Source organism: Streptomyces sp. ADMS (genome assembly GCF_033441795.1).
GTDB lineage: Bacteria > Actinomycetota > Actinomycetes > Streptomycetales > Streptomycetaceae > Streptomyces.
Map to the genome: position 1 here is coordinate 1 of NZ_JAVFVX010000046.1, position 56887 is coordinate 56887.

General features: G+C 70.8%; 51 protein-coding genes and 3 pseudogenes (1 of these 54 cut by a window edge). 19 read left to right on the forward strand and 35 right to left on the reverse strand.

The features are described 5' to 3' along the window. Positions 1 to 362: pseudogene (locus RB628_RS20775) on the forward strand (helix-turn-helix domain-containing protein); the annotation flags it as partial. Between the two features lie 45 nt (positions 363 to 407). Here the strand turns inward: RB628_RS20775 and pyk are convergent. Continuing rightward, a complete protein-coding gene (gene pyk / locus RB628_RS20780; RefSeq protein ID WP_318321998.1) occupies positions 408 to 1844 on the reverse strand; it encodes a pyruvate kinase in 1437 nt (478 codons plus the stop codon). Between the two features lie 134 nt (positions 1845 to 1978). Further along, the gene (locus RB628_RS20785; protein WP_318321999.1) at positions 1979 to 2695 is read right to left on the reverse strand and encodes an SIMPL domain-containing protein; all 717 of its coding nucleotides are present in this window, start codon (positions 2693 to 2695) and stop codon (positions 1979 to 1981) included. 150 nt (positions 2696 to 2845) lie between these two features. On the opposite strand from RB628_RS20785, the gene RB628_RS20790 reads away from it, so the two are divergent. Continuing rightward, on the forward strand, positions 2846 to 4651 hold the full coding sequence (locus tag RB628_RS20790; RefSeq protein ID WP_318322000.1) for a bifunctional metallophosphatase/5'-nucleotidase: 1806 nt from the start codon (positions 2846 to 2848) through the stop codon (positions 4649 to 4651). Positions 4652 to 4681: 30 nt separating this feature from the next. Here RB628_RS20790 and RB628_RS20795 read toward each other — a convergent pair whose 3' ends face one another. The 4 genes from RB628_RS20795 to RB628_RS20810 form a co-directional block, all read right to left on the reverse strand. Continuing rightward, positions 4682 to 6154: a lysine N(6)-hydroxylase/L-ornithine N(5)-oxygenase family protein gene (locus tag RB628_RS20795; protein WP_318322001.1), complete on the reverse strand. Its 1473-nt coding sequence runs from the start codon at positions 6152 to 6154 to the stop codon at positions 4682 to 4684. Then, entirely contained in the window at positions 6151 to 7515 is a 1365-nt protein-coding gene (locus RB628_RS20800) for a pyridoxal phosphate-dependent decarboxylase family protein (protein WP_318322002.1), read from the reverse strand. The genes RB628_RS20795 and RB628_RS20800 overlap by 4 nt, the downstream gene beginning before the upstream one ends. A gap of 217 nt (positions 7516 to 7732) precedes the next feature. Then, positions 7733 to 10240: an aminopeptidase N gene (pepN, locus tag RB628_RS20805; RefSeq protein ID WP_318322003.1), complete on the reverse strand. Its 2508-nt coding sequence runs from the start codon at positions 10238 to 10240 to the stop codon at positions 7733 to 7735. A gap of 207 nt (positions 10241 to 10447) precedes the next feature. Then, a complete protein-coding gene (locus tag RB628_RS20810) occupies positions 10448 to 10792 on the reverse strand; it encodes a chorismate mutase (protein WP_318322004.1) in 345 nt (114 codons plus the stop codon). Between the two features lie 173 nt (positions 10793 to 10965). Between RB628_RS20810 and RB628_RS20815 the strand changes: the two are divergent. Further along, a pseudogene (locus tag RB628_RS20815) lies at positions 10966 to 11839 on the forward strand (beta-galactosidase); the annotation flags it as partial. Positions 11840 to 11890: 51 nt separating this feature from the next. Here the strand turns inward: RB628_RS20815 and RB628_RS20820 are convergent. Next, a pseudogene (locus tag RB628_RS20820) lies at positions 11891 to 12647 on the reverse strand (S1 family peptidase); the annotation flags it as partial. Positions 12648 to 12858: 211 nt separating this feature from the next. Here RB628_RS20820 and RB628_RS20825 point away from each other — a divergent pair. Together RB628_RS20825 and RB628_RS20830 are read left to right on the forward strand one after the other, a co-directional pair. Next, positions 12859 to 13779, forward strand: coding sequence for a hypothetical protein (locus tag RB628_RS20825; protein ID WP_318322005.1), 921 nt, complete (start codon positions 12859 to 12861; stop codon positions 13777 to 13779). 75 nt (positions 13780 to 13854) lie between these two features. Continuing rightward, positions 13855 to 14592 (forward strand): ankyrin repeat domain-containing protein, encoded by a 738-nt coding sequence (locus RB628_RS20830; RefSeq protein ID WP_318322006.1) that lies wholly within the window; start codon positions 13855 to 13857, stop codon positions 14590 to 14592. A gap of 294 nt (positions 14593 to 14886) precedes the next feature. Here RB628_RS20830 and RB628_RS20835 read toward each other — a convergent pair whose 3' ends face one another. The 5 genes from RB628_RS20835 to RB628_RS20855 all read right to left on the reverse strand — a co-directional run bounded on the left by RB628_RS20835 (position 14887) and on the right by RB628_RS20855 (position 19176). Beyond that, the gene (locus RB628_RS20835; protein ID WP_318322007.1) at positions 14887 to 15699 is read right to left on the reverse strand and encodes an SDR family oxidoreductase; all 813 of its coding nucleotides are present in this window, start codon (positions 15697 to 15699) and stop codon (positions 14887 to 14889) included. Further along, entirely contained in the window at positions 15696 to 16853 is a 1158-nt protein-coding gene (locus RB628_RS20840) for an acetyl-CoA C-acetyltransferase (protein WP_318322008.1), read from the reverse strand. Before RB628_RS20840 ends, RB628_RS20835 begins: the two co-directional genes overlap by 4 nt. Positions 16854 to 16876: 23 nt before the next feature. Further along, positions 16877 to 17515 (reverse strand): TetR/AcrR family transcriptional regulator, encoded by a 639-nt coding sequence (locus RB628_RS20845; protein ID WP_412180695.1) that lies wholly within the window; start codon positions 17513 to 17515, stop codon positions 16877 to 16879. A 22-nt stretch (positions 17516 to 17537) separates the two neighbouring features. Beyond that, the gene (locus RB628_RS20850) at positions 17538 to 18341 is read right to left on the reverse strand and encodes an SDR family oxidoreductase (RefSeq protein ID WP_318322009.1); all 804 of its coding nucleotides are present in this window, start codon (positions 18339 to 18341) and stop codon (positions 17538 to 17540) included. A gap of 115 nt (positions 18342 to 18456) precedes the next feature. Further along, a complete protein-coding gene (locus RB628_RS20855; RefSeq protein ID WP_318322010.1) occupies positions 18457 to 19176 on the reverse strand; it encodes a VWA domain-containing protein in 720 nt (239 codons plus the stop codon). Between the two features lie 92 nt (positions 19177 to 19268). Between RB628_RS20855 and RB628_RS20860 the strand changes: the two genes are divergently transcribed. Further along, complete coding sequence (locus tag RB628_RS20860; protein WP_318322011.1) at positions 19269 to 20108, forward strand: chitosanase; 840 nt, start codon at positions 19269 to 19271, stop codon at positions 20106 to 20108. 124 nt (positions 20109 to 20232) lie between these two features. Here the strand turns inward: RB628_RS20860 and RB628_RS20865 are convergent, their stop codons facing one another. The 3 genes from RB628_RS20865 to RB628_RS20875 form a co-directional block, all read right to left on the reverse strand. Then, on the reverse strand, positions 20233 to 21693 hold the full coding sequence (locus RB628_RS20865) for a glutamate synthase subunit beta (protein WP_318322012.1): 1461 nt from the start codon (positions 21691 to 21693) through the stop codon (positions 20233 to 20235). Then, positions 21686 to 26293 carry a glutamate synthase large subunit gene (gene gltB, locus RB628_RS20870; protein ID WP_318322013.1) on the reverse strand — a complete coding sequence of 1536 codons (4608 nt, stop codon included), beginning with the start codon at positions 26291 to 26293 and terminating at the stop codon, positions 21686 to 21688. Before gltB ends, RB628_RS20865 begins: the two co-directional genes overlap by 8 nt. 363 nt (positions 26294 to 26656) lie before the next feature. Next, positions 26657 to 27388, reverse strand: coding sequence for a VIT1/CCC1 transporter family protein (locus RB628_RS20875; RefSeq protein WP_318322014.1), 732 nt, complete (start codon positions 27386 to 27388; stop codon positions 26657 to 26659). 310 nt (positions 27389 to 27698) lie between these two features. Here RB628_RS20875 and RB628_RS20880 point away from each other — a divergent pair, with 310 nt between their 5' ends. The 8 genes from RB628_RS20880 to RB628_RS20915 all read left to right on the forward strand — a co-directional run bounded on the left by RB628_RS20880 (position 27699) and on the right by RB628_RS20915 (position 36135). Further along, positions 27699 to 28835 carry an ADP-ribosylglycohydrolase family protein gene (locus RB628_RS20880; protein WP_318322015.1) on the forward strand — a complete coding sequence of 379 codons (1137 nt, stop codon included), beginning with the start codon at positions 27699 to 27701 and terminating at the stop codon, positions 28833 to 28835. Between the two features lie 484 nt (positions 28836 to 29319). Next, positions 29320 to 29457 carry a hypothetical protein gene (locus RB628_RS20885; protein ID WP_318322016.1) on the forward strand — a complete coding sequence of 46 codons (138 nt, stop codon included), beginning with the start codon at positions 29320 to 29322 and terminating at the stop codon, positions 29455 to 29457. Beyond that, positions 29454 to 30572 carry an ADP-ribosylglycohydrolase family protein gene (locus RB628_RS20890; RefSeq protein ID WP_318322017.1) on the forward strand — a complete coding sequence of 373 codons (1119 nt, stop codon included), beginning with the start codon at positions 29454 to 29456 and terminating at the stop codon, positions 30570 to 30572. Before RB628_RS20885 ends, RB628_RS20890 begins: the two co-directional genes overlap by 4 nt. Positions 30573 to 30580: 8 nt before the next feature. Beyond that, a complete protein-coding gene (locus tag RB628_RS20895) occupies positions 30581 to 31756 on the forward strand; it encodes an ADP-ribosylglycohydrolase family protein (protein ID WP_318322018.1) in 1176 nt (391 codons plus the stop codon). After that, positions 31744 to 33171, forward strand: coding sequence for an ADP-ribosylglycohydrolase family protein (locus RB628_RS20900; protein ID WP_318322019.1), 1428 nt, complete (start codon positions 31744 to 31746; stop codon positions 33169 to 33171). The genes RB628_RS20895 and RB628_RS20900 overlap by 13 nt, the downstream gene beginning before the upstream one ends. Continuing rightward, entirely contained in the window at positions 33168 to 34064 is an 897-nt protein-coding gene (rbsK, locus tag RB628_RS20905; RefSeq protein ID WP_318322020.1) for a ribokinase, read from the forward strand. The genes RB628_RS20900 and rbsK overlap by 4 nt, the downstream gene beginning before the upstream one ends. Positions 34065 to 34090: 26 nt before the next feature. Then, entirely contained in the window at positions 34091 to 35308 is a 1218-nt protein-coding gene (locus RB628_RS20910; protein WP_318322050.1) for a CoA transferase, read from the forward strand. Beyond that, entirely contained in the window at positions 35305 to 36135 is an 831-nt protein-coding gene (locus RB628_RS20915) for a CoA ester lyase (protein WP_318322021.1), read from the forward strand. Before RB628_RS20910 ends, RB628_RS20915 begins: the two co-directional genes overlap by 4 nt. Before the next feature lie 62 nt (positions 36136 to 36197). Here RB628_RS20915 and lgt read toward each other — a convergent pair whose 3' ends face one another. The 11 genes from lgt to hisI form a co-directional block, all read right to left on the reverse strand. Then, entirely contained in the window at positions 36198 to 37184 is a 987-nt protein-coding gene (gene lgt, locus RB628_RS20920; protein ID WP_318322022.1) for a prolipoprotein diacylglyceryl transferase, read from the reverse strand. A 135-nt stretch (positions 37185 to 37319) separates the two neighbouring features. Beyond that, positions 37320 to 38096 (reverse strand): DsbA family protein, encoded by a 777-nt coding sequence (locus tag RB628_RS20925; RefSeq protein WP_318322023.1) that lies wholly within the window; start codon positions 38094 to 38096, stop codon positions 37320 to 37322. A gap of 88 nt (positions 38097 to 38184) precedes the next feature. Next, positions 38185 to 39003, reverse strand: a complete 819-nt coding sequence (gene trpA / locus RB628_RS20930) for a tryptophan synthase subunit alpha (protein WP_318322024.1) — start codon at positions 39001 to 39003, stop codon at positions 38185 to 38187. Beyond that, a complete protein-coding gene (trpB, locus tag RB628_RS20935; RefSeq protein ID WP_318322025.1) occupies positions 39000 to 40292 on the reverse strand; it encodes a tryptophan synthase subunit beta in 1293 nt (430 codons plus the stop codon). The genes trpA and trpB overlap by 4 nt, the downstream gene beginning before the upstream one ends. Positions 40293 to 40467: 175 nt before the next feature. Next, positions 40468 to 40644, reverse strand: a complete 177-nt coding sequence (gene trpM / locus RB628_RS42665) for a tryptophan biosynthesis modulator TrpM (RefSeq protein WP_412180696.1) — start codon at positions 40642 to 40644, stop codon at positions 40468 to 40470. 58 nt (positions 40645 to 40702) lie between these two features. Further along, positions 40703 to 41512: an indole-3-glycerol phosphate synthase TrpC gene (trpC, locus tag RB628_RS20940; RefSeq protein WP_318322026.1), complete on the reverse strand. Its 810-nt coding sequence runs from the start codon at positions 41510 to 41512 to the stop codon at positions 40703 to 40705. A 165-nt stretch (positions 41513 to 41677) separates the two neighbouring features. Beyond that, positions 41678 to 42127: a DUF2752 domain-containing protein gene (locus tag RB628_RS20945; protein ID WP_318322027.1), complete on the reverse strand. Its 450-nt coding sequence runs from the start codon at positions 42125 to 42127 to the stop codon at positions 41678 to 41680. Positions 42128 to 42218: 91 nt separating this feature from the next. After that, entirely contained in the window at positions 42219 to 42473 is a 255-nt protein-coding gene (locus RB628_RS20950) for an HGxxPAAW family protein (protein WP_318322028.1), read from the reverse strand. A 259-nt stretch (positions 42474 to 42732) separates the two neighbouring features. After that, positions 42733 to 43380 carry a TIGR02234 family membrane protein gene (locus tag RB628_RS20955; protein WP_318322029.1) on the reverse strand — a complete coding sequence of 216 codons (648 nt, stop codon included), beginning with the start codon at positions 43378 to 43380 and terminating at the stop codon, positions 42733 to 42735. Positions 43381 to 43702: 322 nt separating this feature from the next. Further along, positions 43703 to 45181 (reverse strand): anthranilate synthase component I, encoded by a 1479-nt coding sequence (locus tag RB628_RS20960; RefSeq protein WP_318322030.1) that lies wholly within the window; start codon positions 45179 to 45181, stop codon positions 43703 to 43705. An 11-nt stretch (positions 45182 to 45192) separates the two neighbouring features. Continuing rightward, complete coding sequence (hisI, locus tag RB628_RS20965; RefSeq protein ID WP_318322031.1) at positions 45193 to 45618, reverse strand: phosphoribosyl-AMP cyclohydrolase; 426 nt, start codon at positions 45616 to 45618, stop codon at positions 45193 to 45195. Between the two features lie 82 nt (positions 45619 to 45700). On the opposite strand from hisI, the gene RB628_RS20970 reads away from it, so the two are divergent. Then, positions 45701 to 46336: a TIGR03085 family metal-binding protein gene (locus RB628_RS20970; protein WP_318322032.1), complete on the forward strand. Its 636-nt coding sequence runs from the start codon at positions 45701 to 45703 to the stop codon at positions 46334 to 46336. Between the two features lie 51 nt (positions 46337 to 46387). Here the strand turns inward: RB628_RS20970 and hisF are convergent, their stop codons facing one another. Genes hisF through hisD form a run of 8 tightly spaced genes read right to left on the reverse strand, consistent with a single transcriptional unit; the run spans position 46388 to position 52104 of the window. After that, positions 46388 to 47143, reverse strand: a complete 756-nt coding sequence (gene hisF, locus RB628_RS20975) for an imidazole glycerol phosphate synthase subunit HisF (protein ID WP_318322033.1) — start codon at positions 47141 to 47143, stop codon at positions 46388 to 46390. Next, positions 47140 to 47538: a RidA family protein gene (locus RB628_RS20980; RefSeq protein WP_318322034.1), complete on the reverse strand. Its 399-nt coding sequence runs from the start codon at positions 47536 to 47538 to the stop codon at positions 47140 to 47142. The genes hisF and RB628_RS20980 overlap by 4 nt, the downstream gene beginning before the upstream one ends. Next, on the reverse strand, positions 47535 to 48275 hold the full coding sequence (gene priA, locus RB628_RS20985) for a bifunctional 1-(5-phosphoribosyl)-5-((5-phosphoribosylamino)methylideneamino)imidazole-4-carboxamide isomerase/phosphoribosylanthranilate isomerase PriA (RefSeq protein WP_318322035.1): 741 nt from the start codon (positions 48273 to 48275) through the stop codon (positions 47535 to 47537). The genes RB628_RS20980 and priA overlap by 4 nt, the downstream gene beginning before the upstream one ends. Next, positions 48275 to 48922 carry an imidazole glycerol phosphate synthase subunit HisH gene (gene hisH / locus RB628_RS20990; protein ID WP_318322036.1) on the reverse strand — a complete coding sequence of 216 codons (648 nt, stop codon included), beginning with the start codon at positions 48920 to 48922 and terminating at the stop codon, positions 48275 to 48277. The genes priA and hisH overlap by 1 nt, the downstream gene beginning before the upstream one ends. Further along, on the reverse strand, positions 48913 to 49077 hold the full coding sequence (locus RB628_RS20995) for a hypothetical protein (protein ID WP_318322037.1): 165 nt from the start codon (positions 49075 to 49077) through the stop codon (positions 48913 to 48915). Before RB628_RS20995 ends, hisH begins: the two co-directional genes overlap by 10 nt. Positions 49078 to 49079: 2 nt before the next feature. Next, positions 49080 to 49673, reverse strand: coding sequence for an imidazoleglycerol-phosphate dehydratase HisB (gene hisB, locus RB628_RS21000; RefSeq protein WP_318322038.1), 594 nt, complete (start codon positions 49671 to 49673; stop codon positions 49080 to 49082). Next, entirely contained in the window at positions 49670 to 50782 is a 1113-nt protein-coding gene (locus tag RB628_RS21005) for a histidinol-phosphate transaminase (protein WP_318322051.1), read from the reverse strand. Before RB628_RS21005 ends, hisB begins: the two co-directional genes overlap by 4 nt. Next, on the reverse strand, positions 50779 to 52104 hold the full coding sequence (gene hisD / locus RB628_RS21010; protein WP_318322039.1) for a histidinol dehydrogenase: 1326 nt from the start codon (positions 52102 to 52104) through the stop codon (positions 50779 to 50781). The genes RB628_RS21005 and hisD overlap by 4 nt, the downstream gene beginning before the upstream one ends. Positions 52105 to 52311: 207 nt before the next feature. Here hisD and RB628_RS21015 point away from each other — a divergent pair, with 207 nt between their 5' ends. The 4 genes from RB628_RS21015 to ybaK all read left to right on the forward strand — a co-directional run bounded on the left by RB628_RS21015 (position 52312) and on the right by ybaK (position 56374). Then, positions 52312 to 53910 carry an oxidoreductase gene (locus tag RB628_RS21015; RefSeq protein WP_318322040.1) on the forward strand — a complete coding sequence of 533 codons (1599 nt, stop codon included), beginning with the start codon at positions 52312 to 52314 and terminating at the stop codon, positions 53908 to 53910. Positions 53911 to 54036: 126 nt separating this feature from the next. After that, positions 54037 to 55113 (forward strand): hypothetical protein, encoded by a 1077-nt coding sequence (locus RB628_RS21020; protein WP_318322041.1) that lies wholly within the window; start codon positions 54037 to 54039, stop codon positions 55111 to 55113. Between the two features lie 11 nt (positions 55114 to 55124). Then, positions 55125 to 55865: an LON peptidase substrate-binding domain-containing protein gene (locus tag RB628_RS21025; protein WP_318322042.1), complete on the forward strand. Its 741-nt coding sequence runs from the start codon at positions 55125 to 55127 to the stop codon at positions 55863 to 55865. Between the two features lie 14 nt (positions 55866 to 55879). Next, positions 55880 to 56374 carry a Cys-tRNA(Pro) deacylase gene (gene ybaK / locus RB628_RS21030; protein ID WP_318322043.1) on the forward strand — a complete coding sequence of 165 codons (495 nt, stop codon included), beginning with the start codon at positions 55880 to 55882 and terminating at the stop codon, positions 56372 to 56374. Between the two features lie 202 nt (positions 56375 to 56576). On the opposite strand, the gene RB628_RS21035 is transcribed toward ybaK, so the two are convergent. Next, on the reverse strand, positions 56577 to 56887 hold the 3' portion of the coding sequence (locus tag RB628_RS21035; protein WP_318322044.1) for a hypothetical protein. The gene runs 397 nt beyond the window's last position; only the last 311 of its 708 coding nucleotides appear in the window; its start codon lies beyond the right edge, outside the window; it ends in the stop codon at positions 56577 to 56579.

A 56887-nucleotide genomic window follows, 5' to 3' on the forward strand; every position in this document is an offset into this window, starting at 1 on the left:
CTCCCCCTTGGAGCTGGCCGCTTAGAAGATCTCCACAGTCCGAGGGGATTGACAAACCCTGGCAGCAGACAATCGTGGATGCGCATCCCTGGGATTTCGTCCGCGGTCTCGTCCACTCCGACGGTTGCCGCATCACCAACTGGACGACTCGTTTGGTCGCCGGTGAACGCAAGCGCTACGAGTATCCGCGGTACTTCTTCACCAACGTGTCCGACGACATCCGCCAGCTCTACACCGACACCCTCCACAAGCTGGGCATCGAGTGGACGCACTGCACCCGAAACGGCAACCCATACAACATCTCCGTCGCCCGCAAAGCCTCCGTAGCCCTCATGGACACCCACGTGGGCCCCAAGCACTGAACCGAAAGGGTCCCCTCCACCCGGGTGGGGCCCGCCAGTGGACGCCTACTTGGGACTGTCGTCCTCCCCGACGTGGTGCACCCGCACCAGGTTGGTGGACCCGGAGACCCCAAGCGGCGAGCCGGCCGTGATCACGACCACGTCCCCCTTCTGACACCGCCCGTACTTCAGCAGCAGCTCGTCCACCTGGTCCACCATCGCGTCCGTCGAGTCGGCATGCGGGCCCAGGAACGCCTCCACGCCCCACGTCAGAGTCAGCTGGGACCGCGTCGCCGGGTCCGGGGTGAAGGCCAGGAGCGGGATCGGGGACCTGTACCGCGACAGTCGCTTCACCGTGTCGCCGCTCTGCGTGAACGCCACCAGGAACTTCGCGCCGAGGAAGTCGCCCATCTCCGCCGCCGCACGGGCCACCGCACCGCCCTGCGTGCGGGGCTTGTTGCGCTCCGTCAGGGGAGGGAGACCCTTGGCCAGAATATCCTCCTCGGCCGCCTCCACGATCTTCGCCATCGTGCGGACCGTCTCGATCGCGTACTTGCCCACGCTCGTCTCGCCGGACAGCATCACCGCGTCCGTGCCGTCGATCACCGCGTTCGCCACATCGCTCGCCTCCGCCCTGGTCGGGCGCGAGTTCTCGATCATCGAGTCCAGCATCTGCGTGGCGACGATGACCGGTTTGGCGTTGCGCTTCGCCAGTTTGATCGCGCGCTTCTGGACGATCGGGACCTGCTCCAGGGGCATTTCGACGCCGAGGTCGCCGCGGGCGACCATGATGCCGTCGAAGGCGGCGACGATGTCGTCGATCGCGTCGACGGCCTGGGGTTTCTCGACCTTGGCGATGACCGGGAGGCGGCGGCGCTCCTCGTCCATGATGCGGTGGACGTCCTCGATGTCGCGTCCGCTGCGTACGAAGGAGAGGGCGATGACGTCGAAGCCGGTGCGCAGCGCCCAGCGCAGGTCTGCTTCGTCCTTGTCGGAGAGGGCGGGGACCGACACCGCTACGCCGGGGAGGTTGAGGCCTTTGTGGTCGGAGATCACTCCGCCTTCGACGACCTTGGTGTGGACGCGGGGTCCGTCGACGGCGGTGACTTCGAGGCAGACCTTGCCGTCGTCGACGAGGATGCGTTCGCCGGGGGTGACGTCGGTGGCGAGGCCGGCGTAGGTGGTTCCGCAGGTGTGCTGGGTGCCTTCGACGCCTTCTTCGACGGTGATGGTGAAGCTGTCGCCGCGTTCGAGGAGTACGGGGCCTTCGGTGAAGCGGCCGAGTCGGATCTTCGGGCCTTGAAGGTCGGCGAGAAGTCCGATGCTGCGGCCGGTCTCGTCGGCGGCCTTGCGGACACGCTGGTAACGCTCCTCGTGTTCGGCGTGGGTGCCGTGGCTGAGGTTGAATCGGGCTACGTCCATTCCGGCGTCGACCAGTGCTTTGATCTGGTCGTACGAGTCGGTGGCGGGGCCCAGGGTACAGACGATCTTTGCTCGACGCATGTTTCGAGCGTAGGCCTTACCGGTGGGTAGGGAATTGGCCCCGCATGACTACTCAACAACCTTTGCGTGAAGGATTATTGACAACTGTTGAATTGTGCGTAGGGCTGCTCCGATGAGCATTTCGGCAATCGGGATCAGAGCTCTGGCGGCACCATCGTGAAGCGGGCGTTCACCTGTGCGTAGACCTGTTGCCGCTGCGGTTCGAGGTCGAGTGGTGCCGCTTCGTCCGCGACCTCGGCACCGGCGAAGGCCGCGCGGCGCAGGGAGCGTGACTGGACCTCGTACCCCATGGGCTGTGCGGCCTCCGCGCCGACGTCCGCCAATTCCACCAGCGCCGCCAACGATGTCCCCAATGCCTCGGCGTATTCGCGGGCTCGTTGTACCGCTTCTCGTACCGCTTGTCGGCGGGCGTCGCGGTGGGCCGGGGAGTCGGGGCGCAGAGTCCACCAGGGGCCGTCGACGCGGGTGAGGTCCAGGTCGGCCAGGCGGCTGGTGAGTTCGCCGAGGGCGGTGAAGTCGGTGAGTTCGGCGGTGATGTGCACGTGCCCCTGGTAGGCGCGGACGCGTTCTCCGCGGCCGTGTTTGGTGAGTTCCGGGGCGATGGAGAAGGTTCCGGTTTCCAGGCGTTCCACTGCGTCGCCGTACGTTTTGACCAGGTCGAGGATGGTGGCGTTGCGGCGGGTGAGGTCGTCGAGGGCTGTGCGGCGGTCCGTGCCCCGTGCGCTGACGGTGATGCCGATGCGGGCGATTTCGGGGTCGACTTCGAGGTGGGCTTCGCCTCGGACGGCGATGCGGGGGGCGTCGGGGGTGCCGTAAGGGACCGCTGTTTGGTGCTCCGGGGTGGAGGTCATACGTCCCACTCTGTCACCCATAGGGCGGTTGCGGGCCCGGTTCCGGTCTCTGCCGGTCATCAGATCGAAACCTTTGGGGGGTGTTGCCGCCGGTCGTGCGCGGGTCAGAATCTACGCGCGTCGTTGACCATTCCCCGAGGAGCTCGCAACATGCCGTTGAACCGTCGGAAGTTCTTGGAGAAGTCTGCTGTGACCGGGGCGGGGGTTGCTCTGACCAGTGCTGTCGCGGCTCCGGCGGCGCGGGCCGCGGAGGCGAAGAAGCCCGGGAAGCCGGTGAAGCGGTACTCCCTGACCGTGATGGGCACGACCGATCTGCACGGGCACATCTTCAACTGGGACTATTTCAAGGACGCGGAGTACTCCGACGCGCAGGGCAACGCGCAGGGGCTGGCCCGTATCTCGACGCTGGTGGAGCAGGTCCGCAGGGAGAAGGGGCGTGGCAACACGCTGCTGCTCGACGCGGGCGACACGATTCAGGGCACCCCGCTGACGTACTACTACGCGAAGGTGGACCCGATCACCGCGGAGGGCGGTCCGGTTCACCCGATGGCGCAGGCGATGAATGCCATCGGGTACGACGCGGTGGCGTTGGGCAACCACGAGTTCAATTACGGCATCGAGACGCTGCGCAAGTTCGAGTCGCAGTGCCGTTTCCCGCTGCTGGGTGCGAACGCGCTGGACGCGAAGACGCTGAAGCCGGCGTTTCCTCCGTATTTCATGAAGACGTTCCGGGTGAAGGGTGCTCCGCCGGTCAAGGTGGCTGTGCTGGGGCTGACGAACCCGGGTATCGCGATCTGGGACAAGGCGTATGTGCAGGGGAAGCTGACGTTCCCGGGTCTGGAGGAGCAGGCGGCGAAGTGGGTGCCGAAGCTGCGTTCGATGGGCGCGGACGTGGTGGTCGTGTCGGCGCACTCGGGGTCTTCGGGTACTTCTTCGTACGGTGACCAGCTGCCGTACATCGAGAACTCGGCGGCGCTGGTGGCGCAGCAGGTGCCGGGTATCGACGCGATTCTCGTGGGGCACGCGCATACGGAGATCGCCGAGTTGAAGGTCACGAACACGGCGACGGGCAGGACGGTGGTGTTGTCGGAGCCGCTGGCGTACGCGGAGCGGTTGTCGTTGTTCGACATCGAGCTGGTTTTCGAGAAGGGCGAGTGGGCTGTCGAGTCGGTCGCGGCGACGGTGCGTGACTCGAAGACGGTCGCGGACGATCCGAAGATCACCAAGCTGTTGAAGGACGAGCACGACGTTGTCGTGGCGTACGTCAACCAGGTGGTCGGTACGGCGACGGACACGCTCACGACGGTGGAGGCGCGTTACAAGGACGCTCCGATCATCGACCTGATCACGACGGTCCAGGAGGACGTGGTGAAGGCGGCCCTGGTGGGGACGTCCTATGCGTCGCTGCCGGTGATCGCGCAGGCGTCGCCGTTCTCGCGGACGTCGGAGATCCCGGCCGGTGAGGTGACGATCCGGGATCTGTCGAGTCTGTATGTGTTCGACAACACGCTGGTGGCGAAGCTGATGACGGGTGCGCAGGTGCGGGCGTACCTGGAGTACTCGGCGCAGTATTTTGTGCAGACGGCGGTGGACGCGGCTGTTGACGTCGACAAGTTGACGAACGCGGGGAACCGGCCGGACTACAACTACGACTACGTGTCGGGGCTGACGTACGACATCGACATCGCGCGGGCGGCGGGTTCGCGGATCAGGAACCTGTCGTACAACGGTGTCGCGCTGGATGATGCCCAGCAGTTCGTGTTCGCGGTGAACAACTACCGTGCCAACGGTGGTGGGGCGTTCCCGCATGTGGCGTCTGCGCAGGAGTTGTGGTCGGAGTCGACGGAGATCCGTACGCGGATCTCCGAGTGGGTGACTGCGAAGGGTGTGCTGGATCCGCAGGAGTTCGCGTCGGTGGACTGGAGGTTGACGCGCGACGGTACGCCGGTGTTCTAGTCACCGGTTTCCGGTGGGCGGCGGGTTGCCTCAGATTCCGTCGACGAGGGGGGTCAGCACTTGGTGCTGGCCCTTTTCTCGTTCCTGGCTCTGCCGGGGGGTCGGGACGGCGGGCAGTGGTTGTTCGAGGCCGAAGGTGGTGAAGGCGGTTCTGGTCGGCTGCGGGTAAGGGGTTTTGCCGGTGAGTGAGTTGAGGATGGCGGCGCTGCGCCAGGCGACGAGGCCGAGGTCGGGTGTGCCTACGCCGTGGGTGTGTAGTTCGGCGTTCTGGACGTAGACGTGGCTGCCGGAGCCGCTGATGGCGGGGTCGAGGTCGAGTCTGAAGTGTTCGTCGATGCGGGGGCGTTGGGCGTTGTCGCGGCGGAGGTAGGGGTCGAGGCCGGCGAGGACGCGGTCGAGGGGGCGGTCGCGGTAGCCGGTGGCGAGGACGACGGCGTCGGTGGTGAGGCGGGAGCGGGTGCCCTGCTGGGTGTGTTCGAGGTGGAGTTCGACTTTGGTGGTGGCGACGCGGCCGGCGGTGCGGACGTGGACGCCGGGGGTGAGGACGGCTTCGGGCCAGCCGCCGTGGAGGGTGCGGTGGTAGAGCTCGTCGTGGATGGCGGCGATGGTGTCGGCGCCGATGCCTTTGTGGAGTTGCCACTGGGAGGCGACGAGGCGGTCGCGTACGGGTTCGGGGAGGGCGTGGAAGTAGCGGGTGTGGTCGGGGGTGAAGTGTTCGAGGCCGAGTTTGGAGTACTCCATGGGGGCGAAGGCCTCGGTGCGTCCCAGCCAGTGGATCTTTTCGCGTCCTGGGGGGCGGTGGCGCAGGAGGTCGAGGAAAATCTCGGCGCCGGTCTGTCCTGAGCCGATGACGGTGACGTGTTCGGCGGTGAGCAGCCGGTCGCGGTGGGCGAGGTAGTCGGCTGCGTGCAGGACGGGCACGGTGGGGGCTTCGACGAGTGGTTTGAGGGGTTCGGGGATGTGGGGCTCGCTGCCGATGCCTAGGACGACGTTCCTGGTGTAGGTCCGGCCGAGGGCTTCGGCTTCTCCGTCGGCGTCGAGTTGGGTGAAGTCGACTTCGAACACGTCTCGTTCGGGGTTCCAGCGGACCGCGTCGACCTGGTGTCCGAAGTGGAGTCGGGGGAGGTTGTGGCTGACCCAGCGGCAGTAGGCGTCGTATTCGGCGCGTTGGATGTGGAAGCGCTCGGCGAAGTAGAACGGGAAGAGCCGTTCGCGGGTTTTGAGATAGCTGAGGAAGGACCAGGGGCTGGCGGGGTCTGCGAGGGTCACCAGGTCGGCGAGGAAGGGGACTTGGACGGTGGCGCCGTCGATGAGGAGTCCGGGGTGCCAGTCGAAGCGGGGGTGTTGTTCGTAGAAGACGGTGTCGAGTTCGGGGAGGGGGTGGGCGAGTGCGGCGAGGGAGAGGTTGCAGGGGCCGATGCCGATGCCGACGAGGTCGTGGGGGGTGGCGGGGTCGGGGGTAGGGGCGTCGGCGGGGTTGTTGGCGGGTGTGGGGGGTGTCATCGGAGGGTGTTTCCTTCCACCAGCTTCAGGAGTGTGGCCAGGTCGTCCGGCCGGGTGTGGGGGTTGAGGAGGGTTGCCTTGAGCCAGAGGCGGCCGTCGAGGCGGGCGCGGCCGAGGACGGCGCGTCCGTTGTGGAGGAGTTTTCGGCGTACGGCGGCGACGGCGTCGTCGGTTGCTTCGGCGGGCCGGAAGAGCACGGTGCTGATGGTGGGCGGGTCGTAGAGCTCGAAGCCGGGATGGGTCCGGACGAGGCGGGCGAACTCGCGGGCGTTGGCGCAGACCTGGTCGACGAGGGTGCCGAGTCCGTCGCGGCCGAGGGTTTTGAGGGTGACGGCGATTTTGAGGATGTCGGGTCGCCGGGTGGTGCGCAGGGAGCGGCTGAGGAGGTCGGGGAGGCCGGCTTCGGTGTCGTCGTCGGCGTTGAGGTAGTCGGCCTGGTGGGCGAGTGCGGTGAGGTCGCCCGGGTTCTTGACGGTGAGGAGGCCTGCTGCGACGGGTTGCCAGCCGAGTTTGTGGAGGTCGAGGGTGACGGTGTCGGCGTGTTCGAGGCCGGTCAGTTTGGTGCGGTGGCGTTCGCTGAAGAGGAGTCCGCCGCCGTAGGCGGCGTCGATGTGGAGTCGGGCGCCGTGGGCGGTGCAGAGGGCGGCGATCTGGGGCAGTGGGTCGATGAGTCCGGCGTCGGTGGTGCCGGCGGTTGCGGCGACGAGGAGCGAGCCGCGGGGGCCCGGCAGCGCTGTGAGGGCTTCGTCGAGGGCGGCGGGGTCGAGGGTGCCGGCGGGGGCGGGGACTGTGACGGGTTCGGGAAGTCCGAGGAGCCAGGCGGCGCGGGGCAGGGAGTGGTGGGCGTTGGCGCCGTGCACGAGGCGGACGCCGGGGTGTGCTTCGCGGGCGAGGAGCAGGGCGAGTTGGTTGGATTCGGTGCCGCCGGTGGTGACGATGGCGTCGGCGGCGCCGGCTTCGGCGGCGAGGGTTCGTGCGACGAGGGTTTCGAGTTCGGAGGCGGCCGGGGCCTGGTCCCAGGAGTCGAGGGAGGGGTTGAGGGCACTGGCGGCGAGGTCGGCGGCGGTGGCGACGGCGAGGGGTGGGCAGTGCAGGTGGGCTGCGCAGTGGGGGTGGGCGGGGTCGGCGGAGCCTTCGGTGAGGGCTCGTACGAGGTCGTGAAGGGCGTTGTCGTCGCCCTTGTCGGGCAGTACGTCTCCGGCGGCGGCGCGTATCCGGTGGGCGACGGCCTGCGGTCCGCCGGCCGGCAACGGGCCGCCACGCGCGCGTGTGCCGTCCGTGAGGGCGTCGAGGACCGTGTCGAGCAACGGCCGCAGGGCTTCGGTGCCTTCGGCGCCTGAGGCGAGGGGCGGCATACTCATGGTGGTCCTCCCGGGGCGCGTGGCTGGGGAGTTCCAGCTTGTACGGGGTGGGGGCGACGCGCCCGGGAAGACCAACGATCGGAACCCGAAAGGGGGTACGGGGGTTGCCCTGGGGAGGGTGTGCGGGGCAGGGGCGGGCCCCACCGGCCCTACCAGTCCCTGTACGTGCCACCCGTACCTGTCCCCGTCCCCGCCCCCGTTCCGGGCCCCAGGGGCGTTACGCCTGTTCCCGCGCCCTTTCCCGTACGCGCAGGGCGCGTCCCAGGTCGTCGAGCTGGTCGGCGAGTTTGCGGCGCAGGGCGGGGATGGGGGCGTCGTCGCGCAGGCAGTCCTCGCCGAGGCGGAGGGTTTCGGGGGTGACGGCGTGGGCGGGGAAGGCCCAGCGGCCGGCGGCGTCGGCCATGGCGGGGCCTCGGCGGGTGGCGACGGCGACGGCGTCGGTCCAGTACCGCTTGACGTACTCCTCGGTGAGGTCGGTCTGTTCGGGCTGCCAGAAGCCCTGGGCGGTGGCGACGAAGAGGTAGTTGGAGAGGCTGTCGGAGGTGAACATCTGCTCCCAGGCCCGGAGTTTGGACTCGGGTTCGGGCAGGGCGGCCCGGCAGCGGGCGGCGCCTTCCTGGCCGGAGGCGCTGGGGTCGCGGGCGAGTTCCGCGTCGATCCCCGCCTCGTCGGTGGCGCCGAGTACCGCGAGCCGGGCGAGAACGCGCCAGCGCAGTTCGGGGTCGAGCTCGGGGCCGCCGGGCACGGTGCCCTCGGCGAGCCAGGCGGCGATGGTGTCGGGGTGGGCGGCGACGTCGATGAAGTGGCGTACGGCGATGAGGCGCAGGCCGGGGTGGTCGCCGTCCTCGGTGCGGCGGATGAGTGCGCGGCACAGGGAGGCGAGGGTGGCGAGGGCCGCGGGGCGTTCCTGCGGGGCGAGGTACCGGTCGGCGACGACGGTCGAGGTGAACGTGAGGACACCCTGGACGAGGGCGAGGTCCGTTTCGCGCGCGAGGTGTGCGCGGACGGTCTCCAGGTAGTCGGCGGGCGGGAGTTGGCCGTCGCGTACGGCGTCGCGGAGGGCGTTCCAGACGACCGCGCGGGTGAGCGGGTCGGGGAGGCCGGAGAGGGCGGTGCGGACGGTCCTGAAGGATTCGGGGTCGAAGCGGACCTTGGCGTAGGTCAGGTCGCCGTCGTTGACGAGGAGCAGGGCGGGGCGCTTGCCGATGGGCTGCGGGGCGTCCTGGGGGACGTCGACGTCGAGGCGTTCGCGGAGGGTGAGGGTGCCGTCGCCGGCGACGTCGTGGTCGTACAGGCCTATGGCGACGCGGTGGGGGCGGCTGCCCTCGTGGCGGACGGTGAGGGCGCAGGTGCCGCTGTCGCCGTTGGTGAGGCGCGGGGTGAGGGTGTCGACGCCGGTGGTGCGCAGCCAGGCGTCGGCCCAGGCGTGGACGTCGCGTTCGGTGGCGGCGGCCAGGGAGTCGATGAAGTCGGCGAGGGTGGCGTTGCCGAAGCGGTGACGGGCGAAGTGGGTGTTGATTCCGGTGAGGAAGTCCTTCTCGCCGAGCCAGGCGACGAGCTGGCGCAGGGCTGAGGCGCCCTTGGCGTAGGAGATGCCGTCGAAGTTGACGAGGGCGGCGGCGGTGTCGTCGACGGCTTCGGGGGCGACGGGGTGGGTGGAGGGGCGTTGGTCGGCGTCGTAGCCCCAGGCCTTGCGGGAGACGCCGAAGTCGGTCCAGGTGTCGGTGAAGCGGGTCGCTTCGGTGAGGGTCTGGTAGCCCATGTACTCGGCGAAGGACTCGTTCAGCCAGATGTCGTCCCACCATTGGAGGGTGACGAGGTCGCCGAACCACATGTGGGCCATCTCGTGGGCGATGACCATGGCGCGGGTCTGGCGTTCGGTGTCGGTGACGGCGGAGCGGTAGACGAACTCGTCGCGGAAGGTGACGAGGCCGGGGTTCTCCATGGCGCCGAAGTTGAACTCGGGGACGAAGGCCTGGTCGTAGGAGTCGAAGGGGTAGGGCTCCTCGAACTTCTCGTGGTAGCGGTCGAAGCACGCGCGCGTGATGTCGAGGAGTTCGTCGGCGTCGGTGTCGAGGTGGGGGGCGAGGGAGCGTCGGCAGTGGAGGCCGAAGGGGAGGCCGCGGTGTTCGCTGCGGACGGAGTGCCAGGGGCCGGCGGCGACGGCGACGAGGTAGGTGGAGATCCGCGGGGTGGGCGCGGCCTGCCAGAGGCCTTCGGTGGTTTCGGTGGTGATGCCGTTGGCGAGGACGGTCCAGCCCTCGGGGGCGCGGACGGTGAACTCGAAGACGGCCTTGAGGTCGGGCTGGTTGAAGTTGGCGAAGACGGCTGCCGCGTCCTCCAGGGACATCTGGGTGTAGAGGTAGGTCTCGTCGTCGACGGGGTCGGTGAAGCGGTGCATGCCCTCGCCGGTGCGGGAGTAGCGCATCGCGGCGTCCACGCGCAGTTCGTGCTCGCCTTCGGCGAGGTCCTTGAGCGGCAGCCGGCCGTCGGTCAGGGTGCCGGTGTCCAGGGGGCGGCCGTCGAGGGTGGCGGAGCGCAGCTCGGCGGGCCTGACCTCGACGAATGTGTCCGCGCCGGTGTGGCCCGCCGTCACCGCGAAGCGGATCACGGTACGGGAGTCGAAGGTGTCGTCCCCGGTGGTGAGGTCGAGTTCGACCGTGTACCGGTGGACGTCCAGGAGGGTGGCACGAGCTTGCGCTTCGTCGCGCGTCAGTACGGACATGGAGGACATGCTGCCTGATGCCGCTGGCAGGGCACAGGGGCGGATCGGTACACGGCCTTTGTCCGGACGTGCGCCCCTGCCCTCCGGGCAGCCGGCGGGCCCTTGTGCGCGGCCCTCCTCCAGTTTCGGATCGGGGGCCGGGGAGGGCTCGTCGTGGGTCGCGCGCGGGTGCGGGAGGGCGGGTTCCCGGCTGTCACGCCCCGGGGGTCAGTCGATCGCCGGTTTCCCGCCGTTCAGGGTGTCGTCGGCGATGCGCTCGTGGTGTCTGATCACTTCGGCGATGATGAAGGTGAGGAGCTTCTCGGCGAACGCGGGGTCGAGGTTGGCGCTTTCGGCCAGGCGGCGCAGGCGGGCGATCTGCTGGGCCTCGCGGCTGGGGTCGGCGGGCGGCAGTTGGTGCGCGGCTTTGAGGTGGCCGACCTGCTGCGTGCACTTGAAGCGCTCGGCGAGCATGTGGACGACGGCGGCGTCGATGTTGTCGATGCTCTCGCGCAGCCGGCCGAGTTCCGCGCGGATCTCGGGGTCCACTTCACGGTTGTTGCTGGTGGTCATGGGCGCACCCTACGTGGCGCGGTCCGGCCGGAGTCATGGGGCGTCGGGGTTGTGCGGGGCGGGTGAGGCAGGCGCGATCCGGGCGTTGTGCGGTGTGCGGGTGTTCGATCGCCGGTGGGTCGGCGGGGTCGGGGACACGGTCGCTCCAGCCGCCGGGGACCGTGCGTCGCCGTTGGGTGACGTCGTACGACTACGACGCGCCGATCGACGAACGCGGGCGCCGCACGGAGAGGTTCTGACGCTTTCGGGAGGTGCTGTCCGGGTACGCGGACAGCCCGCCGCCCGAACCGCCGCCCGCTCCCTCCCCTTGGGCGCCCCGGCCGCCGTGCGCCTGGGGGAGTGGGCACGCTGGCCGCCGTACTCGAAACCCTGGGCGGTCCCGAGACGGAGCATGCGGTGCCGTCCACGTTCGAGGAACTGGACGTGCTCCGCGGTCTGGTGCGCTGCACGGTGACCGTTCCGGGGCCGCGGCGGCCGTATCCGCTGTCGGTGCGGGGGCTGCGGGATCTGGCGGTGGTGTACGTCGACCGGGTGCGGGCGGGGGAGTTCGGCGAGGGGGACGTGCGGCTCGCGGAGCCGGTCGCGGGGCACGCGCGCGTGGAGCTGTGGGTGGAGTCTCTGGGGCGGGTCAGCTACGGGCCGCGCATCGGCGAGCCGAAGGGCATCACCGGGGGCGTGCTGCACGAGCGGCAGTTCCTGCACGGGGTGCGGGCGCGTGGGCTGCGGCTGGACGCGTTCGAGGAGGGTGCCCTGCGGGAGGTGCCCTTCACCGGGCTGCCCTCCGCGGACGCCCCTGGGCTGTACCGGGGGACCGCGACGGTGCGCGGGGCCGGGGACGCGCTGCTCGAACTGCCGGGGTGCACGCGGGGGTTCGCGTGGGTCGACGGGTTCGGCCTGGGGCGGTACCGGTCCATGGGCCCGCAGCGCTCGCGGTATGTGCCCCGGCCGGTGCTGCGGGAGGGCGTGAACGCGGTGTGGGTGCTGGAGCTGGAGGGCGCCGGGCGGGCGGGGCCGGTCCTGGGGCCGGTGGGCCCGGGCAGGGTGTGACGCACCCGTTTCCGGCGGGGCCCGGTGCCCCTCCGGACCGGGGTTGCCCTGCAGCGCGGACGCCGCCCGGGCTATGTCCTTCGCGAACGTGGACACCTGGGAGTAGACGCCGGGTACGCCGGGCCGGGCGCAGCCGTCGCCCCAGCTGACGATGCCGACCTGGATCCACGCGCCGGAGTCGTCCTCGCGGAACATGGGCCCGCCGGAGTCGCCCTGGCAGGTGTCGACGCCACCCCGCGAGGTAGCCGGCGCACAGTTCGTCGCCGGGCACGAGCCGCTTGCCGTGGTGCCGCTTGCAGCCGGCGTCGCTGACGTGGGGGACGGTGGCCTTCAGGAGCCTGGTCGTGCCGGTGCCGGCGTTCTCCGCGGTGTCGCCCCAGCCGGCGATGGTGAACGTGCCGCGGTTGTACCGGGTGGTCGTGGCGATCTTCAGCGTGGGCTTGTCGGTCGGCCGGGCGAGCTTGATGAGCGCCCAGTCCTTGCCGGTGCCGTCGTAGTCCGGGGCCTGGCGGACCTTGGCCGACCTGACCCTGATCGCCCCCGAGGCGTTCAGGTCGGCGACCCCGGCGGTGACGGTGATGCCTGTGTTGGCGCCGGAGACGTCCAGGCAGTGGGCGGCGGTCAGGACGACGTCCTTCTTGTAGAGCGCGCCACCGCAGCCCATCGAGAGGTGCACCAGCCAGGGGAACTCGTTCTGCGCGGCGGGCGTTCCTCCTACGACGGGCGCGGGCTCGGGCGCGGCCTGTGCGGCGAGCGGCTGGAGGCTCGCGAGGGCCGCGGCACCGACCGCAGCGGCCCGCTTGAGCAGGGAGAAACCTCTTCGACCGACGAGGTGTGGGTCAACGTACGTCTTCGTGGGGGGATGACAAAGAACGCAAGTATGAAGATCGAAGCGGGTGCGCAACAAGGGCGGATCTCACGTGCCCGCGGCGGAACCGGACGGTAGGAATTCCGCTCTCACCGACGGCTCCCCGGCACGTATCGTGGAGAAGAGTTCAGGGCGTCTTGGGGGTACGGACGTGGCGGACGGCGGACCGGTGGAGCACGGCTACCCACACCTGGAGACGGTGCGGGCCGCGATCAACGCGCTCTACAAGAGGCTGTCGTACGACACCGTCCAGACCTTCGCGACCAGTGTGCCCCCGGTCGACGTGGCCTTCTGCGACACCGACGACCTGTATCCGGGCGTGCAGCGCGTGGCCCGCGAGATGGTGCGCCACTACCGGCTCCCGAACGCCCGCATGATCGTCGGCTTCCGCGAGATGACCCACGCGGCGAATGTCGAACTGGCCGCGGGACCCGAGTACTTCATCGAGCTGAACGACCGTTTCCGCAGCCACCGCAGGGACATCGGGGCGGCCCTCGCGCACGAGGTGACGCACGTCTATCTGCACCGCCTCGACCTTTCCTTCCCGGGGACACGCGACAACGAGATCCTCACGGACACGGCGGCGGCGTATCTGGGCGCGGGGTGGCTGCTCCTCGACGCCTACCGCGAGGACGCGGCCTCCTCGCAGAAGCTCGGCTATCTCACGCCGGAGGAGTTCGGGTACGTCCTGGCCAAGCGTGCCCTGGTCTTCGACGAGGACCCCGCGATCTGGTTCACCAGCCCGCAGGCGTACAGGGCGTACGCGGCGGGCAGGGAGCTGGCCGCCCGCGACAGCCGACAGCCCCCGCTGACGGCGGCCGGCTGGGCGGGCCGCCGTCGCTACGCGCGCGACCGCCGCCACGCCCAGGACCACCACTCGCCGGGTGCGTGGCAGCCGGGCGGTGTCCCGTACAGGTTCACCCCCGCCACCCCGGACAGCACCGAAGGCCACGGCCGGCTGCGTGTCTCGTTCCCCTGCCCGACCTGTCACCAGCGCATCAGGGTGCCGGTACGGGGGCGGGTGCGGGCACGGTGCGGGGTGTGCCGGACGGTGCTGGAGTGCGACACATGATGTCGGGGAGGCGTGGGGCACCTCACCCCGAAACCCTTTGCTTCACCGGCCCCTGGCGCGCGAAGGTCGGAAGGTATGAACGGGCAAGGACCGCCGGACGCCGGTGAGCGCGATCTCCTCACGGCGGTGTACGAGGGCGACGAGGACGCGGTCGTAGGGCTGCTCCGGCTCGGCGTCAGCCCTGAGGCGGTGGACGAGGACGGCCAGAGCGCCCTGTACGCGGCGGCGGTGAGCGACGCGCCCGGCATCGTACGGCTGCTGCTGGCCGCCGGTGCCGCGCCCGACCGGCTGAGCGCGGGCTCGGACCTCCCTCTGTGCGGGGCGGCGTGCGGCGGCCACACGGAGGTCGTTCGCGCGCTGCTGGCTTCGGGGGCCGTTCCCGACGCGGTGGAGGAGTTCGGTTTCACGGCTCTGACGTGGGCCCTGCGATGCGGGCACCCGGCGGTGACGGAGGCCCTGCTGGCGGCGGGCGCGGACCCGAACCGCCCCGGCCCGACCGGCGAACCCCCGCTGGTCACGGCCGCCCACCGGGGCTTCCCCGCCTGCGTACGGTCCCTGCTGGCGCACGGCGCCGGGTCGAGGGGGGACGCACTGGCGGAGGCTCGCCGCTGGACGCGGTTGGACGTGGCGTCGGAGCTTCGGGCGGGGTTGGGGCGTGCGCATGGGTTCGGCGGGGAGTATGTCACCCGGCGGTGGGCGGAAGGGGTGGCTGTGGAGCTTGTGCGGGACGGGAACGTGGTGGCGGGGGTTGATCAGGGGACCGGGCACGCGGAGATCGTGGCGGTGTTGGAGGGGGCGCTGGGGGTGGGGTGAGGGGTGGGGGTGGGGCGAGTGCAGCGCGGGTTGTGTTTCCCCCAGCCACCCAGCCAGCCACCCGTTCGCCGTATCCGCCGACGCGGGGCCGGGTGTCGCAAGCTGTCCGGTCGTCCCAGGCAGGGTTTGTCCAGCCCCGGCTTCTTTCCCGTCCACCGCACCCGCCGCCACTGCAGCCCGTCCGGCGTTTGAGGACAAGGCCCGTTCAGGGCCGGGGCAGGGGTCTGGGGGCGGCAGCCCCCAGGGATGGGACACGGGTAGGGGCGGCGGGGGCGAAACCGTCCCACCGCATCCTCATGGACCGCCCTTGTTGGCCGTCGCCGCGTCCAAGAACGCCGGCCGTTCTCCCCCGCCGTGCACCAACAGGCTCGCCCCGCTGATGTACGCCGCCGCCTCGGAGGCGAGGAAGACGGTGGCGGCGCCGATGTCGGACGGGTCGGCGAGGCGTCCCAGCGGGACCGTGCCGGCGACGGCGTCGAGGCCGTCGGCGCCGCCGTAGTGCAGATGGGACAGTTCGGTGCGGACCATGCCGACGACGAGGGTGTTGACGCGTACGTCGGGGGCCCATTCCACGGCCATCGAACGGGCGAGGTGCTCCAGCCCGGCCTTGGCGGCACCGTACGCGGCGGTCCCGGGCGAGGGACGGCTCCCGCTGACGCTGCCGACCATCACGACGGACCCCCGGGCCCGTTTCAGGTGTTCGTACGCGGCGAGGGACACGGTGAGCGGCGTGATCAGGTTCAACTCGACGACACGCACATGCCGCTCCACATCGGAACCCCCACCGCCACCCCCACCGCCGCTTCCACTCTCGCCCCCAACACCGCCCCCCAGCGGCCGATAAGGACTGCCCCCCACGTTGTTGACGAGCACGTCGAGGCGCGGCAGTCCCTCCACGAACTCGTGCACGGCGACCCGGTCCCGCAGGTCGACAGCCCTGAACTCCACCCCGGGCAACGGCACTTCCGGAGGCCGGCGAGCGCAGACCACGACCTCCGCCCCCGCCTCGACCAGCGCTCGGGCGATACCCGCGCCGACTCCGCGAGTACCGCCGGTGACCAGGGCGACACGGCCTTTCAGACCGTCCGAGCCGTTCAAGTCGCTCAAAGCCGTTCGATGATCGTCACGTTCGCCTGTCCCCCGCCCTCACACATGGTCTGGAGGCCGTACCGGCCGCCCGTGCGCTCCAGTTCGTGCAGCAGGGTTGTCATCAGCTTGACGCCGGTCGCGCCGAGGGGGTGGCCGAGGGCGATCGCACCGCCGTTGACGTTGACCCTGGCCGGATCGGCGCCGGTCTCCTTCAGCCAGGCCAGGACGACCGGGGCGAAGGCCTCGTTGATCTCGACCAGGTCGATGTCGTCGATGGACAGGCCGGTCTTCTTGAGGGCGTGCGCGGTGGCCGGGATCGGCGCCGTCAGCATCCGGATCGGGTCCTCGCCCCGTACGGACAGATGGTGGACGCGGGCACGCGGGCGCAGCCCGTGCTCGCGTACCGCCCGCTCGGAGGCGAGCAGCATCGTGGCGGCGCCGTCGGAGACCTGGGACGAGCAGGCGGCGGTGACGGTGCCGCCGTCGATGACGGGCTTCAGGCCGGCCATCTTGTCCAGGGAGGTGTCCCGGCGCGGGCCCTCGTCGACGGTCACCGTCTCGTAGGCCACCGTCTCGCGTGCGAAGCGGCCCTCGTCGATGGCCCGCACCGCCCGTTCGTGCGACCGCAGCGCGTACTCCTCCTGGTCCCGCCTGCTGATGCCCCACTTGGCGGCGATCATCTCGGCGCCGGCGAACTGGTTCACCGGCCGTTCCCCGTACCGGGCCCGCCAGCCGGCGCTGCCCGCGAACGGGCCGTCCGTGAGCCCCAGGGGCAGGGCTGCCTGGCGGGAGGCGAAGGCGATCGGGATCATCGACATGTTCTGGACGCCGCCCGCGACGACCAGGTCCTGGGTGCCGGACAGCACGGCCTGCGCGGCGAAGTGGACGGCCTGCTGCGAGGACCCGCACTGCCGGTCGACGGTCACACCCGGTACCTCTTCGGGCAGCCCGGCGGCCAGCCAGCAGGTTCGGGCGATGTCACCGGCCTGCGGCCCCACCGTGTCCAGGCACCCGAAGACGACGTCCTCGACGGCGGCCGGGTCCACCCCGGTCCGTGACATGAGCTCCTTCAGCGCGTGTGCGCCGAGGTCCGCCGGATGGACAGCGCTCAGACCACCTCCGCGCCGCCCGACAGGCGTACGGACCGCTTCGACGATGTAGGCCTCGGCCATGGCAACTCCTCCACAGGAAAGGGCTATTCACGAACGGCGATCCCGTCCAGCACCATCGACAGGTACTGGCGGGCGATCTCCTTCGGGCTGTGCTGTCCGCCGGGCCGGTACCAGGACGCGGCGACCCATACGGTGTCGCGCACGAAGCGGTAGGTGAGGCGGATGTCGAGGTCGGCGCGGAAGACCTCGGCGGCGACTCCGCGTTCCAGCGTGGACAGCCACGTCTTCTCGAACTTGCGCTGCGACTCGGCGAGGAACGCGAACCGCTCCTGCGCGACGAGGTGTCTGGACTCCTTCTGGTAGATCGCGACGGCGGCGCGGTGCCGGTCGATCTCCCGGAACGACTCCGTGACCAGCGCCTCCAGCGTCTCGCGCGGCCCGGACTCGGCCTCCATGACGGTGTCGTAGCCGTCCCACAGCTCGTCAAGGAACGTGCGGAGGATCTCCTCCAGCATCGATTCCTTGGAGTCGAAGTGGTAGTAGAGGCTGCCCGCGAGCATGCCGGCGTGGTCCGCGATCTTGCGTACGGTGGTGGCGTTGTAGCCCTGCTCGGCGAAGACCTCGGCGGCGGTGTCGAGGAGTTCGCGGCGGCGGTCGCGAGCGGCGGCGGCCGCGGGGGGCTCTGTGGCGGTCACCTGGTGCTTCTTCTTCGTAGGGGGCACGCATCCATTGTGGTCCCAGGTCCTAGGGGTGCTGGCTGCTGACGGAGACCACCTCTCCGGTGAGGTACGAGGAGTAGCCGGACGCCAGGAACACGATCACGTTGGCCACCTCCCAGGGCTCGGCGTACCTCCCGAAGGCCTCACGGGCCGTCAGTTCGGCCAGGAGTTCGGGGGTCGTCACTTTGACGAGGTGGGGATGCATGGCGAGGCTCGGCGACACCGCGTTGACCCGGACGCCGTACTCGGCCGCTTCGATCGCCGCGCACCGGGTCAGCGCCATCACACCGGCCTTCGCGGCGGCGTAGTGCGCCTGCCCGGCCTGGGCCCGCCAGCCGACGACGGAGGCGTTGTTGACGATCACGCCTCCGGATCCCCCGGACTCTTCGGATCTGCTCTCGCGAAAGGCCCGCAGTGCCGCCCGGACGCACCGGAACGTGCCGTTGAGCGTCACGTCCAGTACCCTCGACCACTGCTCGTCCGCCATGTCGACGAGGGTTGAGCCGCCCCCGAGGCCGGCGTTGTTGACGACGATGTCGAGCCGTCCGTGCACCCGCACGGCCGTGTCGAAGAGGGCCTGCACCTGGCGTTCGTCGGTGACGTCACAGGGCACCGAGGCGACACCCTCGAACTCGCCGGCCAGCTCCGCCTCGTACTCCTTGAGCCGCCGTGTGTGCGCGTCACTGATCAGCACGCGTGCGCCTTCCTCCAGGAACCGGCGGGCGGTGGCCCCGCCGATTCCCGCGCCCGCGGCTGCCGTGATCACGGCGGTGCGCCCCTTGAGCAGCCCATGTCCGGGTACGTACGCCGGACTCTCGACGTCTCCCATGGACCCACACTAACCTACCAAACACTTGTTAGGGAAGGTTCGGGATGCCCGGGCCGAACATGGACCGGGCCGACCGGACCCGCAACCGCTGCCGGGGGTGCCCCGCCGTACGGTGTCAGCCGACGATTCCCTTCGCCCGGGCGGCGACCAGCCACTTGGGGAACTCGCCCACCAGCCGGTCGTACAACTCGTCGTCGGACAGGGCACGCGGATCGGAACCGGCGTGGAAGAACCCGGCGTTGTCGACGACCCGCCGTTCCGGCACCGCCAGCTCGTCGAGCTTGCGCAGGAATTCGAACTGTTTACTGGTGGCGTCCCCGAAGCCGATGAACTGCCAGAACAGCGGCAGCCGCGCCGACTTGCACACGTACCGTTCGGCGGCGAGCTTGTTGATGGGGCCGCCGTCGGTCTGGAAGACGACGAGTGCGGGGGCCGTCGACCCGCTGTCGAGATAGTGGTCGATGACGGCATCCATGGCGAGGTGATAGCTGGTCCTGCCCATGTGCCCGAGCCCGGCCACGATCCGGTCGACGCTTCCCGCGTGGTCGTCGAGCGCGATACCGGTCACGGCGTCGATGTCGGTGGAGAAGAAGACGACGGGAACCGTCCCGTCGTCGTCGAAGTGGGCCGCCAGCCCCAACACCCGGTCGGCGAGCGCCTGCACGCTGCCGTTCTGGTAATACGGCTTCATGGAACCGGAGTAGTCGACCACCAGATAGACAGCGGCGCGTCGGCCGTCGAGCCCATGCCGGTCCACCGCCGCCCCGGCGCTCTTGTAAAGGCTGACCAGCGCGGGCGCGGCCTCCTGCACCTTGGTGAGACTGATCGCGGCCACGCGTGGCTCCCCTCCCGGAATGCGCCGGACCTACGAAGATCCTGAGGGTACGTCACCCGGAGCAGCAACCGCCCCACGTACTCTTGTGCCCCATGAAACGAACCGGCGTTCTCCTCCTCGCCGTGGTGCCGCTGCTGGCAACGACCGCGTGTCTGTCCGTCGCGTCGGACGACTCCCGCGGCCCCGACGCCAGGCGGGTGGGGGCCGGTTCACTGGGCGCGGAGGCCACGCTGGCCGACCCTGCGATGAAGGAGCTGGCCCAGCAGATCGTGGCGAGCGCCGAGAACAGCACACTCGACTGGCGCAGCGCGTACGGCTATGTCGAGGACATCGGCGACGGGCAGGGCTACACGGCCGGCATCATCGGCTTCTGCACGGGGACCCACGACCTGCTCTCCCTCGTCGAGGACTACACGAAGGAGTATCCGGACAACGTCCTGGCGCCCTACCTTCCCGCGCTGCGCGAGGTCGACGGCACGGACTCGCACGAGGGTCTGGATCCGGGGTTCCCGGCGGCCTGGAAGCAGGAGTCGGAGGTCGCCGCGTTCCGTGACGCACAGAACGAGAAGCGGGACACCGGCTACTTCGAACCGGCGCTGCGGCTCGCCGTCCGCGACGGGCTGGGCATGCTGGGCCAGTTCGTCTACTACGACGCGATGGTCTACCACGGCCCGGGCAACAACTGGTTCAGCGCGGGCGGCATCCGCGCCGCCGCCCTGGAGAAGGCCGACAGCCCGGCGGAGGGCGGCGACGAGAAGGCGTACCTGGGCGCGTTCCTCGACGCCCGGCGCAAGGCGATGCTGGACAGGAGGCCGGGCGTGAACACCAGCCGCGTCGACACGGCCCAACGGCGCTTCCTCGACGAGGGGAACCTTGAACTCCGTACACCGCTGGAGTGGAAGGTGTACGGGGACACGTACAGGGTGCCCTAGCCGGAATCGGCCGACCGGCCCCGAACGCGCCGCGGCGCCCGCCATGTCCGGTCGGGGACTGTGGCGAGCGCCGTGGTTTGTTCGTTCCGTACGCCGTTGTACGGGACGTCTTTGGGTGGGCCCGTCAGACCATCAGGGAACGGTCCGTCGGACGGATCGGGGCCGGGAGTTCGCTCACGCCCGTGAGGAAGCGGTCGACTCCGCGGGCCGCCGAACGGCCCTCGGCGATGGCCCACACGATGAGCGACTGGCCGCGGCCGGCGTCACCGGCGACGTACACGCCGGGGACGTTGGTCCGGAAGTCGGCGTCGCGGGCGATGTTGCCGCGCTCGTCGAGGTCCAGGCCGAACTGGTCGACCAGGCCGTTGTCGCGGTCGGTGCCCGTGAAGCCCATGGCGAGGGTGACCAGCTGGGCGGGGATCTTGCGCTCCGTGCCCGGCTTCTGGTTCAGCTTGCCGTCGGCGAACTCGACCTCGGTGAGGTGCAGCCACTGCACGTTGCCGTGCTCGTCGCCCTCGAAGTGGGTCGTCGAGACGGAGTAGACGCGCTCGCCGCCCTCCTCGTGGGCCGAGGTGACCTTGTAGAGCATGGGGAAGGTCGGCCAGGGCTGCCCCGGGTTCCGCTCTTCGCCCGGACGCGGCATGATCTCCAGCTGGGTGACGGAGGCCGCGCCCTGGCGGTGGGCGGTGCCCACGCAGTCCGCGCCCGTGTCGCCGCCGCCGATGACCACGACGTGCTTGCCCTCGGCGGTGACGGGCGGGGCCACGAAGTCGCCCTCCTGCACCTTGTTCGCCAGGGGCAGGTACTCCATCGCCTGGTAGACGCCCCTGAGTTCCCGCCCGGGGACGGGGAGATCACGGGCGGTCGTCGCACCGGCGGCGATCACGACGGCGTCGTACCGCTTGCGCAGGTCCGTCGCCTTGAGGTCGCGGCCGATCTCGATGCCCGTACGGAAGCGGGTGCCCTCCGCGCGCATCTGCTCGATACGGCGGTTGATGTGCCGCTTCTCCATCTTGAACTCGGGGATGCCGTAGCGCAGGAGGCCGCCGATGCGGTCCGCGCGCTCGTACACCGCGACCGTGTGACCGGCCCGCGTCAGCTGCTGGGCGGCGGCGAGACCGGCGGGGCCGGACCCGATGACCGCGACCGTCTTGCCGGAGAGGCGCTCCGGGGCCTGGGCGGCGACGTCGCCCGTCTCCCAGGCCTTGTCGATGATCGAGACCTCGACGTTCTTGATGGTGACCGCGGGCTGGTTGATGCCCAGCACGCACGCCGACTCGCACGGAGCCGGGCACAGGCGGCCGGTGAACTCCGGGAAGTTGTTGGTGGCGTGCAGCCGCTCGGACGCGGACGTCCAGTCCTCGCGGTAGGCGTAGTCGTTCCACTCGGGGATCAGGTTCCCCAGCGGGCAGCCGTTGTGACAGAACGGGATACCGCAGTCCATGCAGCGGCTGGCCTGCTTGCTGATGATCGGCAGCAGGGAACCGGGAACGTAGACCTCGTTCCAGTCCTTCAGGCGTACGTCGACGGGGCGGGACCTGGCGACCTCGCGCCCGTGGTTCAGGAAGCCCTTCGGGTCAGCCATTGATCGCCGCCTCCATCATCTTCTCGGTGATCTCGGTCTCGGAGAGACCGGCCTGCTCGGCGGCGGCCTTGGCGGCGAGCACTGCCTTGTACGTGCTGGGGATGATCTTGCTGAAGCGCTCCACCGCGACGTCCCACTCGGCGAGGAGCTTCTCGGCGACCGTCGAGCCGCTCTCCTCCTGGTGCCGGCGCACGACATCGTGCAGCCACCGCTTGTCGGAGTCGTCGAGGGCCTCGACCGCGTCCGCGTTGCCGACGTTGACGTTGTCGCGGTTCAGGTCGATGACGTACGCGATGCCCCCGGACATACCGGCCGCGAAGTTGCGGCCCGTCTCACCGAGGACCACCGCGTGACCGCCGGTCATGTACTCGCAGCCGTGGTCGCCCACACCCTCGGAGACCACCGTGGCACCGGAGTTGCGGACGCAGAAACGCTCGCCCGTACGACCGCGCAGGAACAGCTCACCGCCGGTCGCGCCGTACGCGATGGTGTTGCCCGCGATCGTCGAGAACTCGGCGAGGTGGTCGGCGCCCCGGTCGGGTCGCACGATCACCCGGCCGCCGGAGAGGCCCTTGCCGACGTAGTCGTTGGCGTCGCCTTCGAGGCGCAGCGTGACACCACGCGGCAGGAAGGCGCCGAAGGACTGGCCGGCGCTGCCGGTGAAGGTGATGTCGATGGTGTCGTCGGGCAGACCGGCCCCGCCGAACTTCTTCGTCACCTCGTGGCCGAGCATCGTGCCGACCGTGCGGTTGATGTTGCGGATGGCGACCTGGGCTCGGACCGGCTGGGCGTCGGTCGCGCTGTTCGCGGCGAGGGCGTCGGCGGCGAGCCTGATCAGCTCGTTGTCGAGCGCCTTCTCCAGGCCGTGGTCCTGCCCGATGACCTGGTGCAGCGGGGCGCCCTCGGGCAGTTCGGGCACGTAGAAGAGCGGGGACAGGTCCAGGCCCTGTGCCTTCCAGTGGGTGACCGCCCGCTCCACGTCGAGGGTCTCGGCGTGGCCGACGGCCTCCTCGATGGTGCGGAAGCCCAGCTCGGCGAGGATCTCGCGGACCTCTTCGGCGATGAACTGGAAGAAGTTCACGACGTACTCGGCCTTGCCGGCGAACCGGTCGCGCAGCACCGGGTTCTGGGTGGCGATGCCGACCGGGCAGGTGTCGAGGTGGCAGACGCGCATCATGACGCAGCCGGAGACGACGAGCGGCGCGGTCGCGAAACCGAACTCCTCTGCGCCCAGCAGCGCGGCGATGACGACGTCACGGCCGGTCTTCAGCTGGCCGTCGGTCTGGACGACGATACGGTCGCGCAGGCCGTTGAGCAGCAGGGTCTGCTGGGTCTCGGCGAGGCCGAGCTCCCAGGGACCGCCCGCGTGCTTCAGCGAGGTGAGCGGCGAGGCGCCCGTACCGCCGTCGTGGCCGGAGATGAGGACGACGTCCGCGTGCGCCTTGGACACACCGGCGGCGACGGTGCCGACGCCGACCTCCGAGACCAGCTTCACGTGAATCCGCGCCTGCGGGTTCGCGTTCTTCAGGTCGTGGATCAGCTGGGCCAGGTCCTCGATGGAGTAGATGTCGTGGTGCGGCGGCGGCGAGATGAGACCGACACCGGGGGTGCTGTGCCGGGTCTTGGCCACCCAGGGGTACACCTTGTGGCCGGGCAGCTGGCCGCCCTCGCCGGGCTTGGCGCCCTGGGCCATCTTGATCTGGATGTCGTCCGCGTTGACGAGGTACTCGGAGGTCACCCCGAAGCGGCCGGACGCGACCTGCTTGATCGACGAGCGGCGCGCGGGGTCGTACAGACGCTCCGGGTCCTCGCCGCCCTCACCGGTGTTGGACTTGGCGCCCAGCTGGTTCATGGCGATGGCGAGGGTCTCGTGCGCCTCCAGGGAGATGGAGCCGTACGACATGGCACCCGTGGAGAACCGCTTGACGATCTCACTGACCGGCTCGACCTCGTCGATGGAGATCGAGGGACGGCCACTCTTGAAGCCGAAGAGTCCGCGGAGCGTCATGAGCCGCTCGGACTGCTCGTTCACCCGGTCCGTGTACTGCTTGAAGATGTCGTAGCGGCGGGTGCGCGTGGAGTGCTGGAGGCGGAACACCGTCTCCGGGTCGAACAGGTGCGGCTCGCCCTCGCGGCGCCACTGGTACTCGCCGCCTATGTCGAGGGCGCGGTGCGCCGGGGCGATGCCGGAGGCGGGGTACGCCTTGGCGTGCCGGGCGGCGACCTCCTTGGCGATGACGTCGATACCGACGCCGCCGATCTTGGTGGCCGTGCCGTTGAAGTACTTCTCGACGAAGGCCGTGTCGAGACCGACGGCCTCGAAGACCTGGGCGCCCCGGTAGGAGGCGACGGTCGAGATGCCCATCTTGGACATGACCTTCAGGACGCCCTTGCCGAGCGCGTAGATCAGGTTGCGGATGGCCTGCTCGGGCGCGTCGTCGATGGCGTGCAGGAATGTACCGGCGCGGACCAGGTCCTCGACGGACTCCATCGCCAGGTACGGGTTCACCGCGGCGGCGCCGAAGCCTATGAGCAGGGCGACGTGGTGGACCTCGCGGACGTCACCGGCCTCGACCAGCAGGCCCACCTGGGTGCGCTGCTTGGTACGGATGAGGTGGTGGTGGACGGCGGAGGTGAGCAGCAGCGAGGGGATCGGGGCGTGCTCGGCGTCCGAGTGGCGGTCCGACAGGACGATGAGACGGGCGCCGTTGTCGATGGCCGCGTCGGCCTCGGCGCAGATCTCCTCGATGCGGGCGGCGAGGGAGTCGCCGCCGCCGCTGACCCGGTAGAGGCCGGAGAGGGTCGCGGCCTTCATGCCGGGCATGTCGCCGTCGGCGTTGATGTGGATGAGCTTGGCCAGCTCGTCGTTGTCGATCACCGGGAAGGGCAGGGTGACGCTGCGACAGGAGGCGGCGGTCGGCTCCAGCAGGTTGCTGGCGGGGCCGAGGGAGGAGCGCAGGCTGGTGACCAGTTCCTCGCGGATGGCGTCCAGCGGCGGGTTGGTGACCTGCGCGAACAGCTGGGTGAAGTAGTCGAAGAGCAGTCGCGGACGCTCGCTCAGCGCGGCGATCGGCGAGTCGGTGCCCATGGAACCGAGGGGCTCACCGGCGGTCTTGGCCATCGGCGCGATGATGACGCGCAGCTCTTCCTCGGTGTAGCCGAAGGTCTGCTGGCGGCGGGTGACCGAGGCGTGGGTGTGCACGATGTGCTCGCGCTCGGGCAGGTCGGAGAGCTCGATCTCGCCGGCCTCCAGCCACTCCGCGTAGGGCTGCTCTGCGGTGAGGCCGGCCTTGATCTCGTCGTCCTCGATGATGCGGTGCTCGGCGGTGTCGACGAGGAACATCTTGCCGGGCTGGAGGCGGCCCTTGCGGACGACCCTCGCGGGGTCGATGTCGAGGACGCCGACCTCGGAGCCGAGGACGACGAGGCCGTCGTCGGTGACCCAGTAGCGGCCGGGGCGCAGACCGTTGCGGTCGAGAACCGCGCCGACCTGGACGCCGTCGGTGAAGGTGACACAGGCCGGGCCGTCCCAGGGCTCCATCATCGTGGCGTGGAACTGGTAGAAGGCGCGCCGGGCCGGGTCCATGGTGGTGTGGTTCTCCCACGCCTCCGGGATCATCATCAGCACGGAGTGCGGCAGCGAACGGCCACCGAGGTGGAGCAGTTCGAGCACCTCGTCGAAGGACGCCGAGTCGGAGGCGTCGGGCGTGCAGATCGGGAAGACCCGGTCCAGGCCCTTGTCCCCGAAGAGGTCCGAGACGAGCTGCGACTCACGCGCCCGCATCCAGTTCCGGTTGCCCTTGACCGTGTTGATCTCGCCGTTGTGCGCGACGAAGCGGTACGGGTGGGCGAGCGGCCACGACGGGAAGGTGTTCGTGGAGAACCGCGAGTGGACGAGCGCGACGGCCGACGCGAAGCGGCGGTCGGACAGGTCCGGGAAGAAGGGCTCCAGCTGGCCGGTGGTCAGCATGCCCTTGTAGACGATGGTCCGCGCGGAGAGCGAGGGGAAGTAGACGCCGACCTCGCGCTCGGCGCGCTTGCGCAGCGCGAAGGCCTTGCGGTCGAGGTCGATGCCCGTGGCAGGCACGGAAGCGCTGTCCGCGACGAAGATCTGCCGGAAGGCCGGCATCGTCGAACGGGCGGTGGCGCCGAGGAGTCCGGGGGCGGTCGGCACTTCGCGCCAGCCGAGGACGGTCAGGCCCTCTTCGGCGGCGATCGTCTCGATGGGCGAAACGGCGTCGTCCGCGCTGTCCTCCGGGAGGAAGGCGATGCCGACCGCGTAGGAGCCGGCCTCGGGCAGCTCGAACTCGGCCACCTCACGGAAGAACGCGTGCGGGACCTGCGAGAGGATGCCGGCGCCGTCGCCGGAGTCGGGCTCGGAGCCGGTGGCACCGCGGTGCTCCAGGTTGCGAAGAACCGTGAGCGCCTGCTCGACCAGCGCATGGCTCGCCTCGCCGGTGAGGGTGGCCACGAAGCCGACGCCACAGGCGTCATGCTCGTTGCGGGGGTCGTACATACCCTGCGCAGCAGGGCGAGCATCCATGAAGGACCACTTCTGGCCATTCTCGGAATGCTGGGACGGCTGGCGCGGCGTACGCATCGGCTCTCCCGTCGTCGTCGTGTGGCATATGCATTAAGCCGAGGGACGACGTTGGCCCTCTTGGAGTGCAAAATTTCGTGCAGGTTACATGATGGGGCGGTTCTCGGGAACTGGATACCGCGTACCAACATGCGGACACCGCAGTGCGCGGCATGATGACCGCGCTGCGGTGGAAGCAATGGGGGCCGAATCGGACAGATCGATGTCTCTCGCCCCATGACGAGGAGAGCGTCGTCGCCCTCCTCGCGGGTGCGCCGCAGGCTTCGTTGCCCACAGCGCTTACGGCTCATGCCCCGTGGTTAAGCGTTCGAAACCAGCGAGTAACGGCTACTTATGCGGCCCGACGCATAAGTGCACGATCACCTATCCTACGGCCGCACCGAACAGGTTGCCCAGGGCGTACGTCACACCGGCCGCCGCTCCGCCCAGCGCGAGCTGCCGCAGGCCACTGAACCACCAGGTACGAGCCGTCACCCTGGCCACCACCGCACCGCATCCGAAGAGCCCGGCGAGAGCCACCAGCACGGCGGGCCACAGCGTGGTCGCCCCCAGGAGATACGGGAGTACCGGGAGCAGCGCGCCGAGCGCGAACGCCCCGAACGACGACACCGCGGCGACCCCCGGCGAGGGCAGCTCACCAGGGTCGATGCCCAGCTCCTCGCGGGCATGTATCTCCAGCGCCTGCTCGGGATCGTGCGAGAGCTGCCGGGCCACTTCACGGGCGAGCTTCGGCTCGACGCCCCGGGACTCGTAGAGCGCGGCGAGCTCACGCTCCTCATCCTTGGGGTGCTTTCTCAACTCCCGTCGCTCCACGGCGAGTTCGGCCTCGACGAGCTCGCGCTGGGAGGCGACCGAGGTGTACTCGCCGGCGGCCATCGAGAAGGCGCCAGCGGCAAGACCGGCGAGCCCGGTGATGACGACGGTCTGATGCGAAACGGCTCCGCCGGCCACGCCGGTCATCAGGGCGAGGTTGGATACGAGCCCGTCCATCGCCCCGAAAACGGCCGGCCGCAGCCACCCACCACTGACGTCCCGGTGGGTGTGGTTGGCGCGGTGCGCCTCGTGCAGCGCCGCCTCGGTCTCGATGATGGCCATACCGTCCCCCAACTCCTTCGGGCGTTGCTCCGGAAGCTTCCGAGCCGGAACCTGCCGGACCGAACTTGGACTGATTCCACTTTTCGACAACCCTAAAATACGCCGCGAATTCCCCTCCCGCCAGCAAGGAAAGGCTGCCCTCACCTGCGCATTTACCGCGATCGCTCATCCGTAGGAGTGCTCGCACAAATGTCGACCGGGTGATGCTGGGGCGCCCGAGGCTCGCGTGAACCGCTCCGGTGGGACAGTTCCGCAAAGGGTTCCGCTCCCCGGGAGGGAGCCCCCGGAACCTCCGGAGGAGAGGCCGCGTATGGCATCGATCGCCTGCATTCCCTCGGTCCCGACGCCCAAAGACGCCGCCGTCCTGCGCGACAGAGCACGCGGCGCACTGCTCGGCCTGGCCGTGGGGGACGCGCTCGGCGCCCCCGCCGAGAACATGAAGCCCTCGGAGATCCGCGCCCGCTGGGGCCGCATCACCGGATACGTGGCCGAAAACCCCTCCGGCACGGACGACACGGAGTACGCGATCTTCTCGGGCCTCCTCCTCGCCCGGCACGGTTCGGCCCTCACCCCTGCCCATGTGGAGGCGGCCTGGCACCAGTGGATCGCCGACCTCGACGAGGGCCCCTTCCGGGGCGCCGGTTTCAGCGAACGCGGCACCCTGGAGAACCTGCGCCGGGGTCTCGCGGCCCCCATCTCGGCCCAGCACCGGCACGCCTGGAGCGACGGCCTCGCCATGCGTGCGGCGCCCTTCGGCGTCTTCGCGGCGGGCCGCCCGGCCGAGGCGGCCCGCCTGGTGGCGATCGACGGTTCGGTGAGCCACGACGGCGAGGGCATCTACGGCGGCCAGGCCGTGGCGGCGGGCGTGGCGGCGGCGATGGCGGGCGCGCCGACCATCGCGGTGGTGGCGTCGGCGCTGGCGGTGGTCCCGGACGACAGCTGGACGGCGCGGTCCCTTCGCCGCGCCGTGGCGGTGGCCCACCGAGGCGAACGCGCGGTGCGCTCCGCGGTGGTGATCGGCGGCTACCCCTGGACCGACCTGGCCCCCGAGGCGGTCGCGCTCGCCTTCGGCGCGTACGCGGCGGCCGACGGCGACTTCGCGGAATCGGTACTGACAGCCGTCAACATGGGCCGCGACGCGGACACGACGGCAGCGGTGGCGGGCGCCCTGGCGGGCGCGACACGCGGCGCCTCGGCCATCCCGCCGGAGTGGGCGCGGGCGATCGGCCCGGCCCGCGGCACCTGCCTCCCCTCCATGGCGGGCCACCACATCCTCGACGTCGCGGAACTGCTGACGCCGGGCGAGGGCGGCAAGTGGGGCGCGCCCCCGGATGCCGGACATAGCGCTGATCCCGTACGGCCGGAAGGGCGCCCGGCACCGGACCAGTCCGCGTACGTCCTCGCCTCCGACGACGACGCGGCGGCCGAAACGGAGGTACGGCCGTGAACCCGCCCCGGGTCGCGGACCTGCCGTTCGACCGAACCACGGAAACCGGAACGGGAACGGGTGCCGGTGCTGGTGCCGGAGCCGGAACTGGCGCCGAAGCCGGAACCGAAGCTGGAACCGGAACCGGTGCCGGAACTGGTGCCGGAACCGGAACCGGAGCTAGCGCCGAAGCCGGAACCGGTGCCGGAACCGGTGCTGAAGCCGGAACCGGAACCGGAGCCGGAGCCGGAGCCCGCTTTCAGCCTCTCCGGCGTTCGAGGAGCGAGGGCTCGGGAGCAGCACCCCCGAGGACAGGACGAGTAGAGGCGGCCGGGACGAAACACACCACCCCACGCCAGAGCCGAGGTTCACCCATGAGCAGCCAACGTCTCGAAGGACCGCTGCCCGGTCTCACCGCAGAAGCCGCAACCGGAGCCCCGGCAGAAGCCCGCGCCACAGCCCAGGCCGACACCCGAACCGGTCCCGGAACCGAAGGGGTCCGCCCATGAGCAGCCACCGTCCCGAAGGGCTGCTGCTCGGCCCCGACACCGGAACGAGCACCGCCACCAGCACCCGTCCCCGAGCCGGAACCCACGCCGGAACCCCGACCAGCGCCGGAACCGAAGCCGAGGTGCCCTCATGAGCAACCGTCGCGTCGAAGGACTGCTGCTCGGTCTCGCCGCCGGGGACGCCGCCGGGTGGCCCGCCGCCCGGCACCGGGCCGCCCGGATGCCCGACTGGACCCGCCGCCTCACCCGCGAGCTGGACACCTTCGCCGAGCAGAACGCGACGACGACCCTCCCCGTGCCGATCGCCCTCAACCAGCCCCCGGAACCGCTCCGGCTCGGCCCCTCGGACGACGCCGAGTGGGCGGCGTTCGCGGCGGAGGCCCTACTGCGGGCCGGGGCCGACGGTGTGCTGGGCGACCTGAGCCGGGAGCGCCGGGCACGGGCCGCCATCGACCTGTCGTGGAACGCGGTCGCCAGCGAGGTGGCAGCCGCCGCGGAACGCGCCCCCGAGGTCGAGTCGGCGGTGCTGCCACTGCGCGCCCGGATCTCCGTACGGGCCGGCCTCGGCAACCTCGCCGCAGGTCTGCGCCCGCCCGCCACCGGCCACGACAACCCGCACTACTTCGACGACGCGGCCTGCGTACGCGCGTGCGTGCTGGCGGTGGCCCACCCGGGCGACCCCCGACTCGCCGCCGAACTGGCCGAGTTCGACGCCCGCTACACCCAGGACGGCGACGGTGTGCACGGGGCCCGGGCGATGGCGGCGGCACTCTCACTGGCGCTGGTCGGCGGGGAGGTGGAGGCGTGCGTGACGGCGGCCGTGGCGGAACTGCCCGAGTGTACGGAGATCGGCCGCAACACCCGCCACGCGCTGAAGCTCGCGCAGGACGCGGACGGCGCGTTCGCTTTGGTCCCGCTCCTGGAACACCAGATCGTCGACCACGTCTACAGCTACGGCATCGCCGCCGCCGAGACGGTCCCCGTCGCCCTCGCGCTCGCCACCGCAGCACAGGGCCGGATCGCCGAGGCGGTCCCGGCGGCGGCCTGTCTGTCCCGGGTCGCGGACTCGGCCCCCGCACTCGCGGGCGCCCTCACCGGCGCGCTGGGCGGCGGCGCCGCGATCCCGGCGGCCTGGCGGGACGCCTGTCGCACCCTCTCCGGCTGTGCCCTCCCCAGGCTTACCGGCACCGACCTCGTGGAACTCGCCGAACTGCTCGAAGCCACGCAACGGGCCACTCCAGGAGGATGATTCGCGACATGACGCCCAAAAGAGAAGAAAGCCAGGCCGTGGGTCTGGACGAGCGGATCACCGGCGCCCTGGTCGGTGCGGCCGTCGGTGACGCGCTCGGCGGGCCCGTGGAGGGCTACACCCCCGAGCAGATCCTCGAACGCCACGCGGGCCGGGTCCACGGCATCGTCGGCCCCTGGAACGGGGACGCCTGGCGCACCGCCCGCCCGATCGCCCCGTACCACAAGGGCGACGGCCACGTCACCGACGACACCCTGATGACCCATGCGCTGGTACGGGTGTACGACCGGGTCCGGGACCATCTGGACGCGTACGCGATCGCCGACCACCTGGTCCCGGACCTGATGACGAACCCGCGCTGGATCCCTGAACTGGAGGCCGAGGCCCTCCCCCTGCAGCGCATCTTCCTGGCGGAGAAATGGCTGGTGGCCCGGCTCCACTACGGCCACGTCGACCCCCGCGAGGCAGGCGCGGGCAACATCGTCAACTGCGGTGCCGCGATGTACATGGCCCCGGTCGGCCTGGTCAACGCGGCCAACCCGGCGGGCGCGTACACCGAGGCCCTCGAACTCGCGGGCGCCCACCAGTCCTCGTACGGCAGAGAGGCGGCGGCGGTCTTCGCGGCGGGGGTAGCGGCGGCGTGTACCCCGGACGCGACCCCCGACTCGGTGATCGGAACCTGTCTGTCCCTGGCGAAGGACGGCACCCGGGCGGCGATCGAGAAGGTGTGCGAAGTGGCCGCCCGCTACACGGACTTCGAGTCGGCACTGCGGCCACTGCGGGAGGCGGTGACTCCGTACGACACGGTCGGCCCGGACTACCGCAGCCCGTCCCTGGGCGCCCGTCGGCCGTCCCGTCTCCACGCGATCGAGGAACTCCCCGTGGCGCTCGGCATGTTGGCCGTGGCGGGCGGCAACTACCGGCATACGGTGCTGGGTTCGGTGAACTACGGCAGGGACTGCGACTCGATCGCCACGATGGCGGGGGCGCTCGCCGGCGCGCTGGGCGCAGAGGTGCCGTCCGACTGGTCGAAGACGGTCGCGGAGGCAAGCCGTCTGGACCTGTGGGAGCCCGCCCGGACGCTGACCGAGGTGACCCGGGAGGTCTTCGAACGGGACGTGGACCGACGCCGTTCCCACGAGAGGGCGTTCGCCCAGCTCAGGAGTACGGGATGCTCCGACTGACCTGGGTCCAGCCGGAGGACCTGATCGGCCATGAGCTGCGCCAGGCGTCCCAGGACGGCCGCGAGCCCGGCAGAATCGCCGCCCGGTGGCGGGCGGCGGGCGGCCCCGAGGCGCCGCTGCGGGCGGGCGCGTCACCCGGCCCGGTCTCCCGTTACCTGCGGCTACTGGCCGAAGACCTGCTCGATGAACTGGCGGACCTGCCAAGCAGGTTGGCGGACGACGAGCCCACGGACCTGGCCTCAATCCGTGCACTGTGCCTCGACTGGCCCTCTGGGGGTCCGGGGGCCGAGCCCCCGGTTTCGGGAAGAGGCGGGCCGGGCGAAGCGATCCGCCCCGCCTCGGCCCCCGCTTCCCTCCGCCTCGAAGCCGCCTGGCTCGGCAGAGCCGCCGGCTGCCTCCTGGGCAAACCGGTGGAGAAACTTCCCCTCACCGCCATCCGCCATCTCGCACAGGCCACCGGCAACTGGCCGCTGAACACCTGGTTCACAGCCAGAGGAGTCCCCGGCCAACTCGCGACGGCGCACCCCTGGAACCGCCGGTCAGCAGCAACTTCCCTCGCCGAGAACATCGATGGCATGCCCGAGGACGACGACCTCAACTACCCCCTCCTCAACCTCCTCCTTCTCCAACGCCACGGCCCCCACTTCACCACCACGGACGTGGCGAAACTCTGGCTGGACGAACTTCCCCCAGGCCGCACCTTCACGGCCGAACGCATCGCCTACCGCAACCTCCTCTGCGGCCTCGAACCCCCGCTCACCGCCCGCCACCGCAACCCGTTCCGCGAATGGATCGGCGCCCTGATCCGCGCCGACGTCCACGGCTGGACCAACCCCGGCGCCCCGGCCACCGCCGCCGAACAGGCGCACCGCGACGCCACCCTCACCCACACCGCCAACGGCGTCTACGCGGCGATGTTCACGGCGGCCACCATCGCCCAGGCCGCCACCGGCATCCACGACATCCACACCTGTCTGCGCACCGGCCTGGCCGTCGTCCCCCCGCACTCCCGCCTCGCCGCAGCCATCCGCCACGGCATCCAACTGGCCGAGGTCCACCACGACTTCGAAGCCGTCGTCGACGAACTCCACGCCACCCACGCGGCCACCTACCACTGGGTCCACGCCATCCCCAACACCGCCCTGATCGCCGCCGCCCTCACTCACGCCGACGGCGACTTCACCGGTTCCATCTGCCGTGCCGTGTCCGGCGGCCTGGACACCGACTCCAACGGCGCGACGACCGGAAGCATCGCCGCCCTCCTCGCGGGCTCCCCCGATGCCCTCCCCGACCGCTGGACCAGCCCCCTGAAGAACCGACTCGCCACCTCCGTAGCGGACTTCAACGGCTCCGGCTTCGACACCCTCGCCCAACTGACCTGCTCCCTCACCCACTTGGAGGCAGCCCGCCCATGACCCGTATCGCCGTGCTGGGCAGCACGAACATGGACCTCGTCGCATACGTCAGCAAGGCCCCGCAGCGCGGGGAGACGGTAACGGGACGTGAGTTCCGTACGATCCCCGGCGGCAAGGGCGCCAACCAGGCGGTGGCGGCGGCCCGCGCGGGCGCTGACGTCTCGATGATCGGAGCGGTGGGCAACGACGCGTACGGCACCCGGCTCCGTTCCGTACTGGAGCACTCGGGCGTCGCCACCGACCGTCTCCGCACCGCGGAGGGCGCCTCCGGCACCGCGCACATCGTCGTGGACGACGAGGGCGGCAACGCGATCGTCGTCGTCCCCGCCGCCAACGGCACCGTCACCGCTCTCGCCCCCGGTGACGGGGGTCTGATCGCCACCGCCGACGCGCTGCTGCTCCAGCTGGAGATCCCGCTCACGGCGGTGGTCGAGGGCGCCCGGGCCGCGCGCCGACACGGCGTCCGTACGATCCTCACCCCGGCGCCCGCCGGACCGCTGTCACCCGAGCTCCTCGCCGTCATCGACCTGTTGGTGCCGAACGAGCACGAGGCAGCGGCCCTGACCGGCCTGACCGATCCACGCAGGGCCGCCACCGCACTCCTCGACCAGGTGCCGGAGGTCGTGGTCACGCTGGGCGCGGCCGGCAGTCTCTACGCGTCCCGAGACGCCGCCGAACCGGTCACCGTCCCCGCGCCGTCCGTCACCGCCGTGGACTCGACCGGCGCCGGGGACACCTTCGTCGGCGCCCTCGCGGTGGCCCTGGCCGAGGGCCGCCCGATGCCGGACGCCCTGGCGTGGTCCGCGGCGGCGGGGGCACTCTCCGTACAACGGCCGGGCGCGTCGGCGTCAATGCCGTACCGCGCCGAGATCGAGGCCAGGTACACGTCATGAACGCACCGGAAATGAACGCACCGGAGATGAGCGCACCCGAACGCCGCGCACCCTCCGCCGCGGCCCCCCTCACCGGTCTCCGCGTCCTCGACCTGGCCACCCTCTTCGCCGGCCCGCTCGCCGCCACCATGCTCGGCGACTTCGGCGCCGAAGTGATCAAGGTCGAGCACCCGTCGAAGCCCGACCCCTCCCGGGGCCACGGCCCGTCCAAGGACGGCATCGGCCTCTGGTGGAAACTGCTGGGCCGCAACAAGCGCGCGATGACCCTCGACCTCTCCCGGCCCGGCGGCCGGACCACGCTCCTCCGGCTCGCCGCCACCGCCGACGTCGTCATCGAGAACTTCCGCCCGGGCACCCTGGAGAAATGGGACCTGGGCTGGCCCGAGCTGTCCGCCGCCAACCCGCGTCTGGTCCTGGCCCGGGTCACCGCCTTCGGCCAGTTCGGCCCGTACGCTCATCGCCCCGGCTTCGGCACCCTCGCCGAGGCGATGAGCGGCTTCGCCGCGATCACCGGCGAACCGGACGCACCCCCGACGCTCCCGCCCTTCGGCCTCGCCGACTCGATCGCGGGTCTGGCGACGGCGTACGCCGTCATGACGGCACTCGCCGCCCGCGACCGCACCGGTGAGGGGCAGGTCGTCGACATGGCCATCATCGAACCGATCCTCACCGTCCTCGGTCCACAGCCGCTCTGGTACGACCAGTTGGGCCACGTCCAGCCGCGCACCGGCAACCGCTCGCAGAACAACGCGCCCCGCAACACCTACCGCACGGCCGACGGCACCTGGGTCGCCGTGTCGACCTCGGCCCAGTCGATCGCCGAACGCGTGATGCGCCTGGTCGACCGCCCGGAGCTGATCGACGAGCCCTGGTTCGCCACGGGCGCCGACCGCGCCCGGCACCCGGACGTCCTCGACGAGGCGGTCGGCGCATGGATCGCCCGCCACTCCCACACAGAGGTCATGGCGGCCTTCGAGAAGGCGGAGGCGGCGGTGGCCCCGATCCAGGACGTACGGGAGGTGATGACCGACCCGCAGTACCAGGCCCTCGACACCATCACCACGGTCGACGACCCCGACCTCGGACCGATCCGGATGCAGAACGTCCTCTTCCGCCTCTCCGCCACCCCCGGCGCGATCCGCTGGGCGGGCCGCCCGCACGGCGCGGACACCGCGGCCGTGCTCACCGAACTGGGCCTGACCACGCCCGAGATCGACGCCCTGCGCACCGAGGGAGCCCTATGAAGGCCGTGCCCCTGACCTGGCTGTACGTCCCCGGCGACCGCCCCGAGGTGGTGTCCAAAGCCCTCGCGTCCGGCGCCGACGTGATCGTCGTCGATCTGGAGGACGCGGTCGCCCCCGACCGCAAGGAGTACGCCCGCACAGCCACCGCCGAACGCCTCACCGACCCCCAGCCGGTCCCGGTCCACGTCCGGATCAACGCCCTGGACAGCCCCCTGGCCACCCCCGACCTCCAGGCCCTTCAGGGCCTCCCCGGTGTCTCGGGCCTACGGCTCCCGAAGGTGACGGCACCGCAGGACGTCGTGCGAGTCGCCGCCCGCACGGCCACCGGGGCCGGGCTCACGCTCCACGCCCTCCTCGAAAGCGCCCTCGGCATCGAACACGCCTTCGCCATCGCGACCGCCCACCCCGCCCTGCACTGCATCGCACTCGGCGAGGCCGACCTCCGGGCCGATCTGGGGGTACGAGGAGACGCGGGCCTCGACTGGTGCCGCTCCCGGGTCGTCGTGGCCGCACGGGCGGCCGGACTTGCTCCACCGCCCCAGTCGGTCCACCCGGACACCCGGGACCTCGACACCCTGGCCGTGTCCTGTGCCCACGGCCGTGCCCTGGGCTTCCTGGGCCGGTCGGCCATCCACCCCCGCCAGCTACCGGTCATCGAACGCGCCTATCTGCCCACCCCGGAGGAGATCGAGGAGGCCGAACAGATCGTCAAGGCGGCGGCGACCGACGAGGGCGCCCTGGCTCTCCCGGACGGCCGCTTCGTCGACGCGGCGGTGGTCGCGTCGGCACGCAGAACCCTGTCCCTGGCCGACCGCGACCGCCTCTGACCCGTACAACGGACGAGGGCGTCCCGGTCTTCGGGGCGCCCTCGTCGTCGTACAGCCAACGCTCAGCTCTTCTTGGTCGGCTCCGCTTCGGCCCTGCCCTCCGACTTCTCGTCGGAGTCGGCCCTGCTCTCGCCCTCTGCGCCGGCCTCGGCCTTCACCTCCGCCGATTCCGCATCGCCCTCAAGGCCCTTGTCACCCTCGGCAGCGTCCGACGCCGAACCGTCGGGGAGATCCGCACCCGGCTCCACGACTTCCTCCCGGCCCGGCCGCTTCTTCGCCGAGAGCACGAAGTAGACCACCGCGAGGATGAACACGACCAGCGCGGTCCAGTTGTTCAGCCGCAGGCCCAGGATGTGGTGGGCGTCGTCGACGCGCAGGTACTCGATCCAGAAGCGGCCCACGCAGTAGGTCGCGACGTACAGCGCGAACGCCCGTCCGTGCCCCAGCGTGAAGCGGCGGTCGGCCCAGATGACCAGCAGCGCGACACCGACGCACCACAGCGACTCGTACAGGAACGTCGGGTGGTAGTAGCCCGGGACCCGGCCGTCGGTCGAGGAGGTGATGTGGAGGGCCCAGGGGACGGTGGTCTCCCGCCCGTACAGCTCCTGGTTGAACCAGTTGCCCCACCGCCCGCACGCCTGCGCGAGGGCGATACCGGGGGCGAGGGCGTCGGCCCAGGCTGGCAGCGGGATACCGCGCCGGCGGCAGCCGATCCACGCGCCCAGGGCGCCGAGGGCGATCGCACCCCAGATTCCGAGGCCGCCCTCCCAGATCTTGAAGGCGTCCACCCAGTCGCGGCCCTCGCTGAAGTACAGCTCGTAGTCCGTGATCACGTGGTAGAGGCGGCCACCGACCAGACCGAAGGGCACGGCCCAGACCGCGATGTCGGCCACCGTGCCGGGCCGGCCACCGCGGGCGAGCCAGCGCTTGTTGCCGAGCCAGACCGCGGCGAAGACACCGAGGATGATGCAGAACGCGTAGCCGCGCAGCGGAATGGGTCCAAGTTGCAGCACCCCGCGCGACGGACTGGGAATGTAGGCGATTTCCATGGCAGTCCCGACGCTACCTTGACGGACACGGCGGATGTCAGCCGCCCCGGCAACGGCTCCATAACGGGCGGTGCCTCCGGTTCCGCTCACGACGGGGAACCGGAGGCTCTGGAGGCACCCGGGAAGGCCCAGGCCCTACGCCTTGTCGGCGGCCTCCACCATCTGCTTCAGCTTCGCCGGGGTCATCGTCTGGTCCTGGTAGATGTTCTTCCCGTCGAGCAGCACGGTCGGCGTGCCGCCGAAGCCGCCGCTCTGGAAGGCCTCGTTCGACTTCGCGACCCAGCTGTTGTGGGTGCCCTCCTCGACACACGTCCGGAACGCGGGCGTGTCGAGCCCGTCGACCTTCGCCGCCAGCTCGATGAGCCTGCTGTCCTTCGCGAAGGCGTCGTCGGCCTCCTGCGGCTGGTTCTCGTAGAGCACGTCGTGGTACTCGGTGAACTTGCCGGCGTCCTGGGCACAGGCGGCGGCGTTGGCCGCGTGCCGGGAGCCACTGCCGCCCATGTTGCCGTCGATGATCGTCGCCAGGTGGTAATTCACCTTCAGTTTGCCCGCGTCCGTCAACTCATGGATGGTCGAGCGGTAGTTGGTCTCGAAGGACTGGCAGGCCGGACAGCGGAAGTCCTCCCACACCGTGAGCGTCGACCTGGCGCTCTCCTCGCCCGCCGGGATGGCGAGGCTGTCCTTGCCCTGGGCACCCGAGGGGGCCACGACCGGACCGGCGCTCTCGCTCTTGCTGTCCTTGCCGGAGTTCGCGGCGACGACACCGATCACCGCCGCGAGGCCCAGCACGCAGACGACACTGGCGCCCACGATCAACACCCGCCGCCGCTTCTCCGCGGACCTCTGCTTCTCACGCTCGACCGCCAGCCGCTCGCGGGCGGTGCGCTTTCCGTCACGATTCTTCTCGCTCACACCCGCAGAACGAACCGGGGAGACGCATTGCGCCTCCCCGGCCCCAGGTCCACCCGTTCGGGCGACCTGTACGAAATGTCCCGCCCTATTACGCCGTGCCGCGCACGCCCTTCGCGAGGTCGGCGGCGAGTCCCCGTACGGCCTCGACACCGGCCGCGTGGTCCGGGGCGTCCAGCATCCGCTTGACGAAGGCCGAACCGACGATCACCCCGTCGGCGAAGCCTGCGACCTCGGCGGCCTGGGTCGCGTTCGAGACACCGAGCCCGACACAGACCGGCAGGTCCGTGCCGGTGCCCCGGGTGCGCTGGACCAGATCCTGGGCCTGGGCGCCGACCGACGCCCGGGTCCCGGTGACCCCCATGAGCGAGGCGGCGTACACGAACCCGCTGCCCGCCGCCGTGATCTCCCCGAGCCGCGCGTCCTTGCTGCTGGGCGCGACGACGAAGACGGTCGCGAGCCCGTGCTTCCCGGCGTGCTCCCTCCACAGCGCCGACTCCTGTACGGGCAGGTCGGGCAGGATGCACCCGGCGCCGCCCGCCTCGGCCAGCTCGGCGGTGAACCGCTCGACGCCGTAGCGGTCGATGGGGTTCCAGTACGTCATGACGAGCACCGGCTTCCCGCTGGCCCGGTAGGCATCCCGGACCGTGCGCAGCACGTCCGCGATCTTGACTCCACCGCGCAGGGCGATGTCGTCGGCGGTCTGGATGACGGGCCCGTCGAGCACCGGGTCGCTGTGCGGCAGCCCGACCTCGACGATGTCGGCACCGCCCTCGAACACGGCTTTGATGGCGTCGATTCCGCCGTCGACGGTCGGGAACCCGGCGGGGAGGTACGCGATGAGCGCGGACCGCCCCTCGGCCTTGGCAGCGGCGAGGGTGTCGCTCAACAGCTGGATGTTGCCGCTCACTTGGCGTCCCCCTCGATCTCCGCGATCTCGCTGTCCGCGTCGGCCGCGACAGTGGCGTCGGCCTCGGTGTCGTACAGGCCGAAGTACCGGGCGGCGGTGTCCATGTCCTTGTCGCCGCGCCCGGAGAGGTTGATGACGATCAGCCCGTCCCTGCCCAGCTCCTTGCCGACCTCCAGCGCACCGGCCAGCGCGTGCGCGCTCTCGATGGCCGGAATGATGCCCTCGGTACGGGACAGCAGGCGCAGCGCCTGCATGGCGGCGTCGTCGGTGACCGCGCGGTACTCGGCGCGACCGCTGTCCTTGAGGTAGGAGTGCTCGGGCCCGATGCCCGGGTAGTCGAGTCCGGCGGAGATGGAGTAGGGCTCGGTGATCTGCCCCTCCTCGTCCTGCAGGACGTACGACCGCGACCCGTGCAGGATGCCGGGCTCACCGGCGGTGAGGGTGGCCGCGTGCTCGCCGGTGTCGACACCGTGCCCACCGGGCTCGCACCCGATGAGCCGTACACCGGTATCGGGAATGAAGGCGTGGAAGAGCCCGATGGCGTTGGACCCGCCGCCCACGCAGGCGACGGCGGCGTCGGGGAGCCGTCCGGCCCGCTCCAGGAGCTGGCGCCGGGCCTCGACACCGATCACCCGGTGGAAGTCGCGCACCATGGCCGGGAAGGGGTGCGGCCCGGCGACGGTCCCGAACAGGTAGTGCGTGTGGTCGACGTTGGCGACCCAGTCGCGGAACGCCTCGTTGATGGCGTCCTTGAGGGTGCGCGAGCCGGACTTCACGGCGATGACCTCGGCGCCGAGCATGCGCATCCGGGCCACGTTGAGAGCCTGGCGCTGGGTGTCGATCTCACCCATGTAGATGGTGCAGTCGAGCCCGAACAGCGCACAGGCGGTCGCGGTGGCGACCCCGTGCTGACCGGCACCGGTCTCGGCGATGACGCGGGACTTGCCCATCCTCCTGGTGAGGAGGGCCTGCCCGAGCACGTTGTTGATCTTGTGGGACCCGGTGTGGTTCAGGTCCTCCCGCTTGAGGAAGACCCGGGCGCCACCGGCGTGCTCGGCGAACCGGGGCACCTCGGTGAGAGAGCTGGGCCGCCCGGTGTAGTGGACGAGCAGATCGTCGAGCTCACGGGCGAACTCCGGGTCGGACTTCGCCTTGTCGTACTCGACGGCGACCTCGTCCACGGCGGCGACGAGCGCCTCCGGAATGAACTTGCCGCCAAAGGCACCGAAGTACCCCTCGGCACTGGGCACCTGACCCGCCGGATCTGGAATGAAGAACTCGCTGGACATACGACTACCTCACAGGGGCAGAGCCCCGGGGTCGATCTGGACATGGGAAGCGTGAGGGGGACGCGCCCCCAGGGGCGCGGGGAACTGCGCGACCAGTCGCAACCGGCCCGCGGCCGACAGACACCCCTCGCGAAGCGCAACGCCGGGGCGCAGCCCGAATCAGACGGCCCGCACCCTACTGCCAAGCCCCGCGGGGCCATCGCATCCCATTGACCTGTCCAGGCTCGTCACCGATGACATACCGGACCCGCCGCCCGTGCACACGCCTCGCAGGCGCACGGCAGCCGCGCGGCCGGCACCCGCGGGCAAGGCGGGCGTACCGGTCTCCGGTGGTCACGGTGATCGAAAACATCACCGGCAACTCTACCGTCGCACCCACGGACACCTGACCGTCCGGGGTCATGCCCGGCTCAGCCCCGCCCGTGCCGCAGCGCGGGATGCTCCCCCGCCGCCACCAGATCGGACACCGCGGACCTGGGGTCACGGCCCGTCACGAGGGACTCTCCGACCAGCACCGCGTCGGCCCCCGCGTTGGCGTACGCGATCAGATCGTGCGGGCCGCGGATTCCGGACTCGGCGATCTTGACGATGCTGTCGGGGATCTCGGGGGCGACCCGCTCGAAGGTGGAGCGGTCGACCTCCAGGGTTTTCAGGTCGCGCGCGTTGACACCGATGACCCGGGCCCCCGCGTCCACCGCCCGCTCGACCTCGTCCTCGTCATGCACCTCGACGAGCGGGGTGAGCCCGATGGACTCGGCGCGCTCGATGAGGGACTCCAGGGCCGGCTGTTCGAGGGCGGAGACGATCAGCAGGGCCAGATCGGCACCGTACGCCCGCGCCTCCCACAGTTGGTACGACGTGACGATGAAGTCCTTGCGCAGCACCGGGATGTCCACCCGGGCGCGCACCGCCTCCAGGTCGTCCAGCGAGCCGCCGAAGCGGCGCTGTTCGGTGAGTACGGAGATGACGGCCGCGCCGCCCGCCTCGTAGTCCGCCGCGAGGCCCGCCGGGTCGGCGATCGCCGACAGCGCGCCCTTGGAAGGGCTGGACCGCTTGACCTCGCAGATGACCTTGACGCCGTCGCCGCGCAGTGCGGCAACCCCGTCCTTGGCGGCGGGAGCCTTCGCCGCGCGCTCCTTGAGCTCGTCGAGGCTGACGCGCGCCTGCCGTTCCGCGAGGTCGGCACGGACTCCGTCGATGATCTCGTCGAGCACACTCACGCGAGCGGCCCCCTTCCAGACGGTAGGCGATTGGCTGTTCAAGCCAGTCACACCATTGAAGCTGCACAAACTGTCAAAGCTGGTCACTCCGATGGTATCCGCAGGAGGGCACACCCCTCACATCCGGTTGACACCAGTCCCACTACCTGGACATTCATCATTTGATCAAGGGTGGAGCCAGCCACCGAACGGCAAGTTCCGGACAACTGTGAAGACCAGCAGCAATACTCCCAGGCTCCACAGCTGTACCGGCCCGAGGTCGATCCGCAGCGGTCGTCCGCGCACCGCACGGACCACCCAGACGGTCCACAGGGCGGCGAAGGCCACGTACCCCGTCACGGCGAGCGCGTTGGCCCCGAGGGCCGTCAGCCAGTCCCCGTGGACGAAGGCGTAGGCGCTGCGCAGGCCGCCGCAGCCGGGGCAGTACACACCGGTCAGGCGCAGCAGCGGGCAGACCGGGTAGTGCCCCGGTTCGTTGGGGTCGACCGTCCCGACGTACGCGAAGGCCCCGGCGACGGCCGCGAGCACCCCGGCGGGCACCGCCAGCCGTCCCGCGACGGCACCGGCACCCGACGGCACACCCTGTTGAGCCCGCTCGGTGTTCACGCCACGCATTCTGCCCCCTGCGGGGCGTACACGCGCGAGGGGCGGCCCCGGCGCTTTCGCCGGGCCGCCCCTGCAGTCCGAGAACCGGTCCCTGCGGGGTTCAGCTCTCGGCACCCGCCGGTTCGCCCGCAACCCTGTGGCCCTGGCGGCCCTGGGTGGTCGGCTTCTGCTTGCCGAGGCCCATCGCGGCCATGATCCAGCCGACGACACCGCCGAGGACCACGATCACCATGCCGGCCCAGAAGCCCAGCGGCTCGGCCATCACCATGAAGGCGCCCGATACGCAGAAACCGATGATGGCGATGGTGACGCCGGTCCAGGCGGCCAAAGTGTGACCGTGGCTGCTGCCCGCCATGACTTGCTCCTCGTTGCTGAGTTGCTGGTTGTTTGATGCAGTACGTGGTGAGCCGGACGCTCGTCGTCCATTGTCCCGCACGCGCGCGTGTGCGGGACCCCGGGGGTCGACCCAGCGGGTCGGCCCGGGCCCTAGCAGGTCTGGCGACGTCAGCAGCGCCCCACAGGGGCGCGGGGCCGTGTCGGTCCGCGACTCCGCCGCGTGGGCGCGACAGCCACGACGGACCCGTGGACAACGCACCGCCCTTCCAGCGGAGCGCTTACGCCCCGGTGGGGTCCTCGCCCCGGTCGAGGGCCTTCCAGATCTCCTCGGGCCGGTCGGGGTCCACGGCCTTCGCACGGGGGCGCGGACGCGGGGCGCCGCCGCGCTCGTACCGGCCGGACATGGCGGGCCACAGGCGGCCGTAGCGCAGGGCGAGGAGTCCGGCGAGGAGGATCAGCGCGCCGCCGACGGCGGCCGCGTACGGCCAGCCGGTGTGGCTGAGGGTGTTCACGGTGGCCGCGGTGTCGCCGGTGGCCCGCGCGGCCTTCTCGTCGAGCGCGGAGCTGTCGGAGGCGCCGAGGACGGCCGCGGCGACCGTACCCGCGCCGGACAGCGCGAGCAGCGCGGCGACCAGGAAGCGGCCGGAGCGGCGGACGGCGAAGACGGCGACGAGCGCGGCGAGGCCCACTATGGCGAGGGCCGCGGGCACGCCCGTGACGTCGCTGCCGCTGGCGGTCAGCGGGAAGGCGCCGCCGGCCACCGTGGCGGTGCCCTCCGACCAGCGCTGGCGGGTGGCGAGCAGCGCGACGGCCGCGCCGAGCGCACCGGCCAGCAACGCGACGGCGAGGCTGAGCCGGCCGGCCCGGCCGGCGAGGGGGGCTTCGGAACGTGGGGGAGGTACGGGTACGGCAGTCACGTACCCCACTATCGCCTGAACCCCGGGCGAACCGTCACCCGGGGCTCACTGGGAACCTCCGGAGACGTTCCACACGATCGAGTGAAACCGGGCTCTGTGCGCTGTGAGAGTCGAACGCACGCTGTTCCTTGACAGGACCCGGGCTGGTTCCAACCCTGCTGGTGTTGAGCGCGTAAGACCTGACCGCTCGCTGAGCGGCCGGGCGGCGTGAGCCAGGAGTCCCCCTGTTTCGGCCGGGGGAGGGTTCAAGTGAGAAGCGCCCCATCATGCCGGCGCACGTGGCTGCCGACCGCCCGGAACGAAGTACACCATCCGGCCGGTCGGCAGCGCCCTACTGCCCCAGCCGGTTCGCGGTGTGAACGGCGCGCAGGACCGCTGCGGCCTTGTTGCGGCACTCGTTGTCCTCCGAGACAGGGTCGGAGTCGGCGACGACGCCGGCGCCCGCCTGGACGTACGCCGTGCCGTCGCGCAGGAGGGCCGTGCGGATGGCGATGGCGGTGTCGGAGTCGCCGGCGAAGTCGAGGTAACCGACGGCGCCGCCGTACAACCCCCGCCTGGACGGCTCCAGTTCGTCGATGATCTGCATCGCGCGTGGCTTGGGCGCTCCGGAGAGCGTGCCGGCCGGGAAGCAGGCCGTGAGGACGTCGAAGGCGGTGCGGCCGGGTGCCACGCGGCCGGTGACGGTCGAGACGATGTGCATGACGTGCGAGTACCGCTCGACGGACATGAAGTCGACGACCTCGACGGAGCCGGGTTCGCAGACCCGGCCGAGGTCGTTGCGCCCGAGGTCGACGAGCATGAGGTGCTCGGCGCGTTCCTTGGGGTCGGCGAGCAGTTCGTCGGCGAGGGCCTGGTCCTCCTGCGGGGTCGCCCCGCGCTGCCGGGTGCCCGCGATGGGGTGGACCATGGCGCGCCCGTCCTCGACCTTGACGAGGGCCTCGGGGGACGATCCGACGACGTCGAACCCGTCGAAGCGGAACAGGTACATGTACGGGGACGGGTTGGTGGCCCGCAGGACCCGGTAGACGTCCAGCGCGCTTGCCGTGCACGGTGTTTCGAAGCGCTGGGAGGGGACCACCTGGAAGGCCTCCCCGGCCCGGATGCGCTCCTTGATGTCCTCGACGGCCACCTGGTAGTCGGGGCCGCCCCACAGGGCCGTGTACTCGGGGAGCTCGGAGGGCGGGAGCACGGCGGGCGGCTGGGAGACCGCGCGCGAGAGGTCGGCCTGCATGGCGTCGAGGCGGGCCACGGCGTCGGCGTGGGCCTCGTCGACGCCCGTGTCGAGGTCGTTGTGGTTGACCGCGTTGGCGATCAGCAGGACCGAGCCCTCCCAGTGGTCCATGACGGCCAGATCGCTGGTGAGCAGCATGGTCAGCTCGGGCAACTGAAGGTCGTCGCGCTCGCCGGGGCCGATCTTCTCCAGGCGGCGCACGATGTCGTACCCCAGGTAGCCGACCATGCCGCCGGTGAAGGGCGGCAGGCCCTCCTGGTGGGGGGTGTGCAGCGTCTCGATGGTGGCGCGCAGGGCGGCGAGCGGGTCGCCCTCGACGGGAACGCCGACGGGCGGGGTGCCGAGCCAGTGGGCCTGGCCGTCGCGGGCCGTGAGGGTGGCGCTGGACCGGACGCCGACGAAGGAGTAGCGGGACCAGGACAGACCGTTCTCGGCCGACTCCAGCAGGAAGGTGCCGGGGCGCTCGGCGGCGAGTTTGCGGTAGAGCGCGACCGGGGTGTCGCCGTCGGCGAGGAGCTTGCGGGTGACGGGGATGACGCGCCGGTCGGTGGCCAGCTTGCGGAAGGTCTCGAGGTCCATGGCGGCTGACCTTACTGATTCTGCGGGAGCACGCCGGAATCGGCGCCCTCGAACGACAGGTCGAGCAGGACGTCGGCGTCGAAGCAGGTCCGCGCCCCGGTGTGGCAGGCGGCGCCCACCTGGTCGACCTTGACGAGCACGGTGTCGGCGTCGCAGTCGAGGGCGACGGACTTCACGTGCTGGAAATGGCCGGAGGTGTCGCCCTTGACCCAGTACTCCTGGCGGCTGCGCGACCAGTAGGTGCAGCGGCCCGTGGTCAGGGTGCGGTGCAGCGCCTCGTCGTCCATCCAGCCGAGCATGAGCACCTCACCGGTGTCGTACTGCTGGGCGATGGCGGGGACAAGCCCGTCGGGGCCGCGCTTGAGGCGCGCGGCGACCTCCGGGGCCAGGGGGCTGGGGCCGCTGGACCTGCTGGGCGGGGGCGTGCTGCTGGTCATGGGGCCATTGTGCCGCGCCCCACTGACACTGCCCGGGGATGTCCACTGGGCGGACCGCGGGGACAGTCGTAGGCTTGCAGGCATGTCTACCTACGCGAAGCGTGAACGACTTCTTCTCGCCGACCTGTTGGAGACCGAGGGTCCCGACGCCCCGACTCTGTGCGAGGGCTGGCTGACCCGCGAGCTCGCCGCGCACGTGGTGGTGCGCGAGCGCCGCCCGGACGCCGCCGGCGGGCTGCTGATCAAGCAGCTCGGCTCCCGTCTGGAGCGCGTGATGGCGGAGTTCACCGACAAGCCGTACGAGGAGCTGATCCAGCTGATCCGTACCGGCCCGCCGCGTTTCTCGCCGTTCTCGTTGAAGCAGGTCGACGAGGCGTCGAACACGGTCGAGTTCTACGTCCACACGGAGGACGTACGCCGGGCGCGGCCCGACTGGACACCCCGCGAGCTGGACCCGGTCTTCCAGGACGCCCTGTGGTCCCGTCTGGAGCGCACCGCCCGTCTGACGGGCCGCGGCGCGGCGACGGGCCTGGTGCTGCGCCGTCCGGACGGCCAGACGGCGGTCGCGCGCCGCGGCACCCCGGTGGTCACGGTGACCGGCGAGCCGTCCGAGCTGCTGCTGTTCGCGTACGGCCGTCAGGGCGTCGCCGATGTGGAACTGGAGGGCGACAAGGACGCGATCGCGAAGCTGCACGAGTCGAAGCAGCTGGGCATCTGAGCCGGGCGCGGTCCCGCGCCCCCGAAAGGGGCGCGGGACCGCATCGATTACTCAGCGAACAGGATGCCCCGCCTCGCGCAGCGTCGCCTTGACCTGGCCGATCCGCAGATCGCCGAAGTGGAATACGGAGGCCGCGAGGACGGCGTCCGCGCCCGCGGCGACGGCGGGCGGGAAGTCGGCGAGACGGCCCGCTCCCCCACTGGCGATCAGCGGCACGCTCACATGCTTGCGTACGGCCTCGATCATCTCGATGTCGTAGCCGTCCTTCGTGCCGTCCGCGTCCATCGAGTTGAGCAGGATCTCGCCGGCGCCCAGTTCGGCGGCCCGGTGTGCCCACTCGACGGCGTCGATGCCGGTGCCGCGACGTCCGCCGTGGGTGGTGACCTCGAAGGACCCGGAGTCGGTGCGGCGGGCGTCCACGGACAGCACCAGCACCTGCCGGCCGAACCGCTCGGCGATCTCGCGGATCAGGTCGGGACGCGCGATGGCCGCCGTGTTGACGCCGACCTTGTCGGCGCCGGCGCGCAGCAGCTTGTCGACGTCCTCGGCCGCGCGCACCCCGCCGCCCACGGTGAGCGGGATGAACACCTGTTCGGCGGTGCGTCGGACCACGTCGTAGGTGGTCTCGCGGTTGCCCGACGAGGCGGTGATGTCCAGGAACGTCAGTTCGTCGGCGCCCTCGGCGTCGTACACCTTGGCCATCTCGACGGGGTCGCCCGCGTCGCGCAGGTTCTGGAAGTTGACGCCCTTGACGACCCGGCCGTTGTCCACGTCCAGGCAGGGGATGACGCGTACGGCAAGGGTCATGCTGCGGACACCCCTCGGAACGCCTCCACCTCGACCTCGACGACCAGGCTGGGGTCCACGAAGCCGGAGACGATGATCATGGATGCGGCGGGCCGGACGGAGTCGAACAGCTCCTTGTGAGCGCGTCCGATGTCGTCCACGTCCCGCGCGTGGGTGATGTACATGCGCGTACGCACGACGTCGTCCCGTCCCAGACCCAGCTCCTCCAGCGCCGCGAACGCGACGTTGAAGGCGTTGACCGTCTGCTCGTAGGGACCGCCGCCGGCAATCTGGCCGTCCACTATCGACGTGCAGCCGGAGACGAGGACCAGCCCGTTCGGCAGTTCCACGGCACGGGAGTACCCGAAGGTCTCCTCCCAGGGCGCACCGGTCGTGACTCGCCGTACGTCGCTCACTGGGACACCGCCTCCAAGGCCTCTTCCAGGGTGAACGCCTTCGCGTACAGGGCCTTCCCGACGATGGAGCCCTCGACACCGAGCGGGACCAGTTCGGCGATGGCCCGCAGGTCGTCCAGGGACGACACACCGCCGGACGCCACGACCGGCCGGTCGGTCGCCGCGCAGACGTTGCGCAGCAGCTCCAGGTTCGGGCCCTGGAGCGTGCCGTCCTTGGCGATGTCGGTCACGACATACCGCGCGCAGCCCTCGGAGTCGAGGCGCTCAAGCGTCTCGTAGAGGTCGCCGCCGTCCCGGGTCCAGCCGCGTCCGCGGAGCGTGGTTCCCCGTACGTCCAGGCCGACCGCGATCTTGTCGCCGTGCTCGGCGATGACCTTGGCGACCCACTCCGGGGTCTCCAGGGCGGCCGTGCCGAGATTCACCCGGGTGCAGCCGGTGGCGAGGGCGGCGGCCAGCGTGTCGTCGTCCCGGATGCCGCCGGACAGCTCCACCTTGATGTCCATCGCCCCGGCGACCTCGGCGATCAGCTTGCGGTTGTCGCCGGTGCCGAAGGCCGCGTCCAGGTCGACCAGGTGCAGCCACTCGGCGCCGGAGCGCTGCCAGGCGAGGGCGGCCTCCAGGGGGGAGCCGTACGAGGTCTCCGTACCGGATTCGCCGTGCACGAGGCGGACGGCCTGGCCGTCGCGGACGTCGACGGCGGGGAGGAGTTCGAGCTTCGCGGAAGTCGTCGGGGGCATCAGAGGGTTCCGATCCAGTTGTTCAGCAGCTGCGCTCCGGCGTCGCCGGACTTCTCGGGGTGGAACTGGGTGGCCCACAGGGCGCCGTTCTCGACGGCCGCCACAAAGGGCTTGCCGTGCGTCGACCAGGTGACCTTGGGGGCCCGCATCGCCGGGTTCGCGGTCTCCAGGGACCAGTCGTGGACGGCGTACGAGTGGACGAAGTAGAAGCGCGCGTCGGCGTCGAGTCCCGCGAAGAGCTGGGAGTCGGCCGGGGCCTCGACGGTGTTCCAGCCCATGTGGGGCACGATGTCGGCCTGGAGCGGTTCGACGGAGCCGGGCCACTCGTCGAGGCCCTCGGTCTCGACGCCGTGCTCGATACCGCGCGCGAAGAGGATCTGCATGCCCACGCAGATGCCCATCACGGGACGGCCGCCGGAAAGCCGGCGCCCGACGATCCAGTCGCCGCGCGCTTCCTTGAGGCCGCGCATACAGGCGGCGAAGGCGCCGACACCCGGCACCAGCAGCCCGTCCGCGTTCATGGCCGTGTCGAAGTCACGCGTTATCTCGACGTCGGCACCCGCGCGCGCGAGCGCGCGTTCGGCGGACCTCACGTTCCCGAAGCCGTAGTCGAAGACCACGACCTTCTTCGATGCGCTCAATTCCATACCTCCAGCCTCATGACACCGGCGACCAGACACATCGCGGCGGCTATCGAGAGCAGAACGATGAGGTTCTTCGGCATCTGCTGCTTGGCGAAGGAGATGATCCCGCCGACCAGGAAGAGGCCGACGACGATCAGGACGGTGGACAGGCCGTTCATGGCTAGAGGGCACCCTTCGTGGAGGGCAGGATGCCGGCCGCGCGCGGGTCCTTCTCGCTCGCGTACCGCAGCGCCCGCGCGAGTGCCTTGAACTGGCACTCCACGATGTGGTGCGCGTTGCGCCCGTAGGGCACGTGCACGTGCAGCGCGATCTGGGCCTGGGCGACGAAGGACTCCAGGATGTGCCGGGTCATCGTGGTGTCGTACTCGCCGATCATCGGCGCCATCTTCTCGGGCTCGGTGTGCACGAGGTAGGGGCGGCCGCTCAGGTCCACCGTCACCTGGGCGAGGGACTCGTCCAGGGGCACCGTGCAGTTGCCGAAACGGTAGATGCCCACCTTGTCGCCGAGCGCCTGCTTGAAGGCGGCGCCGAGGGCGAGGGCGGTGTCCTCGATGGTGTGGTGCGAGTCGATGTGCAGGTCGCCCTCGGTCTTCACGGTCAGGTCGAACAGACCGTGCCGGCCGAGCTGGTCGAGCATGTGGTCGTAGAAGCCCACGCCCGTCGACACATCGACCTTGCCGGACCCGTCGAGATCGATCTCGACGAGGACCGACGTCTCCTTGGTGGTGCGCTCAACACGCCCTACGCGGCTCATGGCTCGCCCTGCTCCTTCTTCAGTTGACGTACCGCGTCGAGGAACGCGTCGTTCTCGGCGGGAGTTCCGGCGGTGACCCGCAGCCACCCCGGTACGCCGTTGTCCCGGACCAGGACGCCCCGGTCGAGGATCTGCTGCCACGCCTCGTGGGAGTCGGCGAAGGTGCCGAACTGCACGAAGTTGGCGTCGGACTCGGTGACGTCGAACCCGATGGCGCGCAGTTCGGTGACCAGCCGGTCCCGCTCGGCCTTCAGCTGCTCGACGTACTTGAGCAGCGTGTCCGTGTGCTCCAGGGCGGCCAGGGCGGTCGCCTGCGCCACGGCGGACAGGTGGTAGGGCAGCCGTACGAGCTGCACGGCGTCGACGACGGCCGGGTGCGCGGCGAGATAGCCGAGGCGCAGGCCCGCCGCGCCGAACGCCTTCGACATGGTCCGGGAGACGACGAGATTCGGCCGTCCTTCGATCAGCGGCAGCAGTGAGTCGCCGTGGCTGAACTCGACGTACGCCTCGTCGACCACCACGATCGACGGCTTGGCGGCCTGCGCGGCCTCGTACAGCGCGAGGACCGTCTCGCGCGGGACCGCGTTGCCGGTCGGGTTGTTGGGGGTGGTGATGAACACGACGTCCGGCCGGTGCTCGGCGATGGCGTTCCCGGCCGCCGCGAGATCGATCGTGAAGTCGTCGTTGCGGGGACCGGAGATCCAGCCGGTGCCCGTCCCGCGCGCGATGAGCCCGTGCATCGAGTACGACGGCTCGAAGCCGATCGCCGTACGGCCCGGTCCGCCGAAGGTCTGCAGCAGCTGCTGGATGACCTCGTTGGAGCCGTTGGCGGCCCATACGTTGGCGGGACCGACCTCGTGACCGGACGTGTCCGTCAGGTACCCGGCGAGCCGCGTACGCAGCTCCACGGCGTCCCGGTCGGGGTAGCGGTTGAGGTTGCGGGCCGCCTCGCGCACCCGCTCGGCGATCCGCTCGACGAGCGGTTCGGGCAACGGGTAGGGGTTCTCGTTGGTGTTCAGCCGTACGGGGACGTCGAGTTGGGGCGCGCCGTAGGGGGACTTGCCACGCAGCTCGTCGCGTACGGGAAGATCGTCGATGCCGAAGCTCACTTGCTCGTCGGTACCTTCCATCCGAACCTCGCCTTGACCGCCGCGCCGTGCGCGGGCAGGTCCTCCGCCTCCGCCAGTGTCACCACGTGATGCGCCACGTCGGCCAGCGCGTCCCGCGTGTAGTCGACGATGTGGATGCCGCGCAGGAAGGACTGGACGGAGAGTCCGGAGGAGTGGCAGGCGCAGCCTCCGGTCGGCAGGACGTGGTTGGACCCGGCCGCGTAGTCGCCGAGCGAGACCGGCGCCCAGGGCCCGACGAAGATCGCGCCGGCGTTGCGCACCCGGTCGGCCACGGCCGCGGCGTTCGCGGTCTGGATCTCCAGGTGCTCGGCGCCGTAGGCGTCGACGACCCTCAGCCCTTCCTCCACACCGTCGACGACGACGATCGCGGACTGCTTGCCCGCCAGCGCCGGGGCGATGCGGTCCTCGATGTGCTTGGTGGCCGCGACCTGCGGCTCCAGCTCCTTCTCGACCGCGTCCGCGAGCGCCACGGAGTCCGTGACGAGGACGGCGGCGGCCAGCGGGTCGTGCTCGGCCTGGCTGATCAGGTCGGCGGCGACGTGCACCGGGTCGGCGGTGTCGTCGGCGAGGATCGCGATCTCGGTGGGGCCGGCCTCGGTGTCGATGCCGATCTTTCCCGCGAAGTACCGCTTGGCGGCGGTGACCCAGATGTTGCCGGGGCCGGTCACCATGTTGGTGGGCGCGCACGACTCGGTGCCGTACGCGAACATCGCGACGGCGGTGGCACCGCCGGCCGCGTACACCTCGTCGACGCCGAGCAGCGCGCAGGCGGCGAGGATGGTGGGGTGCGGAAGCCCGTCGAACTCGGCCTGCGCCGGGGAGGCGAGGGCGATCGACTCGACGCCCGCTTCCTGCGCGGGCACGACGTTCATGATCACGGAGGAGGGGTACACGGCCCGGCCACCGGGCGCGTACAGCCCGACCCGGTCCACGGGCACCCACTTCTCGGTGACCGAACCGCCGGGCACGACCTGGGTCGTGTGGGTCGTACGGCGCTGCTCACGGTGGACGAGACGGGCGCGGCGGATGGACTCCTCCAGGGCCGCGCGGACGGCCGGATCCAGCTGCTCCAGCGCGTCGGCGAGGGCCTGGGCGGGCACGCGTACGGATTCCAGCCGGACGCCGTCGAACTTCTCGGCGAAGTCGATCAGCGCGGCGTCGCCCCGATGATGCACGGCCTCGCAGATCGGACGCACCTTCTCCAGGGCGGCCGAGACGTCGAAGTCGGCTCGGGGCAGCAGGTCGCGCAGGGCGGGTCCCTCGGGGAGGGCGTCGCCGCGCAGATCGATTCGGGAGATCACGCGGTCAATTCTCTCAGACGGGGATCGGGCGGCGTTCGCGCGTATCAGTGGCTGATACAGAGCGTTGCGGAACGCGCCGCAGGAATGCGACGGGAACCCGGAAGATCACCTTCACGTCTTGAGTTCAGAGGGTTACTGAGCGGGCAGAACGGTTGTACGAAACCCGTTGGTAACGCCTGGTGACACGGGGAGGAGTGGGAAAAGGTCGTGACTGAGGGTGCCGGCATCCGTACGGGGGACTCGGGGAACACGGGGGATCCGCCGGATGGTCTGAGCGCCGCCGAGGTCGGTATGTGGCAGGCCTTCCGCAACGGCAGCGTGTACGACCTGAGCAGTGGCGACAGCGTCGTCGACGACCCGCACGGCGGCCATCCGTGGGGCGCCGAACGGACCGTGCGGGCCCGCATCGTGTGCTGGCTGCTCCTGGACGGCCCGCCCGCGCTCGCCGGGCGCGTGTCGTCCCTCAAGCTCACCGGCGTGCAGATCAACGGCACACTGGATCTGGCGGGCGGCACGGTCGTGCCGTACGTCGAGCTTAAGGGCTGCCGGTTCGAGAAGGAGGTCCTGCTGCCGGAGGCCCACTTCACGACCGTACGGCTGGTGGACTGCTCGGTGCCGCGCCTGGAGGCGGCCCGGGTGCACACCGAGGGCGATCTGCACCTCCCCCGCTGCCGCTTCCACAACGGCGTACGGCTCACCGACGCGCACATCGGTACGGATCTGCTGCTCAACCAGGCCGTCGTCTACCGCGACCGGCGCGGGCGCTCGATGGTCGGGGACGGCATGAACGTCGGCCAGGACCTCCAGGCCGAGATGCTGGAGTCGCACGGCGAGCTGAGCCTGCGCGGCGCGACGATCGGCGTCTCGCTGAGCCTGCGCGGCAGCCGGCTCGCCAACCCGTACGGAAGGCTCGCGCTCAACGCCCCCCAGCTGACCGTGGGCCGCACGCTGTATCTGACCCCGGCCGGGCTCTGGAACCCGATCCTGACGAGCGGCACGACCCCCGCGCGCGGGACGCGCATCCAGCGCTTCGAGTGCCAGGGCGGGATCCGGCTGGACGACGGCCGCTTCGGCGACGCCGTGGACCTCGAACGCGCCCGCCTCACCTTCACCGACGAACAGGAGCTGTCACTGCGCCGGGTGCAGACGCCCGAGCTGCGCTTCCTCGGAGAGCGGCCGGAGCGTGGCAAGGTCGTGCTGTCGGGCGCGAAGGTCGTCAACCTCGTGGACCGGGCCAACAGCTGGCCGGGGCCGGGCAACCTGCACATGGGCGGCTTCGGGTACGAGAACCTCGTACCGCAGGGGCCGTTCCCGCCGTCGGAGCGGCTGGCGTGGGTGGCGGCGGCGACCGCCGAGTACAGCCCGGAGCCGTACGAGCGGCTGGCCGCCGTACTGCGCAACGGCGGCGAGGACGAGGACGCGCGCGAGGTGCTGCTCGCCAAGCAGCGCCGCCGTCGCGAGACCCTCCCGCCGGCGGCGAAGCTGTGGGGGTACGTGCAGGACTGGACGGTCGCCTACGGATACCGGCCAGGTCGGGCCGCCGTCTGGATGGCGGTGCTGTGGGCGGCGAGCTCGGTGGCGTTCGCGCACGCGAGCCATCCGCCGCTGAAACGCGGGGAGCACCCGCCGTGGAACCCCTCCCTCTTCGCCCTCGACCTGCTCCTCCCGGTGATCGACCTGGGCCAGGTCGGCTTCTGGCAGCTGCGCGGCGGCTGGCAGTGGCTGGCCGCGGCGATCATCATGCTCGGCTGGGTCCTGGCGACGACGGTGGCGGCGGGGGCGACCCGGCTGCTGCGCAGAAGCTGAGCCGAGCCGGGGCGGGGCGGGGCGTAAATGAGCCGGGTTCATCTTTTGCCATTACTTGACCTCCGGCCGTACAACTAAAAAGAGGTTGCGCATTTGCACTGGCGCGGCCCCGACCTGCGCCTTTCAATGGTCGGCACCATGGCTTCGCTGCGTGCGTTCCTCCGTGCCACCAGGGCGGAACGGAACACTCCGCCGTCTCCACGCCTCGCCACCGCCGGACTGCCCGCCGACGACGAGGTACTGCTCGACGCGCCCGACGCCCGGCTCGGTCCGGCGCTCGTCGCGGCGGGCCGTGGCGAGTACGGGGCCGCGGCGGAACTGCTGTCCGCCACCCGTGCCACGGCCGAGTGGGAGAACCGCGACCGGTACGTGATCCGGCTGGCCGCGTTCGCGCACTCCCGCGCAGAGTGGTTCACCTCCTGGCGGTCCGCCGCCCCGCACGACCCGGACGCACTGCTGGTCGGGGCCGAACTGGCGGTGACCCGCGCGTGGGCCTCCCCCGCCCGCGCCGAACTGCTTCACCAGACCGGCCCGTTGGTCGAGGCAGCCGCGGCGGGCGACCCGCGCGACCCGGTGCCCTGGCGCATCGCCCTGGACCGGGCCCGGGGCAGCGACACGGGCCACGGCGAGTTCGAGGATCTCTGGGGCGAGGCCGTACGCCGCTCCCCGCACCACTACGGCTGCCATGTGGCGGCACTCCAGTACCTGTCCACGGGCCCCTCCCGGTCCTCGGGCGGACGCGGCTCCCACCGCGAGTGCTTCGACTTCGCCGAGTGGGCCGCCCAGGACGCCCCGCTCGGGTCACTCGTCCAGGCACTGCCCCTGCACGCGGCGTTCGCCCGTCTGACCGAGGGCGACGGCAGGACGGCGGTGGACCGGGCCCGCCTGGACGCGGCGGCGGACACGGCGATCGCCCTTTCGGCGACGCACCCGGCGGCGGACCCCGGGCCGGCCGAGCTGCGCAACCTGCTCACGTACGTCCTGATCCGGCTCGAGCGCTGGCAGGACGCACTGCTCCAACTGCGTCTGACCGGCCCCTACGCCACGTCCTTCCCCTGGGACCGGTTCTCGGACGACCCCCTCGGCAGGTTCCTCGAAGCACGCGAGGAGGTCCGCCGCAGCGCGCCCGCCACCCGCTGCGCGGCCTGCGCCGGTCATCCACGGAGTGAGCACGGCGGACGCGCACACTCCGGCGACCATTAGGCTTTCCCGTCGTGACCACCGTCCGGCTGCCGCTCTTCCCGCTCAACTCGGTGCTGTTCCCGGGACTCGTCCTCCCGCTGAACATCTTCGAGGAGCGATATCGCGCCATGATGCGCGAACTCCTGAAAACCCCCGAGGACGAACCGCGCCGGTTCGCCGTCGTGACGATCCGTGACGGCCACGAGGTGGCGCCCAGTGCGCAGGGCCTGCCCGACCCGACGGCGGTGCTGGAACGCGGCCCCACGGCGGGTTTCGGCGACGACCCGGTCAGGGCGTTCCACTCCGTGGGGTGCGTGGCCGACGCGGCGACGATCAGGGAACGGACGGACGGCACGTACGAGGTCCTCGCCACCGGCACGACCCGGGTACGGCTGGTGTCGGTGGACGCGTCGGGCCCGTTCCTGACGGCGGAACTGGAGGAGCTGGAGGAATCCCCCGGCGACGAGGCGGGCGCCCTGGCAGAGGGCGTCCTGAGGGCTTTCCGTCAGTACCAGAAACGTTTGGCGGGCGCGCGGGAACGCTCCCTGGCGACGGGCGCCGAACTCCCCGACGAACCGTCGGTGGTGTCGTATCTGGTGGCGGCGGCGATGATGCTGGACACCCCGTCGAAGCAGCGCCTGCTCCAGGCCCCGGACACGTCGTCGCGCCTGCGCGAGGAACTGACACTCCTGCGCACCGAGACGGCGATCATCCGCAATCTCCCGTCGCTGCCGGCGTCGGAACTGACGCGCGGCCCGACAAGTCTCAACTGACCGGCGGAACGGACATGGCGAAGAGGAAACAGCAGCCGGGCGGGACGCCGGCGACGGTGGCACTCACGGCGGCGGGCGTCACGTACACGGTGCACGCGTACGAGCACGACCCCGCGCATCCCTCGTACGGCGAGGAGGCCGCCGAGGCGATGGGGGTGTCGCCGGAGCGCGTGTTCAAGACCCTGGTGGCGGACGTGGACGGGGTGCTGACGGTCGCGGTGGTCCCGGTGGCGGGCCGGCTGGACCTGAAGGCGCTGGCGACGGCGGTGTCGGGCAAACGGGCATCAATGGCGGACCCGACGCTCGCGGAACGCACGACGGGCTATGTCAGGGGCGGCATCTCCCCCCTGGGCCAGCGCAAGAAGCTCCGGACGGTCCTGGACGCGTCGGCGGACGCCCACGCCACGATCTGCGTGTCGGCGGGCCGGCGGGGCCTGGAGGTCGAACTGTCCCCCGGGGACCTCACCAGCCTCACGCAGGCGGTGAGGGCCCCGATCGCCCGCGCGTGAGGAAAACACGGAAGCGCAGAGTGGAGGCGCCAGGCGTAGGGGGGCGAGTTCGGTGCAGCCCAGGCCGCGTTTCCCCACCGGCGTTGCCGGCCCGTCCGGCGTTCGAGGAGGCGCGTCAGCGCGATACGGGGGTCCGGGGGCAGCGCTCCCAGGGATGGGACGACAGGGGCGACGGGGGCGAAACAACCCGCCCGGGCCACGCCTAGGCCGGCGGCACCGGCTCCTGATCCCGCGGCCCGAACAACCCCGTCAACCCCAGATGCACCACCAGCGCCGCCACAGACCACGCCAGCAACGCCCCCTTCGCCCCCAGCTTCAGCGGTGCCGAGAACGCAACCCCCTTGCCCACGTCCTTCGCGTGAGCGATCACATCCTGGGCGGGCCCGAGCCACACCCCCAGCCGCCACGCCAGCACCGACCCGAGCAGCCCCCCGACCGTCAGCCCGACCACCAGGGGCACACCCCCACGACGCCGGAAGAGGAACACCCCCAGCGCACTCATCGCCCCCAGGG

Excerpts from the sequence above, each read along its gene's own strand:
- lgt (WP_318322022.1), bottom strand. The coding sequence starts at position 37,184 with ATGGAAATCGCCTACATTCCCAGTCCGTCGCGCGGGGTGCTGCAACTT.
- RB628_RS20830 (WP_318322006.1), top strand. The coding sequence starts at position 13,855 with ATGAACGGGCAAGGACCGCCGGACGCCGGTGAGCGCGATCTCCTCACG.
- hisB (WP_318322038.1), bottom strand. The coding sequence starts at position 49,673 with ATGAGCCGCGTAGGGCGTGTTGAGCGCACCACCAAGGAGACGTCGGTC.
- RB628_RS20890 (WP_318322017.1), top strand. The coding sequence starts at position 29,454 with ATGAGCAACCGTCGCGTCGAAGGACTGCTGCTCGGTCTCGCCGCCGGG.
- pepN (WP_318322003.1), bottom strand. The coding sequence starts at position 10,240 with ATGTCCGTACTGACGCGCGACGAAGCGCAAGCTCGTGCCACCCTCCTG.
- RB628_RS20915 (WP_318322021.1), top strand. The coding sequence starts at position 35,305 with ATGAAGGCCGTGCCCCTGACCTGGCTGTACGTCCCCGGCGACCGCCCC.
- hisF (WP_318322033.1), bottom strand. The coding sequence starts at position 47,143 with ATGACCCTTGCCGTACGCGTCATCCCCTGCCTGGACGTGGACAACGGC.
- ybaK (WP_318322043.1), top strand. The coding sequence starts at position 55,880 with ATGGCGAAGAGGAAACAGCAGCCGGGCGGGACGCCGGCGACGGTGGCA.
- trpB (WP_318322025.1), bottom strand. The coding sequence starts at position 40,292 with ATGTCCAGCGAGTTCTTCATTCCAGATCCGGCGGGTCAGGTGCCCAGT.
- RB628_RS20995 (WP_318322037.1), bottom strand. The coding sequence starts at position 49,077 with ATGAACGGCCTGTCCACCGTCCTGATCGTCGTCGGCCTCTTCCTGGTC.
- RB628_RS20885 (WP_318322016.1), top strand. The coding sequence starts at position 29,320 with ATGAGCAGCCACCGTCCCGAAGGGCTGCTGCTCGGCCCCGACACCGGA.
- RB628_RS20795 (WP_318322001.1), bottom strand. The coding sequence starts at position 6,154 with ATGACACCCCCCACACCCGCCAACAACCCCGCCGACGCCCCTACCCCC.
- RB628_RS20900 (WP_318322019.1), top strand. The coding sequence starts at position 31,744 with ATGCTCCGACTGACCTGGGTCCAGCCGGAGGACCTGATCGGCCATGAG.
- trpM (WP_412180696.1), bottom strand. The coding sequence starts at position 40,644 with ATGTTTTCGATCACCGTGACCACCGGAGACCGGTACGCCCGCCTTGCC.
- RB628_RS20875 (WP_318322014.1), bottom strand. The coding sequence starts at position 27,388 with ATGGCCATCATCGAGACCGAGGCGGCGCTGCACGAGGCGCACCGCGCC.
- RB628_RS20970 (WP_318322032.1), top strand. The coding sequence starts at position 45,701 with ATGTCTACCTACGCGAAGCGTGAACGACTTCTTCTCGCCGACCTGTTG.
- hisH (WP_318322036.1), bottom strand. The coding sequence starts at position 48,922 with ATGGAATTGAGCGCATCGAAGAAGGTCGTGGTCTTCGACTACGGCTTC.
- RB628_RS20800 (WP_318322002.1), bottom strand. The coding sequence starts at position 7,515 with ATGAGTATGCCGCCCCTCGCCTCAGGCGCCGAAGGCACCGAAGCCCTG.
- RB628_RS20860 (WP_318322011.1), top strand. The coding sequence starts at position 19,269 with ATGAAACGAACCGGCGTTCTCCTCCTCGCCGTGGTGCCGCTGCTGGCA.
- RB628_RS20785 (WP_318321999.1), bottom strand. The coding sequence starts at position 2,695 with ATGACCTCCACCCCGGAGCACCAAACAGCGGTCCCTTACGGCACCCCC.
- RB628_RS20865 (WP_318322012.1), bottom strand. The coding sequence starts at position 21,693 with ATGGCTGACCCGAAGGGCTTCCTGAACCACGGGCGCGAGGTCGCCAGG.
- RB628_RS20880 (WP_318322015.1), top strand. The coding sequence starts at position 27,699 with ATGGCATCGATCGCCTGCATTCCCTCGGTCCCGACGCCCAAAGACGCC.
- RB628_RS20840 (WP_318322008.1), bottom strand. The coding sequence starts at position 16,853 with ATGGCCGAGGCCTACATCGTCGAAGCGGTCCGTACGCCTGTCGGGCGG.
- RB628_RS20850 (WP_318322009.1), bottom strand. The coding sequence starts at position 18,341 with ATGGGAGACGTCGAGAGTCCGGCGTACGTACCCGGACATGGGCTGCTC.
- RB628_RS20960 (WP_318322030.1), bottom strand. The coding sequence starts at position 45,181 with ATGGACCTCGAGACCTTCCGCAAGCTGGCCACCGACCGGCGCGTCATC.
- gltB (WP_318322013.1), bottom strand. The coding sequence starts at position 26,293 with ATGCGTACGCCGCGCCAGCCGTCCCAGCATTCCGAGAATGGCCAGAAG.
- priA (WP_318322035.1), bottom strand. The coding sequence starts at position 48,275 with ATGCCCCCGACGACTTCCGCGAAGCTCGAACTCCTCCCCGCCGTCGAC.
- RB628_RS20790 (WP_318322000.1), top strand. The coding sequence starts at position 2,846 with ATGCCGTTGAACCGTCGGAAGTTCTTGGAGAAGTCTGCTGTGACCGGG.
- RB628_RS20945 (WP_318322027.1), bottom strand. The coding sequence starts at position 42,127 with ATGCGTGGCGTGAACACCGAGCGGGCTCAACAGGGTGTGCCGTCGGGT.
- RB628_RS20810 (WP_318322004.1), bottom strand. The coding sequence starts at position 10,792 with ATGACCACCAGCAACAACCGTGAAGTGGACCCCGAGATCCGCGCGGAA.
- RB628_RS20950 (WP_318322028.1), bottom strand. The coding sequence starts at position 42,473 with ATGGCGGGCAGCAGCCACGGTCACACTTTGGCCGCCTGGACCGGCGTC.
- pyk (WP_318321998.1), bottom strand. The coding sequence starts at position 1,844 with ATGCGTCGAGCAAAGATCGTCTGTACCCTGGGCCCCGCCACCGACTCG.
- RB628_RS20895 (WP_318322018.1), top strand. The coding sequence starts at position 30,581 with ATGACGCCCAAAAGAGAAGAAAGCCAGGCCGTGGGTCTGGACGAGCGG.
- rbsK (WP_318322020.1), top strand. The coding sequence starts at position 33,168 with ATGACCCGTATCGCCGTGCTGGGCAGCACGAACATGGACCTCGTCGCA.
- hisI (WP_318322031.1), bottom strand. The coding sequence starts at position 45,618 with ATGACCAGCAGCACGCCCCCGCCCAGCAGGTCCAGCGGCCCCAGCCCC.
- RB628_RS20910 (WP_318322050.1), top strand. The coding sequence starts at position 34,091 with ATGAGCGCACCCGAACGCCGCGCACCCTCCGCCGCGGCCCCCCTCACC.
- RB628_RS21020 (WP_318322041.1), top strand. The coding sequence starts at position 54,037 with ATGGTCGGCACCATGGCTTCGCTGCGTGCGTTCCTCCGTGCCACCAGG.